The sequence below is a fragment of the Thioclava sp. NS-SX20 genome (assembly GCF_057380695.1).
In genome coordinates this window covers 432501-476927 of the sequence record NZ_JBXXRY010000003.1, presented here as the reverse complement: position 1 = coordinate 476927, position 44427 = coordinate 432501, and the positions used below count along the sequence as shown (strand labels likewise).

The following is a 44427-nucleotide window of genomic DNA, read 5'->3' as shown; positions in this document are numbered from 1 at the left end:
CCGTCACTCGGCGCGCATATATCCGCTTACGCGACGGTTGCAAGGCAGTTGTGGGCCTGCCAGCCCTGCAGAAAAATGCTAGCATCTTTAGCGATCCGTCCACGCGCGATCACATCACAAGACATCCTTAACCCAAACGCGCCTAATACTGGCGCATTAAGGCTAATCGACACAAACGGGGGCTCCGCATGGTCGCACCACGAAATAGCAAGCCGTCTGGCGAGCTACGCCACATCTTTGGTCCCGCCCGTGGGGCGCTCTGGGCGATTGCCTTATTCTCCGTTGCAGTGAACGTGCTGCTGCTGACCGGACCGCTTTTCATGCTACAGGTCTATGACCGTGTGATCGGCTCGCGCTCAAGCTCGACATTGCTGGTGCTGTTCCTGATCGTCGGGTTCCTGTTCACCGTCATGGGGCTTCTGGACTATTTCCGTGGCCGCATTCTGGCGCGGATCGGCGCGCAGCTTGTTGAACGGCTGGATGCCCGCATCATGCGCGCCACGCTCGAACGCACGGCTTCGGCCGCCTATCGCAACCAGCCCGCCACCGGCGCGACAGAGCTCAGCCGGATCAATGCGCTTTTCGGGTCTCCCGCGCTCGGGGCGGTGTTCGACCTGCCCTTCACCCCGATCTTCGTCGCCCTGCTGTTTTTCTTCCATCCGCTGATGGGGTGGTTTGCCATCGCCTCTTCGGTCATTGTGTTCACGCTTGCGGTGCTCAACCAGCGCTATACCCACGCCGCCCATGCCGAGGCCAATCGCGCCGCCGCCGAAGCCGAGATGCGCAGCACGGTCATGCGCAGCGGGCTGGAAACCCTGCGCGGACTGGGGATGAGCCGCCAGATGCTCGACCGCTGGCAAAATGCCCGTGATCGCGCCTTACTGCATGGCATGAAGGCCGCCGATCGCAGCGGTGGCTTCACACAGGCCACGAAAGCATTCCGGATGTTCATCCAGTCGGCCATGCTGGCTTTGGGCGCATGGCTGGTCTTGCAGAACATGCTCACGGCGGGCGCGATGATTGCGGGCTCGGTCCTGCTCGGGCGCGCCCTTGCCCCCGTCGAACAGACCGTCGGGCAATGGGCCGCGATCCAGAATGCGTGGAATGCCCGTAAATCCCTGTCGCGCCTGCTGGACGAGACCCCCGAAAAAGAAGCCCCGATGTCGCTGCCCCGCCCCAAGCCGGAGCTGACGGTCAGCGATATTCTGGTGGCCCCGCCCGGCAGCCGCACGCCCACCCTCCACCAGCTCAGTTTCGAAGCGGTTGCAGGGGACGCGATTGCTGTCATCGGCGTCTCTGCATCGGGAAAATCCACGCTGGCCCGTGCGCTGGTCGGGCTCTGGCCCACCCTGCATGGCGAAATCCGCCTTGGCGGCGCGGCGCTGGCGCATTTCGACCGCGAGGCCCTTGGGCGGCTGCTGGGCTATCTGCCGCAGGAGGTCACGCTTTTTGCCGGAACCGTGGCCGAGAACATCGCCCGCTTCACCCCTAATGCCGACCCGAAGGACATCGTCTACGCGGCCCAGACGGCCGCTGCCCATGAGCTGATCCTGTCGCTGCCGCAAGGCTATGACACCCCGCTCAGCGACGGGGCGCCCGAACTTTCCGGCGGTCAGCGACAGCGGATCGGGCTGGCCCGCGCGATCTTCGGCAACCCGATCCTGCTTGTGCTCGACGAGCCCAATTCCAGTCTGGATGATGCGGGCACGAAGGCGCTGAACCAGTCGATTTCGATCGCCCGCAAACAGGGGCAGATCACCCTTGTGATGTCCCATCGTCCCTCGGCACTGGCACATTGCAACAAGGTGCTGCTGCTTGACAAAGGACAGATCCGCGCCTTCGGCCCGCGTGACGAGGTCCTGCGCAGCCACGTGAAAAATGCCAGCAACTTCGTGCGCCCCAAAGCAGTTGGAGAGAATTGACATGACACGCTATTCTGTTCGTGGACCGATGATGGCAGGGCTTGCGGTGCTGGCTTTGGGCTGCGGCGGCTTCGTGGCGTGGGCCGTCGCCACCGAAATCGACGGCGCAGTGGTGACCCAAGGCCGTGTCGAGGTGGAAGCCCGTCGCCAGACGCTCCAGCATCCGGACGGCGGGATGGTCGCCGAAATCTTCGTGCGCGACGGCCAGACCGTCAAAGCGGGGGCACCGCTGATCCGGCTCGACGATTCCGAACTGCTGGCGCAACGCGCCCTTCTGCATGCCAATCTGACCGAAACACTGGCGCGGATCGACCGGCTTCAGGCCGAGGTCAGCGATGCACAAACCATCACATTCGATGAGGAACTTCTGGCGGATGCGACGGAAAATGCCCAGACTCAACGGCTTCTGGCATCGGAAACCGCCTTGTTCGACTCCCGCCGTGATACGCAGGCCCGCACGCTGGAACAGCTGACAGAGCGCAAGAAACAGACGCAATCCCTGATCGGGGGCTATCAGCGTCAGGTTCAGGCCGGCAACCGCCAGCTGCAACTGATCCGGCAGGAACTGACCGATCAGGCGAGCCTGCTGGATCGGGGGCTGACACAGGCAAGCCGTGTCTCGGCGCTGTATCGGCAGGAAGCGGAACTGCAAGGAAATATCGGCCAGCTCGAAGCCTCGATCGCCGAGGCTCGCAGCTCGATTGCCGGATATGAGATCGAGGGACTGCGAACCCAAGCCTCCCGTAGGGAGGAATCGCAAGACGCGCTGCGCAGCGAGCAGCCCAACGAGCTGCAAATCCGCGAACAGCTTGGCGTCACAGAGACCCGTCTGGGACGGCTGGTCCTGCGGGCTCCCATGTCGGGACGCGTGCTCGGGCTGAAAATCCACACGATTGGCGGGGTGATCGCGGCCGGACAGGAAGTCGTGTCCATCGTGCCGCAAGACGTGCCGCTGATCTTCATGGTCCGCATCGACCCGCTGCAGATCGACCGGATCCATGCCGGACAATCGGCGATGGTGCGGTTCCCGAATTTCAACAGCCGCACGACACCGAGCTTTTCCGCCACCTTGCGGACCGTCTCGCCCGACACGATCACCGACCCGAACACGCAAAGCACCTATTACACGGCAGAGCTTGAACTGACGCCGGAGGCGAATGAGGCGCTTGGCGATCTGCCGCTCCAACCCGGTATGCCGCTTGAAGCTTTCATCCGGACAGGCGCACGCAGCCCCGCCTCGGTTCTGGTCAAACCGCTCTCCGATTATATGGCCTATGCCCTGCGCGAAGACTGACCCTGCGGGAGAGCCCCCCTTTGCGCCGCACGCCGGTCGCACACGGACAAAGGAGGACCGATCTGCGGACACAATCCGATACCGATGGGCATCCGGCATATGATCTGCCCGTCTCCGGTCGCTCTTCGGCCGCGCTGCAGCCTGATAGCAGGCCGTCCTGATAGGACAGGCCCCTATCGCCAATGAAAACGGGGGCCTGCGGGCCCCCGTTCCGGATCATCGCCATATGGCTCAGCTTTGCTGGTCCTTGACGAAGGTCTTGTCGGTTTCGCCGCGGAAGAAATCCCGACCATAGACAAGAATGCACAGCACAACCCCAACCGCGAAGGCCCAGGCCGCACCCCGCGTCGCAAGAACAGCGGCGACGATGCCCGCGATACCAAGATCGCGCTGCGAGCGGGCTTCCATCACCCCGATCCGCACGGAGACATAGCCCTGAATAAGCAGGGTCAGCGCCAGCGCAATGCCGAGGATGGGCTGCACGAGGGTCACGATCGGCATCAGCAGAAGGCCGGTATTCGTCCCCCAACGGAACGACCCCGCCCCGCCAAAGATGGAATCCATCGCCTTTTTGCCTTGCGAGAACCGTTCGACAATCACCACATGCATCGCCGCCCAAAGCGGACCACACATCGCGACATCGGGACCGATGATCGACATGATCGAGTTCCGCGCCCCGAAAATCATATGCGCGCGGTCAGGATTGTAATGCACGACCTCATCGGGACGCTCGTGATCGGCCTCGTCCAGAATGGCCTTGCTTTGCAGCACATCGCCAAACAGCACGATATAGGCCGCCAGAACCGTCGGAACGGCGGACACGAACATATGCAGTGGCGGAAAGCCAAGCCCGAACACGGTATATTCTTTCCACAGCGTCACGAAATCGGGCTTGGAGATCCCCCATTCGATCTTGGGCCAGGGGGCCTCGCCGAAGACCGGCGCGATCACGATAGCCAGTGCCACAATCGGGAAGATCCCGAATTTGCCGACCATCCCCCAGAAGGGGCTGACATTTTTCAGCTTGGCGAAATGGCGCGAGAAAATCACATAGAAGGCAATACCGACCGCGATGGAGATGGTGAAGGGAAAGCTGTCAAAGCGCCCCCCTACCTTGAAGACCGAGATCACCGCCGCGATCCCCGCACCGATGATGATACCGGATTTGATGGCTTGAGGGATCAGTTGCACGACCCGATGCGCCAGCCCCGAGGCCCCGATAAAGATCGAGAACACCCCGAGCATCAACTGGAAGGCGATCAGCGCATGCACCCGCTCGGGGCCTTCGGGGAAGGCCGCGCAATAGGCCATCAGCAGCGGGATCGCGGGGGTGATCCAGCCCGGCACGACGGGGTCACCCAGCAGGTGGTGGGTCAGATACAGAATGCCGTTCATCATCACGACCGCCAGCGCGACCTCGAACGGCATATTGAGAAGCTCAACCATCAGCGGGATCGCCGCAAGATCCACGGCACACATCAGAAGGCCCTGGAAATAGTCCGGCCATTCAAACCGATAGTGAAGGAATGGCAGGCGGATTTTGAACGGCCCCGCCGGCCAATAGGGCGTTTCCTGCCCGTCGATGCGTTGTTGTCTCACAGAAGTCTCCTCGTAATCTACGCAGTTCGCCCTTCCCTCCCGGGCGAGAATGTTTTGTGTCAGGCGCCCCACCTGCGATGCGTCGAGGCGCCTGACAAGAGGGTCAGAACGCTTCGCGATACAGCGCGAGCGCGTCTTGTTCCGTCACTTCGACAGGGTTGTTGACCAACAGTCGGGTCTGCAGCATCGCATCACGTGCCAGCATCGGCAGATCGGCCTCAGGTACCTTGACATCGCGCAGCTTCAGCGGCGCGCCGGAGCGGTCCATCAGATCCTGCATGAAGTTCACGAAATTGGCCGATTTGGCTTGCGTGCCTTCGTCGGACGGCCCGATCACCACATCCGCCAGCTCGGCATAAAGCGCGGCGGCACCGGCCATGTTATAGCGCAGGACCGGGCCCAGCATCAGCGCGTTGGTCAACCCGTGCGGCAGGTGGTAATGCCCGCCCAGCGGATAGGCCAGCGCATGGACCGCGCCCACGGGGCTGTTCGAGAACGCCTGACCGGCCAGATTGGCCCCGAGCAGCATCGCCTCACGCGCCGCGCGGTTGGTGCCATCCTGACAGGCCGTGATCAGGTTCGCGCTCATCAAACGCAGCGCTTCCTTGGCGAAGACATCCGACATCAGGTTCTTCTTGTGCTGGCCGGTAAAGGCTTCGATGGCATGCACCATCGCATCGATACCGGTGGCAGCCGTCTGCACCGGCGGCAGGCCGATGGTCAGTTCGGCATCCAGCAGCACGCGGTCGGCATAAAGCTGTTGCGAGACGATGCCCATCTTGGTGGTCTCGCCGGTGGTCAGAATGGTGATATTGGTCACTTCCGATCCGGTGCCCGCCGTGGTCGGCACCTGCACCAAGGGCGTGCGCTTGCCCTCGACCTTACCGATCCCATACAGCTCGGACAGCGGCTGTTCAGAGACCAGCATCACCGCCACCAGCTTGGCGATATCCATCGACGAGCCGCCCCCCAGCCCCATGACAATATCGGAGCCTGCCGATTTCGCACGTTCAACACAGGCCATCAGCACGGCCTCCGGCGGATCGGCAACCACATCATCAAATACGGTGACGCTGAAGCCATGCGCCTTGAGAGACGCAATCGCCGGATCGAGCAAGCCATTTTCATGCAGGAACTTGTCGGTCACGATCAACAGGTTACGTTCCGGGAACCACGCCCCCAGAAGTTCGCCCATCCGCTTCGCGCCACCCCATTCCACCAAGGTGGAGCCGGGTGTGTCGAAGGAGAACGGTTTGATACCATCAGTCATTGATCTTGTCCTTGAAGAGAAAAACACAACTGTCCCGCGCCCGGAAGGCCGCGGGACTTACCAAAAGGGTCAGAGCGCGCTACAGATGTATTTCAGCTCGAGATATTCCTCGATGCCGTACTTGGAGCCCTCGCGCCCCAGACCGGACTGTTTGACACCGCCGAAAGGCGCGACCTCGTTCGAGATCAGGCCGGTATTGTGGCCAACCATGCCATATTCCAGCCCCTCGGACACACGCACCATCCGCGCATGATCCTTTGTGTAGAAATAGGCGGCCAGCCCGAAGATCGTGTCATTGGCCATCGCCACGGCCTCTTCCTCGGTGTCGAAGGCAAAGAGCGGCGCCAGCGGCCCGAAGGTCTCTTCCTTGGCGACCTTCATCTCGGGGGTGACGCCGGTCAGGATCGCCGGTTCGAAGAACAGCCCGCCCAGACGTGTGCCGCCCTGCAGCAGGGTCGCGCCCTTGGACACCGCATCCTCGATATGGCTTTCGACCTTATCCAGCGCCTTAGCCTCGATCATCGGACCGATATCAGTGCCCTCTTCGGTGCCATTCCCGACCTTGAGCGCCGAGACTTTCTGCGAGAGTTTCTGCGCGAAGGCCTCATAGACCCCGCGCTGCACCAGAATGCGGTTGGCGCAGACACAGGTCTGACCGGCATTGCGGTATTTCGAGGCCATCGCCCCTTCCACCGCCGCATCCAGATCGGCGTCGTCGAACACGATAAACGGCGCATTGCCGCCCAGTTCCAGCGAGACTTTCTTGATCGTGTCGGCACATTGCGCCATCAGCAGACGCCCCACCTCGGTCGAACCGGTGAAGGAGAGCTTGCGCACGATATCGCTATCGGTCAGCACCTTACCGATTTTCGACGCCGGTCCCGTCACAATCTGGAACACGCCTGCCGGAATCCCCGCACGTTCGGCCAGAACGCCCAGGGCCAGCGCGGTCAGCGGCGTCAGATCGGCCGGACGCACAATCATCGAACAGCCCGCCGCCAGAGCCGGCGCGGCTTTGCGGGTGATCATCGCGGCCGGGAAATTCCAAGGCGTGATCGCCGCCGTGACACCAATCGGCTGGCGCAGCACGGTCAGGCGCTGGTTGCGCGCCGGAGCGGGGATCGTGTCGCCATAAACGCGTTTGGCCTCCTCGGCGAACCATTCCACAAACGAGGCCGCATAGCCGATCTCGCCTTTGGCCTCTTTCAGGGGCTTGCCCTGTTCGAGCGTCATGATCAGCCCCAGATCGTCGGTATTCTCGACCATCAGCGTGAACCATTTACGCAAGACGGCGGCCCGCTCCTTGGCGGTCCAGCGCGCCCATTCGGCCTGCGCCTTGCGCGAGGCCTCGATCACGGCAGGGATCTCCTCGGGGGCGAGCGCGGGCACCGTCCCGACAACGGATCCATCAGCGGGATTGAGAACATCGATCGTTGCGCCGGAGGCGGCATGCACCCACTGGCCATTGACCAAGCAGGCATCTTTCAACAGCGACGGGTCTTTGAGTTGGGACATTGCGGGCCTCATCGTTTGGAGTTGCGTAGGTCTTGCAGTATCGTTCCATATATGAAACGACGTTTGCTATATGGAACGTATGCCGATGTATACACCTATGTCAATCGCTCACATCTTCGCGTAAGACTGCGGCTCAAAGGAAATGGCAGATGGCAGAACCCTCCAAACGACGCGCCCCCGCCGCAGAGCGGACAATCCTGATACTGGACAAACTCTCCGCGCATCCCTCGCCGCTGGGGGTCTCGGAACTGGCCCGCGAAATGGGCCTGCCCAAAAGTTCGGTCTACGGAATCTGCGAGACACTTGTCGCGGCCGGTGTGCTGCATTCGGAGCCAGACGGTTATAGCCTCAGCGCCCATTGCCTGCGCTGGAGCAGCGCCTATCTGACACGCTCCTCGCTGATCTCGGAATTCCAGCGGGTTCTGTCGCGCGATGACCGGCTGGCCAATTATACCGTCACCCTGTCGACCCTCGAACAGGGGCAGGTCGTCTATCTGGCCTGCCGCAATTCGGACCGCCCTCTGGGCTTTACCTTCCAGATCGGAATGCGCCTTCCGGCGGTCTATTCCGCCACAGGCAAGGCGATGCTTTCCCATCTGCCCGAGGCCGAGCGGACAGCCATCCTGCATCTGCCCTGGCCCGCCCCCTTCACGCCCAATAGCGTGCGCGACATCGCCGCCTTCGAGGCCGACGCGCAGATCTGGCGGCAGAACGGCTATGCCATCGATAACGGAGAAATCCGGGAGGGCATGGTCTGCCTTGGCGCCCCAATCCTCGGCCCCGCGGGCAGCCCCGTCGCGGGTATCGCCATCTCGATGACCAGCGCCGAAGCCAGTCAGGTCAAACAGACCGAACTCGGCGCCGCCATCCGCGATATCGCCAAGTCTCTGGCGCAGCATTACACCGGCTAAAGCCGGCCCGTCCGCGCGCAAGGCGCTTAGGGACCGCCCTCCTGCGGACCGGCCCCGCTTCTCCTTGCGGCACCCTGTACATATCCGGTTGATTTGGAATAGGTCATTTCCTATTGAGGAGTCATGACCGATTCCACCGCCCAGACCCCGCATTCCAAACGTGGCCCCGGCCGCCCGCGCGAGTTCGATCTTCCGCAGGTGCTTGATCAGGCCGTGCTGGTGTTTCGGGAAAAGGGCTATAACGCGACATCGATCGGCGATCTGTGTCAGGCCACAGGCCTGACATCAGGCAGCCTCTACAAGGCGTTCAAAGACAAACTCGGCATTTTCCTTGCCGCGCTCGACCATTATCTGACCGCCCGAAACGCGGCGCTGACTGCGCGCATGGCACAGGGCCAGACAGGGCGCGACCAGCTTCGTGCCTTCATCTCGGTCTATGTCGATGCAAGCCAGGGCCGTGAAGGGCGCACCGGATGTATGGTGATTTCGGCCCTGACCGAGATCACCACATTTGACGAGCGGATGGCCCTGCCCGTCCTGAAAGCCTATGAGCGCCTTGAAGCGACCCTGCTGAAGATTTTCGATGCGGGGCGGGCCGATGGGAGCCTGACGCTGACCACGGATCCGCGCATAACCGCGCGTCTTCTGCTGTATACACTGCAAGGCATGCGCCTTGCGGGCAAGATCGGCTATGCCGAAGGCGACCCCGCCGACCCTATCGATACCCTGCTACAACTCTTCGCCTAATCCCTTCCGCCCCTCGTCATTGCCCTGCGCCAAATTAGGGAATGATCGTTTTATAAAGTGTAAAACCCGATGCCCCATCCCCGACCTGCCACCGCTCCAGCCCCTGCCCCCAACAAGGCACCCGGCGCAGGGATCTCGTTTCTTCTGGCACTCTCCTGCGGTGTCCTTGCCGCGAGTATCTATTATGCGCAGCCACTGGTCGGCCTGATCGCCCAGACCGTGCAGATCCCCGACCGGCTTGCAGGGCTTGTGGTGACGCTGACACAGCTCGGCTATGGTCTGGGCCTCATCCTTCTGGTGCCGCTGGGCGATATCTTCGAGAACCGGCGTCTGGTCCTGACCCTGATCGGGCTGAGCGTTCTGGCCCTTGCGGGAACGGCCCTCGCGCCCGGCCAATGGCTGTTTTTTGCCGCGAGTTTCTGCACGGGGCTCGGGGCGGTGGCCGTGCAGGTTCTGGTGCCCTATGCCGCGCATCTTGCCGATGACGCCCATCGCGGCAAAGTGGTGGGCAATGTCATGTCCGGCCTGATGGCGGGCATCATGCTGGCCCGCCCCGTCTCCAGCTTTATTGCCGGTTCTTTCGCATGGCAAACCGTCTTTGTGCTGGCCGCGCTCGCGCTTGTGATCCTTGGCATCGTGCTGGCCCGCCGCCTGCCCGAGCGCCACCCCGCAAGCCGGATGGGCTATGGCGCTTTGATGCGCTCGATCGGGCATATCGCCATAACGACCCCTGTCCTGCGCCGCCGCGCCCTTTATCATGCGGCCATGTTCGGCGCATTCAGCCTGTTCTGGACGGTCACCCCGCTGCTGCTGGCCAGCCCCGCCATCGGCCTGACCCAAGGCGGGATCGCGATCTTTGCCCTAGTCGGTGCCGCCAGCGTGGTCGCCTCGCCCGTCGCAGGCCGGATCGCCGATCGCGGCTGGGGATATCCGGCCACACGGCTTGCGCTGCTGGCAGGCATGGCGGCATTCGTGCTGTGCCTCGCGGTCCCGCACAACCGGATCGTCGCCCTCGCAGGGCTGGTCACCGCCGCCCTGATACTGGATTTCGCCGTGACCGCCAATCTGGTGCTGGGGCAGCGCGAGATCTTCCTGCTGGATGCGGGCATCCGTGCCAGATTGAACGGAATCTACATGGCCAGCTTCTTCCTTGGCGGGGCTCTGGGCTCGGCAGTAGGGGTCTGGGCCTATGTGGCCGGAGGCTGGTCTCTGGCGGCGGGTCTGGGGCTTCTCGCCCCCGCGCTGGCCTTCCTTTACGCCCTGACCGAGAAACGGCACGGCTGATCCGCCCTGCCCCGCGATCTCCGGAGCGAACGGCCTTCCGCTCCCCCAACCAGAATGCGCCCCGCCTGCGAACGGGGCGCAAAAACATTTCATGTTCTATTAAAGCTGAATCCAACTGCCCGATTTTCGCCCGAATTCGGGCACGCCGCGACCACCCGTAAATGGGATCCAGAGGCTATCGGGAAGCGGCAAAGATCGACCCTTCCCCGCGGAAGCGCGCAAAACGTGCGTACAGATTGCAGCAAAGCTGCTCTCACCTCGGTCATTCCTCAGGGATCTGTTCCATGTGCTCACTTTGCGGCAATCCACTCCATTTCGCGCCTCTGACGGATCTGGCAACCGCCACGACCTCTGCCTCGGGCACCTCAAGCAGCAAACCGGTCTGGAGCGTGGAGCAAATCGCCACCTATCTTCAGGACGGCTACTGGGAGGACAAGGGCAGCAGCAGCCACAAGTTCAACATTACGGCCTCGGGCTCTTTGACGGTCAACCTCTCCGCGCTGAGCGCCACCAGTCAGGCCTATGCCCGCGATGCGCTTTCGGCATGGACCGATGCGTCGGGGATCAGCTTTGTCGAAACCACCGGATCGGCGCAGATCACCTTTAGCGACAGTGCCTCGGGGGCATGGACCTCGTCGGTCTATTCCTCCGGAATCACCAAATCCGCGAAGATCAATATCGACGAGGGCTTCGCCTCCAGCGCCTATATGCTGCAGACCTATATCCACGAGATCGGCCATGCGCTGGGTCTTGGCCATACCGGCAATTATAACGGCTCGGCCACCTTTGCCTCGGATGCCGCCTTTGCCAATGATACATGGCAATATTCGATCATGTCCTATTTCTATCAGACGCTCAGCGCTGATACGGGGGCAAGCTTTTCCTATGTGGTCACGCCGCAGATCGCGGATGTCTTTGCCATCCAGCAACTCTATGGCACCTCCAGCAAAGTCCATAGCGGCAATACCAGCTATGGCGATAGCGGCGAGACCCTGCTGGATGCCCGCGCGCAAACCATTGTCGATGCAGGCGGCACCGATGTCATCGACCTGCACAGCCGCAGCGCGGACCAGCGCATCGACCTGACCCCGGGCAGCTTCTCCGATATCGGGGGGCGCACGATGAACCTCGCCATCGCGGTCGGCACCGTCATCGAGAATGTCTCGACCGGCAGCGGCGATGACACGATTACCGGCAACAGCGCCAATAACGTGCTGTCAGGCGGGGCCGGAGCAGACCAGATCTTCGGCGGCGCGGGGGCGGACCAGCTTTCCGGCGGCGATGGTAATGACCAGCTTTCGGGCGGCGCGGGGGCGGACCAGCTCAGCGGTGGGCAGGGCAGCGATCTGTTGCAGGGCGGGGATGGCAATGACCTGCTGGCAGGGGATGCGGGCAATGACACGCTGATCGGCAATGCTGGCAGCGATACACTGGATGGCGGCGCAGGCCAGGATACCGCCTATTACGAATTCGCCTCCGATGATGCGCTGGTCTTCTTCAGCGGCACACAGCTCCAGATCAGGAACGGCACCGATACCGATATCCTGACCAATATCGAAACGCTGTCTTTCGCGGATGGAAGCTGCAATGTCTCCGATCTCGACCCCGTGATCGGCAGCGGCTGGATTGCGGCCAGCAGCATTCTTGACGGAACCGCCCTGCAACCGGTGACAATCACCCCCCCCAGCACGGCGACCGGCACGACGACGCCCAGCACGACCACCCCCACCACCAGCGAGCCCACCACCAGCGAACCTGCCACAAGCACGGCCAGCACGGCACGGATGGAAGTGGGCGTGACCGATCTTATGCGCCATGCCAATACGGATGGCTGGGTGCATATCAGCTTTAGCGCCGAAATTACCGATGCGGTGGTTGTGGTTGGCCCCGTCACCTCGAACGGCAGGAATACGCTTGTCCCCGAAATCCAGAACGTCACCAGCACGGGCTTCGACATCCGCCTGAGCGAATGGGCCTATCTCGACGGCGCCCATACGCTTGAATCGGTTTCGTGGATGGCCGGAACAGCGGGGGACTATTTCCTGAGCGACGGCACGAAGATCACCTTCGGCTCGGCCGATATTTCGGGCGCCGGAAACACGACCATCGCGCTGGACGGCTATGAGGCGGGCAGCTCTGTCACGGCCTATGGCTCGCTTGTCGGCACGGGCGACCAGATTCTGACCCACCGTCTGGTGGATGTCTCCGCCGATCAGCTTCAGGTGCGGATGCAGGCAGAAGAAGCCGAGCGCGGCACCGAGGCCACCGAGGCCCGCAGCTTCGATTATGTGGTGATCGAGAACGGCAGCACGCTGATGACCTCCGGTTCGGTCGGGCTGGCTGGCGGGTGGCAATCCATCGGCACGACCGGCGCAACCGCGCTGTTTGCCGATATGCAGTCTATGGCAGGCGGTGACACCGCGACCCTGCGTCAGACCACCAGCAACGGCTCGACCTATCTGAGAGTTGCGGAAGAACAGTCGCGCGATGCCGAAACGGGCCATGTTGCGGAAAATGTGGCCTATAGCGCCTTGGCCACCGGCAGCTATACGCTACAGGCAACGGGCGAGACAGAAGTCAAAAGCGATCCGGTCCTGTCCAACACCACCGAGGGCGCATTGGAGGTTGGCACGCTCAGTCTGGGTCGCACGGCAGGTGCCGATGGCTGGGTCCATGTCAGCTTCAGCGAGGCTATTCCCGATGCGGTCGTGGTGCTGGGTCCGATCACCACCAATGGCGGCCATGCGGTCACGACGGAGCTGCGCAATATCACCGATGAGGGGTTCGACCTGCGCCTGTCCGAATGGAGCTATCTCGATGGCAACCATACCGGCGAAACCATCTCGTGGATGGCGGGCACGGAAGGGGCGCATATGCTCTCGGACGGGACGAAGATCACTCTGGGCACGCAAGAGGTGACCGGCAGCCAACAGGTCACCCTCGGCTATGACGGCTTTGACGGCACACCGACCATTCTGGCCTCGGTCTCGGGCGAAGGCGGCCAGACGGTGACCCATCGGATCAGCGATGTCGACAGCGACAGCGCCACGCTGCGCCTTGCCGCGCAAGAGGCCGATTCCGGTGTCTCCAGCAGCACAAGCCGTGTCGTGCAATGGGCCGCGGTGGAAGACGCCTCGGGGTCTCTGGTGACGGGCGATACCAGCTCGGTCAATCATCTGGCCAGCCTGATTGACGCGAACGAGGATCAGGTGCTCTTCGCGGATGTGCAATCCTATCTGGGCGGTGACACAATCGTGCTGCGCAGCCTCGACACCGCCAAAGGCACCGCACTGTATCTGCAAGAAGAACAGTCGCGCGATGGCGAGGTCGGCCATGTCTACGAAACCGTCTCGTGGCTGACGATTGGCGAGGGACGGTATGACCTGACCGACCTCAATGATGACACAACGACCAGTGTCGCGGCCAATATCCCCGACCTGTCCATCCTGACCGATGATCTGCTGCTGTAACAGCCTGTGAAAAAGGCCCCGTTTTCGGGGCCTTTCCTCTGTGCCTGACCCTAGAGAACCGGCTCGAGCGCACCGCGTAGGCCTGCGGCCCGCTCGACCATCGCACGGTTCATGACCTGCCAGACACGGCTGCTGTCATTACGTGCCACCAAGAGCGCCAGACGGTTCGGGGCGCGACGGATCACAAACACCTCGCTACCGGCCAGATGCGCCAAGCGTGCCGAACCCGGTGCGAAACTGTCGATCTCCAGATCCGTCAGCCGTGCCATCAGCGCCTCGACCGTCTGGGCATCGCAGGCCACCAGTTCCAGCATCACCCGATGGGCGCCCTGCGCGCTGATCGACAGGCCCGGCATGCCGTGACGCAGATTGCGGGTCATATCGACCTCGGACATATGCTCGGCTTCCAGCATCCATTGGCCCGGACCAGTCCAGAACGCCCCCAGACCACGGCCCCCATGCCATGCCCCCGGCCCCGGCAGGGAAACCCCCATCGGCACGGGCACCTGCGCGCCCCGTTTCACACCCAGCGAAATCAGCGCCATATCGGAACGTTCCGACAAGACCGTCGTCCCTACGCGGGTTTCTCGGACAGTCTGGGCTGCGATAGTATCTGCGGTGCGCGCATCGGTCATCTGGGCAATCTCCTTACATTCACAAGCTCCCTCGGGGCCTGCCTTGCCACTGGAACGAGGGGGATAGTAGCGCGTTCAAACCCGTGATATTTTCGCGCTACGGACATTCTGTTTTCACTTAGGGACAAAGATGACCATCAGACGTATCGGATTCGTGCTGATTGACGGGTATGCCATGCTGTCAACGGCAGCGGCGCTTGATCCGCTGCGCGCCGCCAACAGCTTTGCGGGGCGCGATCTTTACGATGTCCGCATCCTCACGCCCGAAGGGACGCTTGCCACCTCTTCCTTGGGGGCGCGCTTTGATGCCATCCCGCTGGCGGAGGCGGGCATGGCCTTCGATCTGGTCTTCGTCGTGGCGGGGGGCGACCCGATGCGGCTGCGCTTGCCCGCGCTTGACACATGGCTGCGGCGCGCCGACCGTGCGGGGGTCGAGCTTGGCGGCATCTCGGGCGGCGCGGTGCTGCTGGCGCGGGCGGGGCTGCTGGAGGGGCGGCGCTTTACGGTGCACTGGCACCATTATGACGACATCGCGCATATCGACCCGACCCTCCTGCTGGAGCGCAAACTTTTCGTCATCGACCGCGACCGGTATACCTGCGCGGGCGGTTCGGCACCGCTGGACATGATCCACATGCTGATTGCCCGCGATCATGGCGCACGTTTTGCCCACGAGATCTCGGACTGGTTCATTCAGGCGCAGGTCCGCCCCTCCGAAACACCGCAGAAAAGCTCGATTGCCGCGCGTTACGGGGCCTTGCCCCCGATGGTCGAGGCGGCGCTGGAACTGATGGAAGCCCATATCGCCGACCCGCTCTCGCCCGCGCAACTGGCCGATCTGGCGGGCCTGTCAGAGCGCCAGCTGCAACGCCAGTTCAATGCCACGCTGAGGGCGCCGGTGATGGAGGTCTATCGCCACATGCGCCTTGATGTGGCCCGTGCCCTAGTCCAGCGCAGCGCCCTGCCGCTGAGCGAGATCGCGCAGATGACGGGCTTTGCCTCGCAGGCCCATTTCACCACGCGCTACGGGGCCCGTTTTGGCACCCCGCCGCAGGCCGACCGCAGCCATGTCCAGAAACGCTGACCCCCCGCATCCGCCTCTCGCAAAACCGAGCGTGAATTGACTTTCCCTTATTCTGCGCCAAACCTCCCAGCATCTCGAAACGGCCAATGGATAGCCTATGCCCAAACAAAACCGCACTTTCGCAGTTATCGGCCTCGGGGCCTTCGGCTCGGCTGTGGCAAGCGAACTGGCGCGCTTCGGCAATACCGTGATGGGAATCGACCAAGACGAATCCCGCGTGGCCAAGCTGGCCGAAGCCCTGACCTCGACCATCATTCTGGACGCGACAGACGAACAGGCCCTGCGCGAGGCAGGGGTGGACCGCTATGATGTGGCGCTGGTGGCCATCGGCCATGACATCGAATCCAGCATCCTCGCCACCATGAATGTGCGCGTGCTTGGCGTGGACCAGCTTTGGGTCAAAGCCATCAACAAAACCCATCACCGCATCCTCTCCAAGCTGGGGGCGGACAGGATCATCCTGCCCGAACAGGAGATGGGCAAACATGTCGCCCAGCGGCTGAACAACCCCGTCGTGCAGGATTACGTCAATCTGGGCAACGGCTTCAGCGTCGTGACAATGGCGGTGCCGGAGCGGCTGAAGGGCCGGACACTTGCCTCGCTGGAAATCGGCAGCCGCCATGACGTGCGGATGCTGGGGCTGATGCGCGGCACCGAATTCCTGCCCTGCACCACCCCCGAACTGGAACTGGCCGCGCAGGACAAGCTGCTGGTGCTGGGGCGCCGCCCCGAGCTGCGCGCTTTCGGGGATGCGCTGTGAAAAAGACCACCCAACTTGTCTGGCGCAAATGCCAGCGCAAGCTGATCCATATGCCGCCGCCGCTGCTATTGTCGGTGCTTTATGCCTCAGCGATCCTTCTGGGGGCGGCCGCCCTGATGATGCCGGTCTCCCATACCGCCAAAATCAGCTGGTCCGATGCCATCTTCACCGCCACCTCGGCGGTCACGGTAACGGGGCTGGTGGTCTTTGATATCGGCACCAAACTGACCTTTTTCGGGCAGGTCGTGCTGACCTTCCTGATCCAGCTTGGCGGGTTGGGGCTGATGACCTTTGCCGTTCTGGTGCTGGGGGCGCTTGGCCTGCCCATCGGGCTGACCGGCCAGATCTACCTGCGTGAGGATCTCAACCAGAATTCGATGCACCGGCTGATGCAGCTTGTCGGGGTCATCCTGAAAGCGGTGCTGATCTGCGAAGCCATTGGCGCAGCCCTCCTGTGCCTGAGTTTCGTGCCAAGGCTCGGTTTCTGGAACGGCCTGTGGCAGGCGGTCTTCCATTCGGTCTCGGCCTTCAACAATGCCGGTTTTTCCACCTTTTCCGACGGGCTGGTGGGCTATGCCACCGATCCGGTCATCAATCTGGTGATCCCCGCGCTCTTCATTCTGGGCGGGATCGGCTATTCGGTCCTGCGCGAGGTCGCCTCGGGCAAGGGCTGGAAACGCTATAGCCTGTCGACCAAGATCATGCTGCTGGGCACGGGCGTGCTGATCCCGTGGTCGGTCATCATGTTCGCCGTGCTCGAATGGAGCAATCCCGGAACGCTTGGCCCCTATTCGGTCTGGGGCAAGCTGATGATCAGCTGGTTTCAGGGCGTCACCACCCGCACCGCAGGGTTCAACACCACCGATATCGGGGCCATGCATGACAGCACGGTGCTGATGTTCATCTCGCTGATGCTGATCGGTGGCGGACCGGCCTCGACGGCGGGCGGCATCAAGGTGACGACCTTCGTGGTGATGATCCTTGCCACCATCGCCTTCTTCCGCCGCCAGACCCAGCTCAACGCCTTTGGCCGCTCGATCGGCTTCGAGGCCGTGCTCAAGGTCATGGCGCTGACCGCCATCAGCACCGTGCTGGTCTTTGTGGCGACCTTCCTGATCCTGATCACCCATGACGGCACCTTCCTCGATATCGCCTTCGAGGTCTCCAGCGCCTTCGGCACGGTCGGCCTGTCGCGCGGCTATACCCCCGAGCTGAACGGCTTCGGTCGGGCGGTGATCATTCTGGTGATGTTCCTCGGGCGGGTCGGCCCGCTGACCCTCGGCTTCTTTCTGGCCACCCGTTCCGTGCCAAGGCTGCGTTACCCCAAAGGCGAGATCCATCTGGGGTAACGCCTCCATGCCCCGAAACCGTCCTGCCGGTCACACCGGCGGGGCGGCCTTTCGCGCCATGCGGCAGCGGGGCGCGGGATCTGCCCCCCTTTTGCCCCCCCCCCCTTTTGCCCCCCTTGACCGCGGCCCGCAGCGTGCCGCTTCTTGCAAAAGCTGCGGCTTTGCGGCAGGACAGGGCATCTTTTGACAAGATCCGGTGACTTGATACTCATGGCGCAGTGCCCCCGCCTTACCCTGACCGATCTCCGGCTCGACCTTGCGGGCAAAACCGTTCTGTCGGACATCACCCTTGATCTACAGGTGCGCAGGCTCGGTATCGTGGGCCGCAACGGCTCTGGCAAATCGACGCTGGCGCGGGTGATCTCGGGGTTGATCGCCCCCGATGCGGGCAGCCTGCGCCTTGACGGCATCGATCCCGCCAGGGACCGCCATGCCGCGCTCAACCGCATCGGCATCCTGTTCCAGAATCCCGATCACCAGATCATCTTCCCGACCGTGCAGGAAGAGCTGTCTTTCGGCCTGCGCCAACAGGGGCATGGCAAGACCGAAACCGCAGAGCTTGTTCGGGCGATGCTGCAGCGGTTCGGCAAGGCGCATTGGCAGGAGGCCCCGATCTCGACCCTGTCACAGGGCCAGAAGCAACTGGTCTGCCTGATGGCGATCCTGCTGATGCAGCCGCAGCTCATCGTGCTGGACGAACCTTTCTCCGACCTTGATCTGGCAATCCGCGGCCAGTTGATGCGCCTGTTCGAGACCCTGCCGCAGGCCTTGGTGCATATCACCCATGATCCGGACTGCCTTGCGGGCTATGACCATGTGCTTTGGGTGCATGAGGGCCGCATCCACCGTTCGGGCCATGCCAAGACCGTGCTTCCCGACTATCTGGCCTATATGAACCAAGCGGGGCTGGGCGATGATCTCTCTGACCTCGCCGGTTGAGACCCGCGCCCATCACTGGCCCGCAGGCCCCAAGCTGGTCGCCCTGTGTCTGGCCACGGCCCTGCTGTTCATGACGCCGGGCCTCTGGCCGCCGCTGCTGGCGCTGGCGGGGGCTGCGGGGCTGTATCTGGCAGGCGGGGGGCGCTTTGCGCGGGCGGGGCTGCGCGCCCTGCGCCCGCTCTGGCCGCTGGTGCTGGTGCTGGCGCTCTGGCACGGGCTGACCGCCGATTGGGCAGAAGGGCTGCGGATCGTGGCCCGTTTCAGCGCCGCCGTGGCGCTGGCCAATCTGGTCACCATGACCACGCGGCTGGCAGATATGATCGACGCGCTCAATACGCTGCTGCGCCCCGTCGCACGGCTGGGGCTGAACACCCGTGCGCTGGAACTGGCGATGGCGCTGACCATCCGCTTCACCCCGATTCTGGCGCAGAAAGGCCAGCTTCTGGCGCAAAGCTGGCGCGCCCGCTCGCCAAGACGGACCAACTGGCATCTTGTGCTTCCCTTGGGGATTCTGGCATTAGACGATGCGGAACATGTAGCCGAAGCCCTGCGCGCGCGGGGCGGGGTCATTCCGCCCGCCAAATCCCCACCTGTCAGGGAGGACAACTGACTATGGAACGCTCTATCACGCTGGTGGCGCTTTTTGCCGCCCTGACCGCCGCTCTGGGCCTGTTGCCCAACCTCACACTGGGCTTTGGCGTGCCGATCACCGCGCAGACATTGGGCGTGATGCTGGCCGGCACCGTGCTGGGGGCCAAACGGGGGGCGCTGTCCTCGCTGCTGTTCATCATGCTTGTCGCGCTTGGTCTGCCGCTTCTGTCGGGCGGACGCGGCGGTCTGGGCGTTTTCACCAGCCCGACGGCGGGCTTCCTGATCGGCTGGCCCATCGCCTCCTTCGTCACCGGCCTCTTCGTTGAAAAAACGCGCGGCCTGTCGCTGACGGTCTCGGGCATTCTGGGCTCGGTACTGGGCGGGGTCGTCGTGCTTTATGCAGCGGGCATCATCGGTATGTCGATTGTTCTGGACAAAACCATTTTGCAAGCCACATGGCTCACCACTGCCTTCATTCCGGGCGATATTGTGAAGGCAGTGCTGGCGGGCTTCATCACTCAGGGGCTCGCCAAAGCCCGCCCACAAAGCGTTCTCTCGCGCGCGAAATAACGCCACAAACAAGGACGACCCCACCGCATGCCGACAAGCGTGGAAAACCTGCTGAAGGCGCGCCAATCCACCCGCGCCTTCCTGCCCGATCCGGTCTCGCGCGAGACAACCGAGCACCTGCTCTGGGCCGCAAGACGTGCGCCCTCGGGGGCCAATCTGCAACCGGGCAGCTTTCACGCCCTGACAGGCCGCGCGCTGGCGGGGCTCGTCACCAACCTGACCACCGCCATCGACGACAACCGGCCACAGGTCGCGGAATATGAATGGTTTCCGCGCCCTATCCCGCCACATCTGAAGGCCCGCCAAAGGGCTGCGGGCTACGCGCTGTACCAGGCACTCGGCATCGAGCGCCGCGATATCGACGGGCGGCGGCGGCAGTTCAAGGCCAATTACCGCTTCTTCGACGCGCCCTTGGGCATCATCGTCTCGATCGACCGGCACATGGGCGAAGGCGGGTTCATGGATCTTGGCATGTCCATCATGGCGCTGATGCTGGCCGCGCAGGATCGCGGGCTGGGCACCGTGGGCATCGGCGCGATGGCCAATTACGCCGATGTCGTGCATGAAACGCTGGCTTTGCCGCCGGATGAAATGGTGCTCTGTGGCATCGCCATCGGTTATCCCGACGAACATGCGGTGATCAACGGCTTCCGCACCGAACGCGAGCCGCTGGACAGCTATGCCACGCTGCGCGGCTTCGACTAGACCTGTCTCAGGGATCGCGGTGCAAAAGCAGCGCGGTGCCGATCCCGCCGGCGGCGGCAATCGCCGCCAGTCCGGTTTCCCCCGGCAACAGGTCGTGAAACAGGCGCACCACCAGAATCGCCCCTGAGGCCCCGATCGGATGGCCCCGCGCCAAGGCTCCGCCCTTCAGATTGACCCGCGCCGGATCAAGCCCCGCCTGCCGCACGCAGGCCAGCGCCTGAACGGCATAGGCCTCCATGATCTCGGCCCGATCCGCGCCCGCACCGTCAATCGCGCGGATCGCGGCAACAGGCGCCAGCCCCGGCAGGTCGGGTTGCCCGCCCAAGCTGCGCCCGCGCCCGACCACAAGCCCCCTGCCCCGCGCCAGCGGTTCGGCCATCAGCACGAAAAACGCCGCCGCATCCGCCGCCACCGCCGTATTGGCAACCGTGACCGCTCCGGCCAGAACCGGAGCCCGCCGCATCACCCCTGCGGCCATCTGCCGGGGATAGGGGTCGGTTGCGATACCGGCTATTTCCACGATTTCAGGAAATTGCGAAGCCATTGCTTTTTCATGACTTATTACGGACCATGCATCGGCTTCCCCACGGGGAATATCGCAGATCTGGCCCAGCCGGTCCGCCGCTCCGGCCATATCGGGGTCGCGCTCTGGCCAGGGCGTAAACGGGGCCTGCGTATAGAATTCAGGCCCCTCCGGCCCGTCAAAAGCACGCAAAGGGCGGCGGGAGTAGCTCTCGACGCCGCCCGCAATCACCACATCGGCCTGCCCCGCGGCAATCAGCGCCTGCCCCAGCAACAGCGCATCCAGTCCGCCCGCACATTGCCGGTCAACCGTCAGCCCCGCCACCTCTTGCGGCAGCCCCGCCGCCAAGGCCACGACCCGCGCCAGATTGCCGCCCGGCCCGATGGCGTTGGAACAGATCAGCTCGTCAACCGCCCCCGCCGCAAGACCGGCATCGGCCAGACAGGCGGCAATCACCGGCGCGGCAAGCTGATGCGGGTCCAATCCGGCAAAGGCACCGCCACGCGGCACCACCGCCGAGCGCCGCGCCGCCACCACGCGCACCGCTCTCATAGCCGCGCCTCCAAAGCCCGTATGTCGGGCTTGCCTGTCGGCAGCAGAGGAAAGGGCGCAACCCGCTGCCAGCCATGCGCAGAGGCCACCGCCCCCAGTTCCTGCCGCAACCGGACCAGCGCCGCCTCGACGGCCTCGGGGGCAGGCCCCTCCCCGACCATCGCCCAAAGCCGTGCCCCGCGCAGCGGATCGGGCTGCGCCACAACGGCCACGTCACAGGCCAACCAGTCTGCCAGCCGCGCCTCGGCAGGTTCGGGGCTGACCAGATGGTCCAGCACCTGCACGATCCGCCCCTTGCGCCCGCGAATATAGACAAAGCCCTGCGCATCCACATGCCCGATCTCGCCAATGCTCAGAACCCCGTCGGCATGCCAGCAGGTGTCAGGGCTGCTGCCAAGCGCATATTCCGTGAACAGATAGGGGCTTTTCACCCGCAATTCGCCCGCCGCATCCACCGCGATCTCGACCTGAGGATAGGCCCGACCGACCGATCCTTCCGGCGCATCGCCGCGGTCAAGCGTGATAAAACTTGTCTCGGAGGCACCGTAAAACTGCATGATCCGCGCCTGAGGCACACGCAGCGCAAGCCGCGCCCGCAGATCCGCCGACAACCGCCCGCCCCCGATGATCCAATAACGCAGCGAAGGACAGCCCCCCTGCCCTTTCAGCATCACCTCCACCTGCGCTGGCGTGGCATAGACATGGGTGGTGCCCCACCGCGCCATATGCGCCAGCTGCCGATCCCCGCGATGGACAGACAGATCCACAAGCGCGGCCCCGTTCCACTGCGCCTCAAGCGCTGCATAAAGGGTCAGGGATTGCGCCATGTTTCCGGGAAGCGCCACGACCGACCGCGCGTCGAGGCCGAAAAGCTTAGCGTTCAGCGCGAAACTCGTGGTCCAGCTGGCAACGGTCCGGCGGATCCGTTTCGGGGCACCGCTGCTGCCGGAGGTGGCACATTCGATCCATCCCGGGGCAATCGCACAAACCGCGCCCTCACCGACCCGCACGCCGCCGCCCGCAGTAACGGTCTCCTGCAGGTGACGGATCGTGCCACGGTCATCGGCCAGAACCGGCCCGCGCCACCTCAGCCCCTTGCCCATGCGTCAGCCCAGAAGGCTCAGCACATGGCGCAGCGCCAGTTCATAGCCCTCGGTGCCGCAACCGCAGATCACCCCGTCGGCCCGCGCCGACACATAGGAATGATGGCGGAAGCTCTCGCGCTTGTGGATGTTCGAGATATGCACCTCGATCACCTTGCCCTCATAGGCGTTCAGCGCATCCAGAATAGCAACCGAGGTATGGCTATAGGCCGCAGGGTTGATAATGACCGCCGCCGCCTTCTCGCGCGCCTCGTGGATGGTCTCGACGATCTCGCCCTCATGGTTGGACTGGAACAGCGCAATCTCCGCCCCCTGCGCCTGCGCCAACTGCCGGCAGCGGATCTCGATATCGGCCAGCGTATCGGTGCCATAAATCTCCGGCTGCCGCTTTCCCAGCAGGTTCAGATTGGGTCCGTTCAGGATATAGATGAGCTTGGCCATAGACCGTTCCTTTCACATTCGCCCAGATCTACCCCGCGCAGGCGCGCGCGTCAAAGCCCCATCAGCAGGACTGCGGAGGCAGGTGAGACAACATCGACGATCCCGATTTCGTGGATGATATTGCCAGATGGCCCCCGTTTTCTATATAATGCCCAGCTAACATGTATATAACTCGTATCTTTGGGTGACCATGCGTAAAACAACGCTTGTCTCGGCTCTTTACCAGTCGCTGCTGGACCGCTTGCTTGCCAATGAGCTGAAACCCGGCGAGAAGATCAACCTCGACAGGCTTCGCGGCGAGCTTGGCGTGTCGATCAGCCCGCTGCGGGAGGCGATCTCACGCTTGACGGCGACGCGGCTGATCCAGTTCGAGGACCAGCGCGGCTATACCGTGGCCGATGTCTCGATGGAAGATTTCCGTGAAGTCATGGAGATCTGCCGCAACAGCGAGTGTTTCGCGCTGGAACGCGCGATCCGCGATGGCGACCTGACATGGGAAAGCAACGTGACGGCGGCGCTCTATCGGCTGCAGAACACCGAGTCGAATTTCGGGTCGCCGGAATGGGAAATGGCGCATCGCGACTTCCACCTGACCCTTGTCTCGGCCTGCAAGATGCCGCGCCTGCATGACCTGATCGGACAGATCGCCATTGCGCAGCGCCGCTATCGGGGGCTGATCGACATCCGCAAGCTCAGCGACCGCAGCGCCGATCATGTCGCCTTGGCCGAAGCGGCCCTTGCGCGCGATACCGAGCGCGCCTGCGAGGTGATGCGCCAGCATATAGATGGCGTAGCGGCCGAGACAGAGGTGCTGCTGGCACGCTATTTCGCCGCGCAGAGCGCCCCCGACAACCGCCCTGCCACCCGGCCATAAAAAAGGCGGCAGAGAAATCTGCCGCCCCCGTCTTCCCCGCGGGGAAGGTTCTATTTGAGACCATCCAGAAGATCGCGCAACGCGCGTTCAAGACTGGCGCGGTCCACCGTGGAAAAATCCCGATCCAGCCGGATTTCCAGACGCCCGTTCGACGCCGTACACTTGGCCGCCCCCGTCCGCGTCTGCACCTGAAACACGGTGCGCGCCTTGCCACTGCGCTGCTTCGGGGCGGCTTTCGCCACCAGCCCCGGACGCTCGGTTTCCTCGCCAATCACCTGACGCAGCACCTCCAGCTCGTCGGTGGCGGAATGGTTGTCCCAGCCCTTCAGCGCCTCACGCACCTGCGTCACGATTTCGGGGCGGTCTTCCATCGCCGCCACGAATTTGAGACCAAGCGAGCGCGGCACATGCTGGATGAACTTCAGATCCTCGCCCAGTCGATCCACCAGCTTGATGAAGCTGCGGATATAGCTGCGCTTCTGATAGCCCGCGCTTGCGAACAGCTCCGCCACGGCCTTGTCGGGGTCCATCTGTGCGGTGCCGGGATCCTTGGCATAGTTCAAGGCCAGCCCGGCCATCTCGCCAAAGGAGATATCCTTCCGGACAAGGTTCTCGTCGACCATCCGCCGATAGAGCCCCTCCAGACCTTCCCCGCGGGGAAGGATGCCCGCCGGAATGGCGCCCCAGCGTTCGGCATCGCCGGTCTCCTCCAGCAAGGCCTTATAGGCCGACATACGCCTAAAGCCTTGAATAAGCTCATATTTTCCATCATCCCGCGCCTCAACACGGATCGGATTGGACAGGCCGATCTCGCGGATCGACTTGACCAGCTCGGACAGTTCGAAATCATCATCCTTGGCGCGGTCCCGCACCAGTTTCCATGTCTCGATCTGCCCGAGCGGGATCATATCCACAATCAGCCCGAGCTTTTTCATGCGCACATGCTCTGCCGCCAGCGCATCATTTTCTGCACGGATCTGCGCTTCCAGCGCAGTCCGGTCGCGCAGGCTGGCGGCATTCTCGCTGATCGCCGCAGCCATCGGCGACCGCCGCGGATGGGCGCTCGGCACCTCGGGGGTGTTATTCCCCGCGGGGAAGGTCTCGGCCTCGTCCTCTTCGGGAAGGTCGATGGCGAAGGTCCGACGCTTCTTCATTCAATCTCCTCCAATTTGTCCCATGCGCCCAAGAAGGTGGCGCGGAATTCATCATAGGCCCGATCGAACGACGCCCGCGCCCGACGCCATGTCTCGCGCGTCATCGTGCGGTAATCGATCTCGTAGACCGACGACAGGAACCGCCCCGACTGTTCGACGGCGCGCGTCATTTCGATCGGGTGGTCTGCCAAGCGTTCCCCGAAAACATTACGGAAGGCTTCAAACATCGCGCGGTGCAGGTCATTGCCCGGCTCGAAGCGCGTCATCAGGAAGCGGACATCCAGAAATTCCTTCGGCAATGTCATATTCCCCGCGGGGAAGGTGCCCTCGAAGCCGTGCGCCAGATCGCCCAGAGCCTCGGAAAGCTGGCCGATGAAGGAGGTGGTGGAATCATATTCCCAATAGCCGGGGCCGGAAGGGATATAGAGTACGTCGGCGGCAAAGACCGCATTCATCGACTGGTAGCCGATGGCGGGCGGGCAATCGAAGACGATGACATCATAGCTGTCATGGGGCAGGGCATCGAGATAGCGCGCGACGGCGGCGAAGAAGGACCAGTCGGGGTTGAGGTGCCGATACTGGGCCGATGCGAACTCGACAAAGGCCGCATTGGCGCAGGAGGGGATCATGTCGATGGTCGGCCATGCGGTCGGGCGGATGAAGTCGGTGATGCGCAGGGTATCGAGCCCCAGATCGAGGATCGAGCCGGGCAGCTTGCGCTGGGGCAGGGCGGTGCCGGATTCTGCCGCGCGCGGCGCGTTATTCATGCGCTCCGTTTCGCGGATGAGGTCGCGCGCGATGATCCCCCAGACGGTCAGCTCTTCGGACACATCCGTCAGCCCCATCGAATGGGTGAGGGTTGCCTGCGGGTCGAAATCCACCAGCAGCACACGATAGCCGTCAAGCGCCGCGGCATGTGCCATATGCAGGGCGACAGTCGATTTGCCCGCGCCGCCTTTGAAATTCGAGATCGCCACGCGGATGGCGCGCTTGTTATGCGGACGCGGCGGCTGCAGCGACCGGCGGTTCACCTTCATCTTGCGCCGCATCTCGTTGATCTCGGGCAGGGTGAACCAGCGCTGGCGCCCCTCTTCCTCGACTTCCCCGCCGGGAAGGTCGGGGTCTGAGGCCAGACGGCCCCGGAATGTGGACTGGTTCACCTTCAGGATCAGCTCGGAGACCTCCCAGCTGGAAAACCGGCGCAGGGTCTTCTCGTGCTCGGGCGAGAAGGTTTGCTTGCGGATCGCTGCCTGCATCTTGAGAGAGCGCGAGTGCAGCTCCTCCAGACTTTCATGCGTAAACATATATGCCTCATTCGGACGTTGATTATCTCTGACAACAGAAATACGCCGGATTTGCCAATGACGCAAAAAGAAAGTTATAAATATAGAGAGAAGTTCAAACAGCGTCCGCGCCCAAGGAAATAACGCTGCCCGAATGCGAATCGAATCTGTTGCGATTCGGCCCGTTTGGATGAGTCGCCCGCCCGGGTTTGGGGGACAAAACCGAGGCGTTTTGCAAAGTTAAGGTGACAAATAGGGGTGATTTAGGGGACATACAGGGCGTCCCCCTTAACCTATAATTACCATTTTTTCAGATTTGAATTTATCGGTTGGGGTCTTGAAATTGCCACGGGCTTGACAGAATCGGATTGGCGGACGCAAATAGCCAACATCGAGAGGAAAGCGTTGTCTTGCGGTGGACCATCGTGCTACTCTCGGCTAACGAGGCGCAAAATAGCGTCCGAAGAATGAAGCGCCCTAAAGCGCCGGAGCAGTGTCATGATGAAAAAGGCAGTGGGTCGCGGTGCGGCCACACGTAAATACGATCTGCTTTCTGTATTGGGAAGCTATGCGTTGTCTCAGGACAAGCATGTCCAGAAACAGGCGCTGCGCCTGATTTGCCTGATAACTGCGCGATATAACTGGCAAAGTGATGAACTTTCGATTGGCCAGAACGAGATCTCGAAACTGTGGTCGGTGGATGTGCGCACCGTCAAACGCGAGATGGCGGCACTGCGTAAACGCGGCTGGCTTGTTGAAAAGCGTCCGGCTGCACGGGGCAGGGTCGCGCTTTACGGGCTGAACGTGGTGCAGATCCTTGAAGACACGCGCGAGGGTTGGGCCAAGATCGGGCCAGATCTGGTGGAGCGTCTGGCTCCGGTCGAACAGAGTGCGCCGCAGACCAATGTGGTGCCGCTACGGGTGGCCGATATGCCCAGCGACGGGATCTGGTCGGAGGTCGCCCGCCGTTTGCAGCGCCATCATCCAACGGCTTGGGGCGCGTGGTTTGCCCAGTTATCGGTGCTTTCGGAGGATCGTGAGACGCTTGTCCTGCGGGCAGGCTCCGAATTTCAGGCGAGCTATATCGATACCCATCTGCGGGCAACACTGGAGGCGGTAATCCGCAGCGTGGCCTCCCAGATCCAGCGCGTCCAGATTATCGCGCATGTCTGACAGGAAAACGCCCCGCCAGAGAACCGGCAGGGCGCAGGAAAGATCAGGATTGCGGTGCGCGGCGTTTGGCCGCTCCCGGATCGGCGGGGCCCCGTTTGGCCCCCTGCGGTTTGTTCCGGCGCCGACGCGGGCCACCAGAATTGGCCTCATTCGCGGGTTTGAAGGCCCGCACGGCACCGGCTTTCGGCGGACCGCCGCGACGACGGCCACGCGGGGCAGGGGAGGTGCCTTCGGGGCGCGTGCCTGCCGCAACCGGAATATCGATCTTCATCAGCTTTTCGATCTGTGCCAGAAGTTCGACTTCTTCCTCGGAGCAGAAGGCAATCGCCTGACCTTCGCGGCCCGCACGCGCGGTCCGGCCGATCCGGTGGACGTAGGAATCGGGCACTTCGGGAAGATCGAAGTTGATCACATAGGCCACGCCCGGAATGTCGATGCCGCGGGCAGCCACGTCGGTGGCGACCAGAATGGTGGTCGAACCGGCACGGAAACTCTCGATTGCGCGATCGCGCTGGTTCTGGCTTTTATTGCCGTGGATCGAGGCGGCCGGATACCCGTCTTTCTCGAGGCTTTTCTTGAGCTTTTCGGCCCCGTGCTTGGTCCGGCAGAAGACCAGTGTCAGCGCGCCCATATCATTGGACAGGATCTTGCGCAGACGGTTGGGCTTTTCGGCCTTGTCCATGAACTGGACCGACTGGCTGACCTTGTCGGCGGCCTTGCCGGGGGGACTGACCTGCACGCGCTGGGGGTTGTTGAGATAGGCTTTGGAGAGCTCTTCCATCTGTTTGGGCATGGTGGCCGAGAACAGCATGGTCTGGCGCGGCGTGCCCAGACGCGGCGCGATCTTGCGCAACGCATGGATGAAGCCGAGATCCAGCATCTGGTCGGCCTCGTCGAGCACCAGATGTTTGGTCTGCGACAGATCGACCGACCCGCGGTCCATCAGGTCGATCAGACGGCCCGGCGTTGCCACCAGAATGTCGCAGCCGCGATGCAGCGCACCGATCTGGCGGTTGATCGACTGGCCGCCCACCACGGTGATGATATGGATGCGGGTGCCTTTGGTCAGCGCGCGCAGCCCGTCGGCGATCTGGTTGACCAGTTCGCGGGTGGGGGCAAGGATGAGCGCCTTGGCGGTTTTCGGCGCGGGCTTGCCCGGGGCCTGCAGCAACTGGTCGATCAGCGGCAGGCCGAAGGCCAGAGTTTTGCCGGTGCCGGTCTGGGCGAGCCCCAGAATGTCATGGCCTTGCATGGCCAGCGGAATGGCCTTGTTCTGGATGGGGGTCGGCTCAGTAAAGCCTTGCGCTTTCAGCGCATCTTTCAGCGCCGGGGACAGCCCCAGCATATCGAAATCGAACATAAATATCCTTTGCTACCCGATGCCATCATGGCTGGGCGTGGCCGCGGGGAGGCGGCCTGAGGGGTGTGACGCCGCGACCTCGAAAGCCACGGGCGGATCCCGTCTGCTTTGGCCGGACGATACGAACCCTGCGTGATGGGGAACGGGTGGGTCTGGTGCCGATGCGTCAAACGGACGCGGCTTGCTCACGCGGCAGCGCGGCACCAATGCCTATATGCGGTGTTTTTCCGATTTTGTCAATTCTGCTCTTTGCAATCTTCCCCGCGGGGAAGGGGCAGGCCCCCGTGATCCGGAAAGCTAAGCTTAACATATTTTGCGTAGCCTCGGTGGGTAATAAGTGATTCTTACGACTCGCGGGAGAGCCGATGTTCAAGTCCAAGAAACTGCATCAAGAGATTGACGAGCTGAAACGCGAAGTCAGTGCATTCGAAAACTCCCATGCGGTTGCACGCGTGGATTTTGATCGTAAGTTTTTGTATCTAAACGATTTGTTTGCAAAAACTTTCGGGATTTCTCGTGAGGACGCCCTTGGGAACAACTATGATACCCTCGTGCGTGAGAAAGACCTCGAACAGGAGGATTTCAACGAGATCTGGCGCGTTCTCAAGCAGGGCACGCCCGTCAACAAGATCGAACCGCGGCTGAATGCCAAAGGCGAGGAGATCTGGCTGGATACGACCTATTCGCCGATCACGAACAAGGACGGGGTCAGCGAGCATGTGCTGATTGCCGCCCGCGAGATCACCTATATGCATATGCGCCGTCGCGACAACCGGAGCCAGGTCGATGCGCTGAAACGTTCGATGGCGGTGATCGAGTTCGATCTGAAAGGCAATGTGCTGGATGCCAATGATCATTTCCTGAAGGCGACCGGTTACACGATTGAGGAAATCCGTGGTAAAAATCACCGGATATTCATGCCCAAGGACGCGCTTGATACGCCCGAATATGCGCAGTTCTGGCAACGTCTGGCCAAGGGGTCTTCGGAATCGGGGCAGGTGAAACGTGTCCGCAAGGATGGTGAATTCTGCTGGCTGCAGGCAACCTACGAGACGCTGATTGACCCCGAGGGCCGCCCGTTCAAGGTGGTGAAATATGCCTTTGACATCACCGAAGCGCGCAACTTGGCCGCCGATGCGGAAGGGCAGATCCACGCCATTCAAGGGGTGCAGGCGGTGATCGAGTTCGATCCCTATGGCAAGATCGTTTCGGCCAATGACCTGTTTTGTAAGGTGATGGGCTACGAGCGCGCCGAGATCATCGGTCAGTCGCATCGCATGTTTGTCGAACCGGGCTATGGCGAGAGCCAGAGCTACAAGGATCATTGGGCGGATTTGCGGAAGGGCAAAACCCTTGAGGGCGATTTCCTGCGTGTTGGTAAAAACGGTAAGGAAGTCCATATTCGCGCCAGCTACAACCCGATCAAGAATGCCGCAGGGCAGGTTGTGAAGGTGGTGAAATTCGCGGTGGATACCACGCCTTACATGCGTATGAATCGCGTTATGGCCGAGAGCTTGGGCCGGTTGTCCGAAGGCGATCTGAGCACGCGCATCGATCAGGATCTGGGGGAATTCAACACGCTGCGCCAACAGTTCAACGATGCGATCAGCCGGATCGAACGTGTGATTGTCGGGGTTTTGGAACAAACGGCCTCGATTGCGCAGGAAGCCGCCTCGATTACAGCGGGCACGACAGAGCTGTCGCGCCGGTCCGAACGGCAGGCTGCGACCTTGGAAGAAAGTGCCGCTGCGCTGGAAGAGCTGACCACCTCGGTGCGCGGGGCTGCCGATATGACCCTGACCGCCCGTGCGAAGGCGGAAAAGGCGAAAGAACAATCCGACCGTTCGAGCCTTGTGGTCAATGATGCGGTCACCGCGATGAATGAAATCGCCGCAAGTTCGCAGTCGATTTCGCGGATCACCAGTGTGATTGACGATATTGCCTTCCAGACCAATCTTCTGGCGCTGAATGCCGGGGTCGAAGCGGCCCGTGCAGGGGATGCGGGGCGCGGATTTGCCGTGGTGGCCTCCGAGGTGCGGGGACTGGCGCAGCGGTCTTCGGATGCCGCGCGCGAGATTGCGACGCTGATCGAGGCGTCGACCCGTCAGGTCGGACGGGGGGTCGAGCTTGTCGGGCAGGCAGGCGAGGCGCTGCAATCGATCGATGAATCGATTACCGGTATCCGGGATTCGATCCAGCAGATCGCCTCTTCGGCGCAGGAACAGAGCAATGGTCTGAACGAGATGAACAGCGCCGTGAGCGACCTCGACCGTGCCGTGCAACAAAATGCCGCGATGGCCGAGGAAAGCTCCGCCGCTGTCCAGATGTTGCAGCGCGGAATCAACACGATGAGCGAGGATGTGGGGTATTTCCGCTGTAGCGAGCTGGACCTCGGCGCCGAAGAGGACCGTCTGGCAAGTTAAGGAGGCTTGCCACATCAGTCCGAAGGGGCAATAACGGCCTCGGTAATTTGGAGGTCTTTCATGCCGACGCTTCTCGTGACGGGTGCTGCCGGGTTTATCGGCTCTTTCGTGTCCCAGCGGTTTTTGTCCGAAGGCTGGCGTGTCGTCGGGTTGGACGGGATGACCGATTATTATGACGTCACTCTGAAGGAGGCGCGGCTGGCAAAGCTGCGCCTTTCGCCCGATTTCCGTGACATTATCGGTATGGTCGAGACCCCCGGTCTGCTGATGTCCATCATGGAAGAGGAACGTCCGGATGTGGTGATCCATCTGGCGGCACAGGCTGGGGTCCGCTATTCGATCGACAATCCGCGGGCGTATCTTGAAGGCAATATCATCGGTACATTCGAATTGCTGGAAGCCGCGCGGGCCTATCCGCCCAAACATATGCTGCTGGCTTCGACCTCATCGGCCTATGGGGCCAATACCCAGATGCCCTATCGCGAAACCGATCGCGCGGATCACCAGATGAGCTTTTACGCCGCGACCAAGAAATCCACCGAGTCGATGGCCCATTCTTACGCCCATCTGTTCAATCTACCGGTAACCATGTTCCGGTTTTTCACCGTCTATGGGCCTTGGGGGCGTCCGGACATGGCGCTGTTCAAATTTACCCGTGCCATTTTCGAAGACAAGCCGATCGATGTCTATAATTTCGGCGATATGAAGCGCGACTTCACCTATATCGACGATCTGGTCGAAGGGATCCGCCTATTGGTCGATGTGGTGCCCGAGCGTTGTGCCGATGTGCCCGCGGGCGATAGCCTGTCGCCGGTGGCGCCCTATCGCGTGGTCAATATCGGTAATAACAACGCGGTGCAGTTGACCGAATTCATTGCCGCGATCGAAGCGGCGACCGGGCGTGAGGCGATCCAGAATCTGATGCCGATGCAGGCCGGAGATGTGCCTGCCACATGGGCGGATGCCAGCTTGCTGAAATCACTGACAGGATATGCGCCCAGAACGTCGGTGCGCGAGGGGGTGCAGTCTTTCGTGGACTGGTATCGCAGCTATTACGCGCTGTAATCCGTAAATGTCGCGTGTGCTCCCGTTCGCGGGGCGATCTGCCATGGTGCGGATAGGGCATCCGACACCCTGCAGGCTTGGGCTTTCGGAGTGCGGGTTTGGCGACAGGACGTATGCCGGTCGCCGCAAAGACGATCTGCTCTACAAAATGCAGGAGCCTGCCGCGCGCTTGAAGGCACGGGTCACGCTTTGTTTGCCCTGCCGATTACTGCCGATTTTGCGGGCAATTCCAACGGGTTTTGCGGACAAGTGAAAAATCCTGCCGGAACACGCTGGAGTTGCCTTGCGCCGACAGCTAGCCTGAACAAAACAGATTGCACAGGGAGCGCCAGCCATGTCCACGAAAACGGTGATGATTATCGGAGCAGGGATTGGCGGGCTTTGTGCGGGCATTGCGCTGCGCCGGATCGGTTTCGAGGTGCGGATTTTCGAGAAGGTCCGCGAGGTGCGCCCTGTCGGCGCGGGGCTATCGCTTTGGCCCAACGGTATCCAGTGTCTCAACCATCTGGGGCTTGGCGCGCAGATCCGTGATCTGGGCGGGCAGATGGAGAGGATGGCCTATATCGACGGCCTGACCGGAGAGACGATGTGCGCCTTTCCGCTGACCCCGCTTTGGAACAGCGCGGGCATACGCGGCTATCCGGTGGCGCGTGCGGCAACGCAGGAAATGCTGATGGACGTGTTCGGGCGCGAGCATATCGCGCTAGGAATGCGTCTGGTCGCGCTGCAGGAGGAGGGGGCGCAGGTGCTTGCCCGTTTTGCGGATGGCACCGAGAGCCGCGCGGATTTTGTGATCGGGGCAGACGGGGCGCATAGTCTGGTGCGCGACCATCTGCTTGGCCCGCTCGAGCGGCGCTATGCCGGCTATGTCAACTGGAACGGGATCGTGGATATGGATGCCGCGATTGCCCCCGCCGATTGCTGGACGACGTTTGTCGCGCAGGGCAAGCGGGCCTCGATCATGCCGATCGGGGCGGGGGAAAACGGGCAGGGGCGTTTCTATTTCTTCTTCGATCAACCGATGCCTGCCGGAGACACCCCCGCGCGTGAGGACTATAAATCCTTGTTACAGGGTTGTTTTTCCGGCTGGGCCGAGCCTGTGCAAAGGTTGATTGCCGCAGCAGATGCGGGGGCGATCAACCGTGTGGAAATCCATGATATCGATCCGTTCTCCACTTGGGCCAAAGGCCGGATCTGCCTGTTGGGGGATAGCGCGCATAACACGACGCCGGATCTGGGGCAGGGGGCCTGCATGGCGATTGAGGATGCGGTGGTGCTGGAAGAAAAGCTGCGCGGGACCGACGATATTCCTGCGGCGCTTCAGGCCTATCAGCAGGCGCGGGCCGCGCGCTGCGCTGATCTGGTTTTGCGCGCGCGCGCGCGTTGCGATGTGACGCATGGGGTTGATCCTGCCGTGACCGAACGCTGGTATGACGAATTGCGGCATGAAACCGGCGCGGCGATTCTGGCGGGGATCGCCAAGACGGTGGAAGGTAGCCCTGTCTATGCCGAGTTTGCTGCCGGCTGAGCCCTTGCTGGCCTCGGGGCGGGTGGCGGTCGGGCGGAATGTCCGGCGCTCGCAGAATTCTCTTTGTTCTCCATATGCTTTTTGGATTAGGTTTGCTTTGGAATGCCCTATATGGGTCCCTGTCCGGTTGCGATTGCGGACGCAGGGGCGCAGACTCGCGGCGCGACAGGGTTTGACGGACAAGGACGGATTTTGTGATTACTCTGCGGAGCCTTCAGGCCCTTTTCATCCGGTATAGTTCGATCCATCGGCAATACGGTTTTCGCCCGCGCGCGATCAGGGCGGCAGGCGGCAAGGGGATAGGCTGGCTGGAATCGCAGGAGATCCGTGGCAATCACCGATGCGTTTCCGGTTGGGTCGAGGCTGATGAGGTGGGGCTGATCTGCGGCGAAGGGCATCGTCTGGCCGTGGAGCCGGTGCAGTTTCGCGCCGATGTGCAGGCCGCCTATGGCGGGACGGGCAAGGTCGGGTTTTCGCTGACATTGCCCTATATTGCGGGAACGGGGCGGCTTGTGATCCGCAAGGGGACCGAGACGGTCGAGATCGCGCTGCGCGATCCGGCGGCTTTGCGTCGCGGGGTCGAAACCCTGCGTCTGGCGGCGGCCTTCGCTTGGGCGGGGATACAGGGCCTGCCTGCGGCGCTGATCTATCTGCGCAGCACAGACCGTGCGCGCAAGGATCGTGCCAAAGCGCGGCTGAAAGCGCTGTTTCTGGGCCGGACAGATATGGTCCAGCCTCTGCGGATCGGGGCGGGGCAACTGGGCTTGGCGGAAGACTCGCCGCTTTTGTCCCGCGCAGGGACTGCCGAGCGGGGCGCGGCGGCTCAGCGGATCACGATCATCCTGCCCGTCTATAACGCTTTCGACCTGCTGCAACTCTGCCTGTCGCGGCTTGTCGCCCATACCGATCTGGACTGGCATCTGGTGCTGATCGAGGATGGTTCGCCCGATCCGCAGATCCGGCCCTTTTTGCGCAAATGGTGTGAAAGCCGCCCTGCTGGTCAGGTGAGCTTGCTGGAAAACGCGCGCAATCTGGGCTTTATCGGTTCGGTCAATCGCGGATTTGCCGAAGCCCTGCGGCGGGATGCGCCGGTTGTGCTGTTGAATTCCGATGCTCTGGTGCCCGAGGGCTGGGCCAGCCGCTTGGTGGCCCCCTTGGCGGACCCGCGGGTGGCGAGCGTGACCCCGATGAGCAATGATGCGGAAATCATGAATGCGCCGGTCATCTGCCAGCGCGGGGATTTGCCTGACGGCGTGGCGGAGGGGCTTGATGCCTGCGCGCGCACGTATTTCGCGCAAGCCCCCTTGGCAGAGCTGCCGACGGGCGTAGGGTTCTGCATGGGCATCGGTCTGGACTGGCTGCGTCGTTTTCCCGAATTCGATCCTGTGTTCGGGCGCGGATATGGCGAGGAGGTTGACTGGTGTCGCAAAACGCAGGCCGAGGGCGCGCGGCATCTGGGCGTGCCGGGCCTTTTTGTCGAACATCGGGGCGGCACCTCGTTCGGTTCGGAAGAGAAGCGCCGCCTGATCGAGGAAAACGGGCGCCGGATTACCGCCCGCTATCCGCATTTCGATGCGGATGTGCAGGGGTTCATCGCGCGTGATCCGATGATTGGCCCGCGTTTGGGGCTTGGGCTGGCATGGGCGGGGGCGATGCAGCAGGCCCCGCTATCGGTGTTTGTCGTGCATTCTCTGGGGGGCGGTGCCGAAGACGCGATGCGGCGCGATATCAGTCGCCTCTGTGCCGAAGGCCAGTCGGCGGTGGTTTTGCAACTGGGCGGGGCGACACCTTACCGGATGACGCTTATGACCCCCTTGGGCGAGACCGTCGCCAATCTGGAAAGCGATGCGGTGCTGGCGCATCTTCTGGCGGCGGTTCCGCGGCGTCGGATTGTCTATATCTGCGGCGTGGGGGATGCCCGTCCCGAAACGCTTCCCGACAGGCTGCTGGCATGGCGTGGCGCGGCGGAAGGGTCCGAGCTTGTTGTGGAATTCCATGACTTTTTTCCGCTTAGCCCGTCTTATACGCTGCTGGGCGATACGGGCCGTTTCGAAGGCGTGCCACGCCCTGAGACGCATGGCGGACAGGCCTGCCATCAGGTGCGTGATGCGCAGGGCCGCGAGATCGGGTTGCAAGCGTGGCAGGACCTCTGGCATCGCGCGCTTGCCCAGGCGCGGATCGTGGTGTTTTCCGAAAATAGCCGCGAGATCGTGCAAGGCTGCTGGCCGGATCTGGCCCCGCAGATCACGCTGCGGCCGCATGATGTGCTGGAGGATGTGCCCTCTGTCGCGCGCGTGCCTCTGGAGGCACCGCGTACAATCGGGATTTTGGGCAATATCGGCTACCAGAAGGGGGCGGAGATATTGCAGATCATGGCCCGCCAACTGGGCAAGAGCGGTGCGGCGCGTCTGGTTCTGTTGGGCAATATCGATCCGAATTATCCGCTTGGCAGGGCCTGCACGATCCACGGCAGCTATGCGCGGCAGGACATTGCCCTGCTGGCCGAACGTTACAAGATCGATTGCTGGCTGATCCCCTCGATCTGGCCGGAGACCTTTTCCTTTACCACCCGCGAGACTCTGGCCACCGGCCTTCCGGTCTGGTGTTTCGATCTTGGCGCGCAGGCGGATGCCTTGCGCGCGGCAGGGCAGGAGGCGCACCTTCTGCCGCTGCCGCAAAATGATGAGGATGTGGCGCAGGTTCTCCGGCGGATCTGCCAGAGCTGAGCCTGGCGCGTCACCCTTCGCGGTAGTAATAGCTGTAACCGTTCAGCGCAGGCGCGCCGCCCAGATGGGCGTAAAGCACCTTGGAGCCTTTGGGGAAGGCGCCCTTGCGGGTCAGGTCGATCAGCCCCTGCATGGATTTGCCTTCATAGACCGGATCGGTGATCATGGCTTCGGTGCGGGCCGCAAGGCGGATGGCGGCATTGGTCTCTTCCGAGGGCACCCCATAAGCCGGATAGGCGTATTCCTCGTGGATGACGATCTCGTCCTCGCGGATTTTCCGGCCCAGACCGACCAGTGTCGCGGCATTATCGGCAATCTCGCGCACCTGCGCGCGGGTTTGTTGGGGGGTGGTGGAGGCGTCGATGCCGATCACCCGTTCGGCGCGGTTCTGGGCGGCAAACCCCACGATCATGCCCGCCTGCGTCGATCCGGTGACCACACAGACGATGATATAGTCGAACTGGAAGCCCAGCTCTTTCTCCTGCTCGGCCACCTCTTCGGCAAAGCCGATATAGCCGAGCGCGCCATATTTATGCACCGAGGCTCCGGCGGGAATGGCATAGGGTTTGCCGCCGCGATCCTTGACCGACTGGATCGCATCCTCCCAGCTTTGCCGGATGCCGATATCGAACCCGTCCTCCACCAGTCGCGATTCCGCCCCCATCAGGCGGGTCATCATGATATTGCCGACACGGTCATAGACCGCATCGTAATGGGGCACCCATTTTTCTTGCACCACAACGCATTTCATCCCGAGCTTTGCCGCCGTCGCGGCGACCATGCGGGTATGGTTGGATTGCACGCCACCAATCGAGACCAGCGTATCCGCCCCCGACGCAAGCGCATCGGGCACGATATATTCCAGCTTGCGCAGCTTGTTCCCGCCCATTGCCAGCCCCGAATTGCAGTCATCGCGCTTGGCATAGATCTCGACCTCGCCACCCAATGCGGCAGACAGGCGGGGCAGATATTCGATGGGGGTTGTGCCATAGGTCAGGGGGTAGCGTTCGAATTTTTCGAGCAGGCTCATGCAGGATCTCCTTTAGACGATGTCCACAGGCTAGCAAGGCATTGCAGAAAGGTGCTTTCTAATTTGGCTTGCGATTTTAGGGAATTCTGTTCGAATCCGAGTCTCGTGAAAGGAAAGCTGAAAATATGGCGTCAAAAGCGGAAGAGTCTTCCATCCAGGATCTGGACCGAATCGACATGGCGATCTTGCGGCTCTTGCAGCAGGACGGGCGGCTGACCAATGCGGAGCTGGCCAGCCGGTGCAATATCTCGCCCGCGACCTGCCACCGCCGGACGCAGCGGCTTTTCGAGACCGGCGTGATGTCGGATGTGCGGGCACGGATTTCGCCCGATCATGTCGGGTTGGGGGCTTTGGTGATGGTGGGCGCGGTGCTGGACCGTTCGACCCCTGAAAGCTTTGCCGCATTCGAGGCTGCGGTGCAGAAGATGCCTTCGGTGCTGGATTGCATTCTGGTGGCGGGGGATTTCGACTATCTGATGAAGATCCGTGTCGGGAATATGCAGGATTTCAACAAACTGCACGGGCGCGAATTGATTACCCTGCCGGGGGTGCGTCAGATCCGCACGTTTTTCGCCATCAAAGAGGTCAAGGACGACGCTCCGCTAAGGTTCTAGGGGAGGCTCTGGAACATGCTCCGGCACCGCAGGAGGTCGAGCGCGGAGACGGAGGTGGCGGGCAAGGTCCGGGGAATCCCTGCCCGCGACGGGTTATTGCGAAATCGCCTTGGTGATCTGCGCCGCATTATAGCGCATCAGGGCTTCATAGCTGGGGGCCGGACCGGAGGCATCCGAAAGCGCTTCGGGATACAGCTCGCCCCCCGGTTCCGCGCCGGTGGCGGCCGCGATCTGTTTCACCAGACGCGGGTCGTTCGAGTTTTCCACGAAATAGGTTTTCACCCCGTCGGCCTTGATCTGGTCGATCATCTTGGCCACATCCGCCGCCGAGGCCTCGGTCTCGGTCGAGACCCCCTGCGGCGCAAGGAAGGTGATGCCATAGGCCTGTCCGAAATAGCCGAACGCGTCATGGCTGGTCAGCACCTTGCGCTTGGCTTCGGGTACGGCCTCGATTTCGGCGCGGATCTCGGCGTCCAGTGCGGTGAGCCTGGCCTTGTAGCTGGCGGCGTTGGCCTTGAAATCGGCGGCATCCGCAGGATCGGCCTTGCTTAGGGCGGCTTCGATATTATCGACCCAGATCAGCACATTGGGGATGGAATTCCAGACATGGGGATCGGTGACATTCTGCCCATCCTCTTCGAATTCGTGGGTTTTGATCCCCTCCGAGACGATGACCGGAGGGACCGTGCTTCCCGAGGCCTTGGCCAGACGGTCGAACCAGTTCTCAAGCCCTTCGCCGCTGAGGAAAGTCACCGGCGCGGCTTTGAGGGCCTTGGCGTCTTCGGGGCTGGGTTCGTAATCATGGGGGTCGCCATTGACGGGCACGAGGTTGCGGACCGTCACATGTGCGCCGCCCACGTTTTTCACCACATCACCCAGCACCGTGAAGCTGGTGACGACATCAAGGGTTTCGGCATGGGCCGCGCCCATCATGGCCATCGAAAGGGCCAGCGCCGAAAGCGCGGGTTTCAGGAAGCGGGGTGTCGTCATGGAAATATCCTTTTCTTAGCCCTCGAGATGGGGGCGATTGAGAGTTCTGGCCAGAAAGCCCTGAGGGGCGACCAGAAGCGAAACGGCATAGAAGGCGCTGGCGGTCAGGATGATGGTCGGGCCGGAGGCAAAGCCCAGATGGTAAGACAGCAGCAGGCCGATAAAGCCCGAGATCATGGCGATCATCGCCGAGAGCGCGGCCATCGCGGGCAGGCTGCGCGCCCAGAGCTGGGCGGTGGCGGCGGGCAGCATCATCAGCCCCACCGCCATCAGGGTGCCAAGCGCCTGAAACCCCGCCACCAGATTGATGACCAGCAAAAACAGAAACAGCAGGTGATACAGCCCGCCCCGCCCGCCGACCGAGCGCAGGAAATTCGGGTCGAAACATTCCATCACAAGGGGGCGGTAGACCAGAGTCAGCACGATCAGAGTGAAACTGGTGATTGCCCCCACCATGTAAAGGGCGCCGGCGTCAATGGACAGGATGGTGCCGAACAGCACATGCAGAAGGTCGATATTCGACCCTTTCAGCGACACGATCAGCACGCCGAGCGCCAGAGAAGTCAGGTAGAATGTGGCAAAACTTGCATCTTCCTTCAGCCCTGTGCCGCGCGTGACCAGCCCTGCCAGTAACGCCACACCAAGGCCTGCGACGGCCCCGCCGATCCCCATCGCCAGCTGCGACAGGCCACCGGCCAACAGAAATCCGATGGCGGCACCGGGCAGGACCGCATGGCTCATGGCGTCGCCGACAAGGCTCATGCGGCGCAACATCAGCAACACCCCCACCGGCCCCGCCCCGAGCCCGAGCGCCACCGAGGCCACGAGCGCGCGTCGCATGAAGCCGTAATCGACGAAAGGCTGTAAAACGGTTGAATACAGGCTCATGCGGCGCGCCCCCTTGCGGGCTCGCAGGGGCCTGCATTCGCCATCCACGCGGTGGTCGTGCTGCGTGCCAGACGCAAATTCGCCTCGGTCAGAACCTCTGCCGTCGGCCCCCAGCCGATCATCCTGCGCGCGACGAGCAGGGTTTCGGGGAAGGCGGCGCGCACCTGATCGATGTCATGCAGGACCGCCATCACCATGCGTCCCTCCCTGTTCCAGCCTTCGATGATGGCCAGAAGGTCGGCTGTGGTGGCCTCGTCGATCGCGGTGAAGGGTTCATCAAGCAAAATCACCGGCGCATCCTGCAAGATCAGCCGTGCAAAAAGCGTGCGCTGCATCTGCCCGCCCGAAAGCGAGGCGATCTGGCGGGCCTCGAACCCCGTCAGGCCCACCGCGTCGATGGCGGCGGCGGCCTTGGCGGAAAGATCCGCCCCGAGGCTGCGGAACGCGCCGGTCTTGCGCCATGCCCCCATCGCTACGACATCCGCTACGGTGACGGGAAAGCTGCGCTCGATCTCGGCAAGCTGGGGGAGATAGCCGAAATCCTGCGGTCTCAGGCCGCCGAAATCGATCTTGCCCTCGACCCCGAGCCGCTGGCGCATCAGGGCCTTCAGAAGGGTGGATTTGCCTGCGCCATTCGGGCCGACAATGGCTGTCTTGCTGGCTGGCTGGAAAACCCCTGACAGGTGATGGATAGCCGGACGCCTGTCATAGCTCAGCGTGACATTCTCGAAGGTGATCCGGTTGTTCATGGCAGCGCCACCGCCCAGCCGATCAGCCCCCACATCCCCATCAGGATGAGGCAGGCAAACAGCCCCCGCCGCAGGGCGCTGGCCGAGAAGGTGGAAAGAGGGAAGCTGGGCATATCTGTGACCTTTCTGATATGTAATGTAATAATATCACATATTCTGGCGTTCCCTATCTCCGTCAAGATGACAGAAAAGGGAAGTCACATACGCTTGATCAGCTTTATTCCCGACACAGCAGGCGGGCGATGAGCGAGGCAGGGTCGGGTGTGTCAAACGGCGAGGGGGCGTTGCGATCAAGGATCGGCACGCAGGCCGAGGCCCCGTCTCCGGTCAGGCGAAGCGGCGTATCGGGCGCGGGGCGCAGATCCATCAGCGCGTCGGGATCGCTCAGCACAAGGCGCAGGGTGCGGGCGTCGAGCGGTTGCACCGGCCTGAGCACGAAGGAAAACCGTAGGCTGCCGCTGGCGGTCAGCTCTGCCGCAAAGTCCGAGACGGCCGGAGGCGGCGGCTCTTGCGCGCCGTCCAGCAGCCTTGTGTAAAATAACGAGGGGGCCGTATTCTCGCGCACGATGGCCACCAGCTGGTTCAGAGCATCGGGGCCTAACGGGCCTTGTTGCGGCTGGTTCAGGGACTGGACGAGCCATTGCGAGGTCTGCGCGCTGAACAGCCATGTCTCGTCAATCTCGGTGACGTTTGGGCCATTCATGACGAGGGCAAGCTGCGCCACGATCTCGTCTTCGGGATGCGCCGACGCCTCTGGCGGGGACAGGCCAAGCCCCCCGAGCACAAGCGCAATCAGTGCCGCGCGTCTCATGGCTGCACCCCCAGTTCGGGGCGGCTATGGGCGTCGGGGGCGGGGATCTGGCCCGTGGGGATCTGTCGCTGGGGCAGCAGGGTTTCGGGGATCGCCTGCTGGATCAGAGGTTGGGCGGGGGAGGCGGGGCTGGCGGGCATCTTCCAGATGGGGCGCGTGTCGGCGGGCACTGGCGAGGCCAGACGGTTGCCGATCAGGCCGAGACTGCCATAGAGAACCGCGATTGCAATCAGCCAGCTGCCAATGATCCGCGTGCCGATCACGGTGCCGCGCGGCGGGATGATCCGGCCCAGACAGGCGGCGCAAAGCAGGATCCAGACTCCAAGACCCAGACCCGAGAGCGCGATCGTCGGATCGCCGCCAGAGCTGGGGTCCGACAGTTTCAGCGCCACGGCATAGCTGCCCCCGCTGATCAGGGCTGCCACAGGGAGCAGGCGCTGTGTCAGCCATTGGCCCGGCGCCAGCACCAGCCCCAGAGCCAGCGCACCGATGGGCAGGGTGTAGAATTTGTGGCTGACCGCACCGGGCAGAGGTTCGATCAGCGCCATCAGCCCGACATGCGCCCAAAGACCAAGCCCGAACCCGAGCGCCCATCCAACGAAAGAGGCGGCCTTGCCTTGGCGTGCAAGCGGTACGGCGGCAAATCCCAGCGCCGCAAGCGTCAGCAGCATCGGGGCGCTCAGCGCCGATTGGCTGACCCAGAGCGAGATCGCCTCGGAAAGCTGCATCGCCGCCAGCAGTGCCGCCCCCCCGAGCGTGAAGCACAGGACAAAGGCGTTGATGCGGGCTCGCAAGGCGGGGGAGGGCTTATCCGACAAGGAAGCCGACCCCCGCCAGCGCGATCACCGCGCCAAGGAGACGCGAAATCCGCCCCTTCCAGAGCGGGTTGAGCACCAGCCCGACCCCCACACCGATCACATGGATCAGTCCCGTGGCCAGCACAAAACCGATGGCATAATCTGCCGGATCGGCTGCCAGCGGCAGTTCGGCCCCATGCGCATAGCCGTGACAAAGCGCAAATACCGCAATCACCGCCAGCGCGACCCATTCCCACGGGCGCCACGCCGCCGCAATGGCCCCACCCAGCACGATGATCGACAGCGCGATACCGGTTTCGATGCCGGAAATGGTCAGGCCGGAAATACCGGCGATGCCGCCCAACACCATGACCAGCGGAAAGGTGACTGGCAGGGTCCAGACCCGTTTGCCACCCATCTGTGCGCCCCATAGCCCGACCGAGAACATCGCCAGAAAGTGGTCATATCCTGTCAGCGGGTGCTCGAAGCCTGCGGTGAAGCCACCGGACCCCGCCGCCGTGATATGGGCCGAGGCCAATGTCGGCGCACAAAGCAGGCACGCACTCAATAAGGGAACGGGGAGAGATCGGAAGGTCATGGTGCAAGTCCCGTGTGGTTTTGGATGTCTTACGGGCAAGGACGCCACGGAACAAGCGCGCCTGTCGGTGAGGGCTTCACTTCGCGGCGATTGTGCCGAGCGAGAACAGCGTGGCGATCAGCCGCTCCGTCACCGTCCTATCCAGCGCGTCACCATTGAGAACGCGGCACCAGAAGGGGCCGTGGATCATATAGGACAGGATCTACAGGCCGCATTCCGCTGCGATCTCGCCGCGATGGCGTGCATGGGTGCAGGATTTCGAGCCTCAGCGCCTCGGGCTGTGTGACGAAGCTTCGCCGGAAATATGCGCGGAACTGGGAGGGCTGTCAGGGCGGCGATCGGCGTGGTCAGGGCGCTGCCCATTTCTTCGAGCGTATGGAAGATCTACTGTAGAAAAACCGTCAGCGCCGCACGTCCCGATGCCTCGGGGTCGAGCGGGGTCAGGGGGGCGGACATCTCTGCCGTGCTATAATAGAAGACGACGGTTTCGTATGGATACGGGACCGTCGTCTTTTAGTATCCGTTCCACACCCGCCTCCACACCCGCCGATCAATCGGAATCGGTCCTGCCTTGACCGTTGAGGGCGATTGGACACGGATATCCCATGCGACAGCGCCACGAGCCCTTTTGGGTCTTTGCACCGGCCGCGCTTTGCGGACCGTGTTCCCGCCGGTTGCAGGGGCCGCTGATCGAGAGGGACGGGCGCAAGGGGCCAATGGTCTGCGGGGCGGTCCCCCGAGGCCCAGATCGCGCGCGGGTGTCCGGCGGATGTTGGGCTGGCGCTGGTCTTGCTGGGGTCAGCGCGGGGACCGCGTCGCTGTCATGTATGTGCATTGGCGTCGGGCAGGGCATTGCCATCGCGCTTGAGCGGGTCTGATCTTGTGAGGGCGGGCGGCGATGAGGCCGCCCGTTTCTGTTTTGGCTGGTTACGACGCTCTTTGAGGTGGGTTTGTTCTCGCGTTGGGGGGGGTGATTCCTGTGGTTTTGGGTGTGTTGGGGATTGGCGTCATAAAGCTGTTCGAAATATATATTTTAATTTCAGCTGGTTAGTTGATTTTTTTGGTTTTTGGTCTGTTTTTGTGAAAAAAGGGGTTGCGGG

At 62.5% G+C, this 44427-nt stretch carries 37 protein-coding genes; 20 read left to right on the top strand and 17 right to left on the bottom strand.

Going from position 1 to position 44427, the window contains the following annotated elements:
• Positions 1-188 precede the first annotated feature (188 nt).
• Together AC2ISB_RS17775 and AC2ISB_RS17770 are read left to right on the top strand one after the other, a co-directional pair.
• Positions 189-1922, top strand: a complete 1734-nt coding sequence (locus AC2ISB_RS17775; protein ID WP_486577178.1) for a type I secretion system permease/ATPase — start codon at positions 189-191, stop codon at positions 1920-1922.
• Between the two features lies 1 nt (position 1923).
• Positions 1924-3216: an HlyD family type I secretion periplasmic adaptor subunit gene (locus AC2ISB_RS17770; RefSeq protein ID WP_330647235.1), complete on the top strand. Its 1293-nt coding sequence runs from the start codon at positions 1924-1926 to the stop codon at positions 3214-3216.
• A gap of 231 nt (positions 3217-3447) precedes the next feature.
• On the opposite strand, the gene AC2ISB_RS17765 is transcribed toward AC2ISB_RS17770, so the two are convergent.
• The 3 genes from AC2ISB_RS17765 to AC2ISB_RS17755 form a co-directional block, all read right to left on the bottom strand.
• Positions 3448-4815: a hypothetical protein gene (locus AC2ISB_RS17765; protein WP_330647236.1), complete on the bottom strand. Its 1368-nt coding sequence runs from the start codon at positions 4813-4815 to the stop codon at positions 3448-3450.
• 103 nt (positions 4816-4918) lie between these two features.
• Positions 4919-6085 carry an iron-containing alcohol dehydrogenase gene (locus AC2ISB_RS17760; protein WP_486577177.1) on the bottom strand — a complete coding sequence of 389 codons (1167 nt, stop codon included), beginning with the start codon at positions 6083-6085 and terminating at the stop codon, positions 4919-4921.
• 69 nt (positions 6086-6154) lie between these two features.
• Positions 6155-7600, bottom strand: a complete 1446-nt coding sequence (locus AC2ISB_RS17755; RefSeq protein WP_330647238.1) for an NAD-dependent succinate-semialdehyde dehydrogenase — start codon at positions 7598-7600, stop codon at positions 6155-6157.
• A gap of 149 nt (positions 7601-7749) precedes the next feature.
• On the opposite strand from AC2ISB_RS17755, the gene AC2ISB_RS17750 reads away from it, so the two are divergent.
• The 4 genes from AC2ISB_RS17750 to AC2ISB_RS17735 all read left to right on the top strand — a co-directional run bounded on the left by AC2ISB_RS17750 (position 7750) and on the right by AC2ISB_RS17735 (position 14012).
• Positions 7750-8511: an IclR family transcriptional regulator gene (locus AC2ISB_RS17750; RefSeq protein ID WP_330647239.1), complete on the top strand. Its 762-nt coding sequence runs from the start codon at positions 7750-7752 to the stop codon at positions 8509-8511.
• A gap of 123 nt (positions 8512-8634) precedes the next feature.
• Entirely contained in the window at positions 8635-9258 is a 624-nt protein-coding gene (locus AC2ISB_RS17745; RefSeq protein ID WP_341485905.1) for a TetR/AcrR family transcriptional regulator, read from the top strand.
• Between the two features lie 69 nt (positions 9259-9327).
• Positions 9328-10542 carry an MFS transporter gene (locus AC2ISB_RS17740; protein ID WP_486577176.1) on the top strand — a complete coding sequence of 405 codons (1215 nt, stop codon included), beginning with the start codon at positions 9328-9330 and terminating at the stop codon, positions 10540-10542.
• 284 nt (positions 10543-10826) lie between these two features.
• Positions 10827-14012: a M10 family metallopeptidase C-terminal domain-containing protein gene (locus tag AC2ISB_RS17735; protein WP_486577174.1), complete on the top strand. Its 3186-nt coding sequence runs from the start codon at positions 10827-10829 to the stop codon at positions 14010-14012.
• A gap of 50 nt (positions 14013-14062) precedes the next feature.
• On the opposite strand, the gene AC2ISB_RS17730 is transcribed toward AC2ISB_RS17735, so the two are convergent.
• Positions 14063-14647, bottom strand: a complete 585-nt coding sequence (locus AC2ISB_RS17730; protein WP_486577173.1) for a hypothetical protein — start codon at positions 14645-14647, stop codon at positions 14063-14065.
• A 130-nt stretch (positions 14648-14777) separates the two neighbouring features.
• Here AC2ISB_RS17730 and AC2ISB_RS17725 point away from each other — a divergent pair, with 130 nt between their 5' ends.
• The 7 genes from AC2ISB_RS17725 (at position 14778) to AC2ISB_RS17695 (ending at position 20645) form a co-directional block, all read left to right on the top strand.
• A complete protein-coding gene (locus AC2ISB_RS17725; protein ID WP_486577172.1) occupies positions 14778-15731 on the top strand; it encodes a GlxA family transcriptional regulator in 954 nt (317 codons plus the stop codon).
• 97 nt (positions 15732-15828) lie between these two features.
• Positions 15829-16491, top strand: a complete 663-nt coding sequence (locus AC2ISB_RS17720; protein WP_330647245.1) for a potassium channel family protein — start codon at positions 15829-15831, stop codon at positions 16489-16491.
• A 50-nt stretch (positions 16492-16541) separates the two neighbouring features.
• On the top strand, positions 16542-17840 hold the full coding sequence (locus AC2ISB_RS17715) for a TrkH family potassium uptake protein (protein ID WP_330647285.1): 1299 nt from the start codon (positions 16542-16544) through the stop codon (positions 17838-17840).
• Positions 17841-18050: 210 nt separating this feature from the next.
• Complete coding sequence (locus AC2ISB_RS17710; protein WP_486577170.1) at positions 18051-18779, top strand: energy-coupling factor ABC transporter ATP-binding protein; 729 nt, start codon at positions 18051-18053, stop codon at positions 18777-18779.
• Complete coding sequence (locus AC2ISB_RS17705; RefSeq protein WP_330647247.1) at positions 18754-19389, top strand: energy-coupling factor transporter transmembrane component T family protein; 636 nt, start codon at positions 18754-18756, stop codon at positions 19387-19389. Before AC2ISB_RS17710 ends, AC2ISB_RS17705 begins: the two co-directional genes overlap by 26 nt.
• Positions 19390-19391: 2 nt before the next feature.
• The gene (locus AC2ISB_RS17700; RefSeq protein WP_330647248.1) at positions 19392-19940 is read left to right on the top strand and encodes a biotin transporter BioY; all 549 of its coding nucleotides are present in this window, start codon (positions 19392-19394) and stop codon (positions 19938-19940) included.
• Positions 19941-19967: 27 nt separating this feature from the next.
• Complete coding sequence (locus AC2ISB_RS17695; protein ID WP_330647249.1) at positions 19968-20645, top strand: nitroreductase; 678 nt, start codon at positions 19968-19970, stop codon at positions 20643-20645.
• Positions 20646-20652: 7 nt separating this feature from the next.
• Here the strand turns inward: AC2ISB_RS17695 and AC2ISB_RS17690 are convergent, their stop codons facing one another.
• From AC2ISB_RS17690 to aroQ, 3 genes are read right to left on the bottom strand one after another with little or no spacing between them, the layout of a single operon-like run.
• Positions 20653-21720, bottom strand: a complete 1068-nt coding sequence (locus AC2ISB_RS17690; protein WP_330647250.1) for a thiolase family protein — start codon at positions 21718-21720, stop codon at positions 20653-20655.
• Positions 21717-22823: an AMP-binding protein gene (locus tag AC2ISB_RS17685; protein ID WP_486577169.1), complete on the bottom strand. Its 1107-nt coding sequence runs from the start codon at positions 22821-22823 to the stop codon at positions 21717-21719. Before AC2ISB_RS17685 ends, AC2ISB_RS17690 begins: the two co-directional genes overlap by 4 nt.
• Positions 22824-22826: 3 nt before the next feature.
• Positions 22827-23264, bottom strand: coding sequence for a type II 3-dehydroquinate dehydratase (aroQ, locus tag AC2ISB_RS17680; RefSeq protein ID WP_339109771.1), 438 nt, complete (start codon positions 23262-23264; stop codon positions 22827-22829).
• A gap of 190 nt (positions 23265-23454) precedes the next feature.
• On the opposite strand from aroQ, the gene AC2ISB_RS17675 reads away from it, so the two are divergent.
• On the top strand, positions 23455-24138 hold the full coding sequence (locus tag AC2ISB_RS17675; protein WP_339109770.1) for a GntR family transcriptional regulator: 684 nt from the start codon (positions 23455-23457) through the stop codon (positions 24136-24138).
• A gap of 50 nt (positions 24139-24188) precedes the next feature.
• On the opposite strand, the gene AC2ISB_RS17670 is transcribed toward AC2ISB_RS17675, so the two are convergent.
• The gene (locus AC2ISB_RS17670) at positions 24189-25292 is read right to left on the bottom strand and encodes a ParB/RepB/Spo0J family partition protein (protein WP_330647254.1); all 1104 of its coding nucleotides are present in this window, start codon (positions 25290-25292) and stop codon (positions 24189-24191) included.
• Positions 25289-26596, bottom strand: coding sequence for an AAA family ATPase (locus tag AC2ISB_RS17665; protein WP_330647255.1), 1308 nt, complete (start codon positions 26594-26596; stop codon positions 25289-25291). The genes AC2ISB_RS17670 and AC2ISB_RS17665 overlap by 4 nt, the downstream gene beginning before the upstream one ends.
• 477 nt (positions 26597-27073) lie before the next feature.
• Here AC2ISB_RS17665 and AC2ISB_RS17660 point away from each other — a divergent pair, with 477 nt between their 5' ends.
• Positions 27074-27748, top strand: coding sequence for a hypothetical protein (locus AC2ISB_RS17660; RefSeq protein WP_486577168.1), 675 nt, complete (start codon positions 27074-27076; stop codon positions 27746-27748).
• 43 nt (positions 27749-27791) lie between these two features.
• Here the strand turns inward: AC2ISB_RS17660 and AC2ISB_RS17655 are convergent, their stop codons facing one another.
• Positions 27792-29108, bottom strand: a complete 1317-nt coding sequence (locus tag AC2ISB_RS17655; protein ID WP_330647257.1) for a DEAD/DEAH box helicase — start codon at positions 29106-29108, stop codon at positions 27792-27794.
• Between the two features lie 365 nt (positions 29109-29473).
• On the opposite strand from AC2ISB_RS17655, the gene AC2ISB_RS17650 reads away from it, so the two are divergent.
• From AC2ISB_RS17650 to AC2ISB_RS17635, 4 genes are all read left to right on the top strand, one after another.
• Positions 29474-31531 carry a methyl-accepting chemotaxis protein gene (locus AC2ISB_RS17650; protein WP_330647258.1) on the top strand — a complete coding sequence of 686 codons (2058 nt, stop codon included), beginning with the start codon at positions 29474-29476 and terminating at the stop codon, positions 31529-31531.
• A 60-nt stretch (positions 31532-31591) separates the two neighbouring features.
• Positions 31592-32596, top strand: a complete 1005-nt coding sequence (locus AC2ISB_RS17645) for an NAD-dependent epimerase/dehydratase family protein (RefSeq protein WP_330647259.1) — start codon at positions 31592-31594, stop codon at positions 32594-32596.
• Positions 32597-32930: 334 nt separating this feature from the next.
• A complete protein-coding gene (gene hpxO / locus AC2ISB_RS17640) occupies positions 32931-34124 on the top strand; it encodes an FAD-dependent urate hydroxylase HpxO (RefSeq protein ID WP_486577167.1) in 1194 nt (397 codons plus the stop codon).
• A gap of 194 nt (positions 34125-34318) precedes the next feature.
• A complete protein-coding gene (locus AC2ISB_RS17635; protein WP_486577166.1) occupies positions 34319-36850 on the top strand; it encodes a glycosyltransferase in 2532 nt (843 codons plus the stop codon).
• A 10-nt stretch (positions 36851-36860) separates the two neighbouring features.
• Here AC2ISB_RS17635 and AC2ISB_RS17630 read toward each other — a convergent pair whose 3' ends face one another.
• Positions 36861-37880 carry a 1-aminocyclopropane-1-carboxylate deaminase gene (locus tag AC2ISB_RS17630; protein ID WP_486577165.1) on the bottom strand — a complete coding sequence of 340 codons (1020 nt, stop codon included), beginning with the start codon at positions 37878-37880 and terminating at the stop codon, positions 36861-36863.
• Between the two features lie 125 nt (positions 37881-38005).
• Between AC2ISB_RS17630 and AC2ISB_RS17625 the strand changes: the two genes are divergently transcribed.
• A complete protein-coding gene (locus AC2ISB_RS17625; protein ID WP_339109766.1) occupies positions 38006-38494 on the top strand; it encodes an Lrp/AsnC family transcriptional regulator in 489 nt (162 codons plus the stop codon).
• A gap of 93 nt (positions 38495-38587) precedes the next feature.
• On the opposite strand, the gene AC2ISB_RS17620 is transcribed toward AC2ISB_RS17625, so the two are convergent.
• From AC2ISB_RS17620 to AC2ISB_RS17595, 6 genes are all read right to left on the bottom strand, one after another.
• Positions 38588-39484, bottom strand: coding sequence for a metal ABC transporter substrate-binding protein (locus AC2ISB_RS17620; RefSeq protein WP_330647264.1), 897 nt, complete (start codon positions 39482-39484; stop codon positions 38588-38590).
• A gap of 15 nt (positions 39485-39499) precedes the next feature.
• Positions 39500-40372 (bottom strand): metal ABC transporter permease, encoded by an 873-nt coding sequence (locus AC2ISB_RS17615; RefSeq protein ID WP_330647265.1) that lies wholly within the window; start codon positions 40370-40372, stop codon positions 39500-39502.
• On the bottom strand, positions 40369-41121 hold the full coding sequence (locus tag AC2ISB_RS17610; protein ID WP_486577164.1) for a metal ABC transporter ATP-binding protein: 753 nt from the start codon (positions 41119-41121) through the stop codon (positions 40369-40371). The genes AC2ISB_RS17615 and AC2ISB_RS17610 overlap by 4 nt, the downstream gene beginning before the upstream one ends.
• Positions 41122-41338: 217 nt before the next feature.
• Positions 41339-41932, bottom strand: coding sequence for a DUF1007 family protein (locus AC2ISB_RS17605; protein WP_339109763.1), 594 nt, complete (start codon positions 41930-41932; stop codon positions 41339-41341).
• Positions 41929-42750: a hypothetical protein gene (locus AC2ISB_RS17600; protein WP_486577163.1), complete on the bottom strand. Its 822-nt coding sequence runs from the start codon at positions 42748-42750 to the stop codon at positions 41929-41931. Before AC2ISB_RS17600 ends, AC2ISB_RS17605 begins: the two co-directional genes overlap by 4 nt.
• Entirely contained in the window at positions 42740-43327 is a 588-nt protein-coding gene (locus tag AC2ISB_RS17595; protein ID WP_339109761.1) for a HupE/UreJ family protein, read from the bottom strand. The genes AC2ISB_RS17600 and AC2ISB_RS17595 overlap by 11 nt, the downstream gene beginning before the upstream one ends.
• Between the last annotated feature and the right edge of the window lie 1100 nt (positions 43328-44427).

Excerpts from the sequence above, each read along its gene's own strand:
- AC2ISB_RS17605 (WP_339109763.1), bottom strand. The coding sequence starts at position 41,932 with ATGAGACGCGCGGCACTGATTGCGCTTGTGCTCGGGGGGCTTGGCCTG.
- AC2ISB_RS17660 (WP_486577168.1), top strand. The coding sequence starts at position 27,074 with ATGATGAAAAAGGCAGTGGGTCGCGGTGCGGCCACACGTAAATACGAT.
- AC2ISB_RS17725 (WP_486577172.1), top strand. The coding sequence starts at position 14,778 with ATGACCATCAGACGTATCGGATTCGTGCTGATTGACGGGTATGCCATG.
- AC2ISB_RS17615 (WP_330647265.1), bottom strand. The coding sequence starts at position 40,372 with ATGAGCCTGTATTCAACCGTTTTACAGCCTTTCGTCGATTACGGCTTC.
- AC2ISB_RS17720 (WP_330647245.1), top strand. The coding sequence starts at position 15,829 with ATGCCCAAACAAAACCGCACTTTCGCAGTTATCGGCCTCGGGGCCTTC.
- AC2ISB_RS17745 (WP_341485905.1), top strand. The coding sequence starts at position 8,635 with ATGACCGATTCCACCGCCCAGACCCCGCATTCCAAACGTGGCCCCGGC.
- AC2ISB_RS17750 (WP_330647239.1), top strand. The coding sequence starts at position 7,750 with ATGGCAGAACCCTCCAAACGACGCGCCCCCGCCGCAGAGCGGACAATC.
- AC2ISB_RS17760 (WP_486577177.1), bottom strand. The coding sequence starts at position 6,085 with ATGACTGATGGTATCAAACCGTTCTCCTTCGACACACCCGGCTCCACC.
- aroQ (WP_339109771.1), bottom strand. The coding sequence starts at position 23,264 with ATGGCCAAGCTCATCTATATCCTGAACGGACCCAATCTGAACCTGCTG.
- AC2ISB_RS17730 (WP_486577173.1), bottom strand. The coding sequence starts at position 14,647 with ATGACCGATGCGCGCACCGCAGATACTATCGCAGCCCAGACTGTCCGA.
- AC2ISB_RS17685 (WP_486577169.1), bottom strand. The coding sequence starts at position 22,823 with ATGGGCAAGGGGCTGAGGTGGCGCGGGCCGGTTCTGGCCGATGACCGT.
- AC2ISB_RS17705 (WP_330647247.1), top strand. The coding sequence starts at position 18,754 with ATGATCTCTCTGACCTCGCCGGTTGAGACCCGCGCCCATCACTGGCCC.
- AC2ISB_RS17775 (WP_486577178.1), top strand. The coding sequence starts at position 189 with ATGGTCGCACCACGAAATAGCAAGCCGTCTGGCGAGCTACGCCACATC.
- AC2ISB_RS17735 (WP_486577174.1), top strand. The coding sequence starts at position 10,827 with ATGTGCTCACTTTGCGGCAATCCACTCCATTTCGCGCCTCTGACGGAT.
- hpxO (WP_486577167.1), top strand. The coding sequence starts at position 32,931 with ATGTCCACGAAAACGGTGATGATTATCGGAGCAGGGATTGGCGGGCTT.
- AC2ISB_RS17675 (WP_339109770.1), top strand. The coding sequence starts at position 23,455 with ATGCGTAAAACAACGCTTGTCTCGGCTCTTTACCAGTCGCTGCTGGAC.
- AC2ISB_RS17755 (WP_330647238.1), bottom strand. The coding sequence starts at position 7,600 with ATGTCCCAACTCAAAGACCCGTCGCTGTTGAAAGATGCCTGCTTGGTC.
- AC2ISB_RS17595 (WP_339109761.1), bottom strand. The coding sequence starts at position 43,327 with ATGACCTTCCGATCTCTCCCCGTTCCCTTATTGAGTGCGTGCCTGCTT.
- AC2ISB_RS17620 (WP_330647264.1), bottom strand. The coding sequence starts at position 39,484 with ATGACGACACCCCGCTTCCTGAAACCCGCGCTTTCGGCGCTGGCCCTT.
- AC2ISB_RS17700 (WP_330647248.1), top strand. The coding sequence starts at position 19,392 with ATGGAACGCTCTATCACGCTGGTGGCGCTTTTTGCCGCCCTGACCGCC.
- AC2ISB_RS17630 (WP_486577165.1), bottom strand. The coding sequence starts at position 37,880 with ATGAGCCTGCTCGAAAAATTCGAACGCTACCCCCTGACCTATGGCACA.
- AC2ISB_RS17665 (WP_330647255.1), bottom strand. The coding sequence starts at position 26,596 with ATGTTTACGCATGAAAGTCTGGAGGAGCTGCACTCGCGCTCTCTCAAG.
- AC2ISB_RS17770 (WP_330647235.1), top strand. The coding sequence starts at position 1,924 with ATGACACGCTATTCTGTTCGTGGACCGATGATGGCAGGGCTTGCGGTG.
- AC2ISB_RS17690 (WP_330647250.1), bottom strand. The coding sequence starts at position 21,720 with ATGAGAGCGGTGCGCGTGGTGGCGGCGCGGCGCTCGGCGGTGGTGCCG.
- AC2ISB_RS17695 (WP_330647249.1), top strand. The coding sequence starts at position 19,968 with ATGCCGACAAGCGTGGAAAACCTGCTGAAGGCGCGCCAATCCACCCGC.
- AC2ISB_RS17645 (WP_330647259.1), top strand. The coding sequence starts at position 31,592 with ATGCCGACGCTTCTCGTGACGGGTGCTGCCGGGTTTATCGGCTCTTTC.
- AC2ISB_RS17715 (WP_330647285.1), top strand. The coding sequence starts at position 16,542 with ATGCCGCCGCCGCTGCTATTGTCGGTGCTTTATGCCTCAGCGATCCTT.
- AC2ISB_RS17710 (WP_486577170.1), top strand. The coding sequence starts at position 18,051 with ATGGCGCAGTGCCCCCGCCTTACCCTGACCGATCTCCGGCTCGACCTT.
- AC2ISB_RS17670 (WP_330647254.1), bottom strand. The coding sequence starts at position 25,292 with ATGAAGAAGCGTCGGACCTTCGCCATCGACCTTCCCGAAGAGGACGAG.
- AC2ISB_RS17740 (WP_486577176.1), top strand. The coding sequence starts at position 9,328 with ATGCCCCATCCCCGACCTGCCACCGCTCCAGCCCCTGCCCCCAACAAG.
- AC2ISB_RS17625 (WP_339109766.1), top strand. The coding sequence starts at position 38,006 with ATGGCGTCAAAAGCGGAAGAGTCTTCCATCCAGGATCTGGACCGAATC.
- AC2ISB_RS17650 (WP_330647258.1), top strand. The coding sequence starts at position 29,474 with ATGTTCAAGTCCAAGAAACTGCATCAAGAGATTGACGAGCTGAAACGC.
- AC2ISB_RS17610 (WP_486577164.1), bottom strand. The coding sequence starts at position 41,121 with ATGAACAACCGGATCACCTTCGAGAATGTCACGCTGAGCTATGACAGG.
- AC2ISB_RS17655 (WP_330647257.1), bottom strand. The coding sequence starts at position 29,108 with ATGTTCGATTTCGATATGCTGGGGCTGTCCCCGGCGCTGAAAGATGCG.